This window comes from Allolucifera butyrica, assembly GCF_900476375.1.
In the GTDB taxonomy this organism is placed as follows: domain Bacteria; phylum Bacillota; class Negativicutes; order Sporomusales; family UPPP01; genus Lucifera; species Lucifera butyrica.
The window spans coordinates 1-57,671 of the sequence record NZ_UPPP01000063.1 but is presented as its reverse complement, the minus strand read 5'-3'; the positions used below and the strand labels follow the sequence as shown (position 1 = coordinate 57,671).

General features: G+C 49.7%; 50 protein-coding genes and 1 riboswitch (1 of these 51 running past the window's edge). Of the genes, 17 read left to right on the top strand and 33 right to left on the bottom strand.

Translation table 11 applies throughout. The annotated features are described in order from the left end of the window. From LUCIF_RS07920 to LUCIF_RS07905, 4 genes are all read right to left on the bottom strand, one after another. Positions 1-1,653, bottom strand: the 5' portion of a protein-coding gene (locus LUCIF_RS07920) for a methyl-accepting chemotaxis protein (RefSeq protein ID WP_165865928.1). Its footprint begins 108 nt before the window's first position; 1,653 of the gene's 1,761 nt are visible here — the first part of the coding sequence; the start codon lies at positions 1,651-1,653; its stop codon lies off the left edge, out of view. Between the two features lie 212 nt (positions 1,654-1,865). Then, positions 1,866-2,756 (bottom strand): phosphate ABC transporter permease PstA, encoded by an 891-nt coding sequence (gene pstA / locus LUCIF_RS07915; RefSeq protein WP_122627336.1) that lies wholly within the window; start codon positions 2,754-2,756, stop codon positions 1,866-1,868. After that, the gene (gene pstC, locus LUCIF_RS07910; RefSeq protein ID WP_122627335.1) at positions 2,753-3,667 is read right to left on the bottom strand and encodes a phosphate ABC transporter permease subunit PstC; all 915 of its coding nucleotides are present in this window, start codon (positions 3,665-3,667) and stop codon (positions 2,753-2,755) included. Before pstC ends, pstA begins: the two co-directional genes overlap by 4 nt. A 99-nt stretch (positions 3,668-3,766) precedes the next feature. Continuing rightward, positions 3,767-4,651, bottom strand: a complete 885-nt coding sequence (locus tag LUCIF_RS07905; RefSeq protein ID WP_165865927.1) for a phosphate ABC transporter substrate-binding protein — start codon at positions 4,649-4,651, stop codon at positions 3,767-3,769. Between the two features lie 274 nt (positions 4,652-4,925). On the opposite strand from LUCIF_RS07905, the gene LUCIF_RS07900 reads away from it, so the two are divergent. Continuing rightward, entirely contained in the window at positions 4,926-6,722 is a 1,797-nt protein-coding gene (locus LUCIF_RS07900; protein WP_122627333.1) for an ATP-binding protein, read from the top strand. Positions 6,723-6,898: 176 nt separating this feature from the next. Here LUCIF_RS07900 and phoU read toward each other — a convergent pair whose 3' ends face one another. From phoU to LUCIF_RS07785, 23 genes are all read right to left on the bottom strand, one after another. Next, complete coding sequence (gene phoU / locus LUCIF_RS07895; RefSeq protein WP_122627332.1) at positions 6,899-7,555, bottom strand: phosphate signaling complex protein PhoU; 657 nt, start codon at positions 7,553-7,555, stop codon at positions 6,899-6,901. Between the two features lie 18 nt (positions 7,556-7,573). Beyond that, a complete protein-coding gene (gene pstB, locus LUCIF_RS07890; protein WP_122627331.1) occupies positions 7,574-8,329 on the bottom strand; it encodes a phosphate ABC transporter ATP-binding protein PstB in 756 nt (251 codons plus the stop codon). Positions 8,330-8,435: 106 nt separating this feature from the next. Next, entirely contained in the window at positions 8,436-9,128 is a 693-nt protein-coding gene (locus LUCIF_RS07885) for a response regulator (protein ID WP_122627330.1), read from the bottom strand. A gap of 107 nt (positions 9,129-9,235) precedes the next feature. Beyond that, on the bottom strand, positions 9,236-9,511 hold the full coding sequence (gene hbs / locus LUCIF_RS07880; RefSeq protein WP_122627329.1) for a non-specific DNA-binding protein Hbs: 276 nt from the start codon (positions 9,509-9,511) through the stop codon (positions 9,236-9,238). An 89-nt stretch (positions 9,512-9,600) separates the two neighbouring features. Further along, entirely contained in the window at positions 9,601-11,070 is a 1,470-nt protein-coding gene (gene yabN, locus LUCIF_RS07875; protein WP_122627328.1) for a bifunctional methyltransferase/pyrophosphohydrolase YabN, read from the bottom strand. Positions 11,071-11,110: 40 nt separating this feature from the next. Further along, a complete protein-coding gene (locus LUCIF_RS07870) occupies positions 11,111-12,712 on the bottom strand; it encodes a putative polysaccharide biosynthesis protein (protein ID WP_122627327.1) in 1,602 nt (533 codons plus the stop codon). A 161-nt stretch (positions 12,713-12,873) separates the two neighbouring features. After that, a complete protein-coding gene (gene spoVT / locus LUCIF_RS07865) occupies positions 12,874-13,443 on the bottom strand; it encodes a stage V sporulation protein T (protein ID WP_122627326.1) in 570 nt (189 codons plus the stop codon). Between the two features lie 109 nt (positions 13,444-13,552). Then, the gene (mfd, locus tag LUCIF_RS07860; protein ID WP_122627325.1) at positions 13,553-16,828 is read right to left on the bottom strand and encodes a transcription-repair coupling factor; all 3,276 of its coding nucleotides are present in this window, start codon (positions 16,826-16,828) and stop codon (positions 13,553-13,555) included. A gap of 233 nt (positions 16,829-17,061) precedes the next feature. Then, positions 17,062-17,301, bottom strand: coding sequence for an anti-sigma-F factor Fin (locus LUCIF_RS07855; RefSeq protein WP_122627324.1), 240 nt, complete (start codon positions 17,299-17,301; stop codon positions 17,062-17,064). A 15-nt stretch (positions 17,302-17,316) separates the two neighbouring features. Continuing rightward, the gene (locus LUCIF_RS07850; protein WP_122627323.1) at positions 17,317-17,700 is read right to left on the bottom strand and encodes a hypothetical protein; all 384 of its coding nucleotides are present in this window, start codon (positions 17,698-17,700) and stop codon (positions 17,317-17,319) included. Between the two features lie 93 nt (positions 17,701-17,793). Further along, positions 17,794-18,708: a M23 family metallopeptidase gene (locus tag LUCIF_RS07845; protein WP_207857214.1), complete on the bottom strand. Its 915-nt coding sequence runs from the start codon at positions 18,706-18,708 to the stop codon at positions 17,794-17,796. A gap of 223 nt (positions 18,709-18,931) precedes the next feature. Further along, positions 18,932-19,567 carry a hypothetical protein gene (locus LUCIF_RS07840; protein ID WP_122627322.1) on the bottom strand — a complete coding sequence of 212 codons (636 nt, stop codon included), beginning with the start codon at positions 19,565-19,567 and terminating at the stop codon, positions 18,932-18,934. Between the two features lie 232 nt (positions 19,568-19,799). Continuing rightward, positions 19,800-20,201, bottom strand: coding sequence for a response regulator (locus tag LUCIF_RS07835; RefSeq protein ID WP_122627321.1), 402 nt, complete (start codon positions 20,199-20,201; stop codon positions 19,800-19,802). 96 nt (positions 20,202-20,297) lie between these two features. Then, positions 20,298-22,664, bottom strand: a complete 2,367-nt coding sequence (locus LUCIF_RS07830; protein ID WP_122627320.1) for a hypothetical protein — start codon at positions 22,662-22,664, stop codon at positions 20,298-20,300. A 26-nt stretch (positions 22,665-22,690) separates the two neighbouring features. Next, entirely contained in the window at positions 22,691-23,269 is a 579-nt protein-coding gene (locus tag LUCIF_RS07825; protein ID WP_122627319.1) for a Yip1 family protein, read from the bottom strand. Between the two features lie 10 nt (positions 23,270-23,279). After that, positions 23,280-24,209, bottom strand: coding sequence for a signal peptide peptidase SppA (sppA, locus tag LUCIF_RS07820; protein WP_122627318.1), 930 nt, complete (start codon positions 24,207-24,209; stop codon positions 23,280-23,282). 109 nt (positions 24,210-24,318) lie between these two features. Then, on the bottom strand, positions 24,319-25,938 hold the full coding sequence (pyrG, locus tag LUCIF_RS07815; protein ID WP_122627317.1) for a CTP synthase: 1,620 nt from the start codon (positions 25,936-25,938) through the stop codon (positions 24,319-24,321). A 102-nt stretch (positions 25,939-26,040) separates the two neighbouring features. Then, the gene (gene rpoE / locus LUCIF_RS07810) at positions 26,041-26,403 is read right to left on the bottom strand and encodes a DNA-directed RNA polymerase subunit delta (protein ID WP_122627377.1); all 363 of its coding nucleotides are present in this window, start codon (positions 26,401-26,403) and stop codon (positions 26,041-26,043) included. 70 nt (positions 26,404-26,473) lie between these two features. Next, entirely contained in the window at positions 26,474-28,132 is a 1,659-nt protein-coding gene (argS, locus tag LUCIF_RS07805) for an arginine--tRNA ligase (protein ID WP_165865926.1), read from the bottom strand. After that, positions 28,113-28,562 (bottom strand): YwiB family protein, encoded by a 450-nt coding sequence (locus LUCIF_RS07800; protein WP_122627315.1) that lies wholly within the window; start codon positions 28,560-28,562, stop codon positions 28,113-28,115. Before LUCIF_RS07800 ends, argS begins: the two co-directional genes overlap by 20 nt. Before the next feature lie 318 nt (positions 28,563-28,880). Continuing rightward, the gene (locus LUCIF_RS07795) at positions 28,881-29,417 is read right to left on the bottom strand and encodes a hypothetical protein (protein ID WP_122627314.1); all 537 of its coding nucleotides are present in this window, start codon (positions 29,415-29,417) and stop codon (positions 28,881-28,883) included. Further along, a complete protein-coding gene (locus LUCIF_RS07790) occupies positions 29,408-30,406 on the bottom strand; it encodes a SpoIID/LytB domain-containing protein (protein ID WP_122627313.1) in 999 nt (332 codons plus the stop codon). Before LUCIF_RS07790 ends, LUCIF_RS07795 begins: the two co-directional genes overlap by 10 nt. 67 nt (positions 30,407-30,473) lie before the next feature. Beyond that, on the bottom strand, positions 30,474-31,316 hold the full coding sequence (locus tag LUCIF_RS07785) for a VanW family protein (RefSeq protein WP_165865925.1): 843 nt from the start codon (positions 31,314-31,316) through the stop codon (positions 30,474-30,476). A gap of 62 nt (positions 31,317-31,378) precedes the next feature. Here LUCIF_RS07785 and LUCIF_RS07780 point away from each other — a divergent pair, with 62 nt between their 5' ends. Next, a complete protein-coding gene (locus LUCIF_RS07780; RefSeq protein ID WP_122627311.1) occupies positions 31,379-32,875 on the top strand; it encodes a Mur ligase family protein in 1,497 nt (498 codons plus the stop codon). Positions 32,876-32,894: 19 nt separating this feature from the next. Here the strand turns inward: LUCIF_RS07780 and LUCIF_RS07775 are convergent, their stop codons facing one another. From LUCIF_RS07775 to LUCIF_RS07765, 3 genes are all read right to left on the bottom strand, one after another. After that, complete coding sequence (locus tag LUCIF_RS07775; RefSeq protein ID WP_122627376.1) at positions 32,895-33,491, bottom strand: cytochrome b/b6 domain-containing protein; 597 nt, start codon at positions 33,489-33,491, stop codon at positions 32,895-32,897. Positions 33,492-33,606: 115 nt separating this feature from the next. Then, positions 33,607-34,470 (bottom strand): thiamine pyrophosphate-dependent enzyme, encoded by an 864-nt coding sequence (locus LUCIF_RS07770; RefSeq protein ID WP_122627310.1) that lies wholly within the window; start codon positions 34,468-34,470, stop codon positions 33,607-33,609. Continuing rightward, positions 34,470-36,224, bottom strand: coding sequence for a 2-oxoacid:acceptor oxidoreductase subunit alpha (locus LUCIF_RS07765; RefSeq protein WP_122627309.1), 1,755 nt, complete (start codon positions 36,222-36,224; stop codon positions 34,470-34,472). The genes LUCIF_RS07770 and LUCIF_RS07765 overlap by 1 nt, the downstream gene beginning before the upstream one ends. A gap of 148 nt (positions 36,225-36,372) precedes the next feature. Here LUCIF_RS07765 and LUCIF_RS07760 point away from each other — a divergent pair, with 148 nt between their 5' ends. Genes LUCIF_RS07760 through LUCIF_RS07740 form a run of 5 tightly spaced genes read left to right on the top strand, consistent with a single transcriptional unit; the run spans position 36,373 to position 40,871 of the window. Next, entirely contained in the window at positions 36,373-36,984 is a 612-nt protein-coding gene (locus LUCIF_RS07760; protein WP_122627308.1) for a TetR/AcrR family transcriptional regulator, read from the top strand. Continuing rightward, a complete protein-coding gene (locus tag LUCIF_RS07755) occupies positions 36,977-37,948 on the top strand; it encodes an HlyD family secretion protein (protein ID WP_122627307.1) in 972 nt (323 codons plus the stop codon). The genes LUCIF_RS07760 and LUCIF_RS07755 overlap by 8 nt, the downstream gene beginning before the upstream one ends. Next, the gene (locus tag LUCIF_RS07750; RefSeq protein ID WP_122627306.1) at positions 37,945-38,844 is read left to right on the top strand and encodes an ABC transporter ATP-binding protein; all 900 of its coding nucleotides are present in this window, start codon (positions 37,945-37,947) and stop codon (positions 38,842-38,844) included. The genes LUCIF_RS07755 and LUCIF_RS07750 overlap by 4 nt, the downstream gene beginning before the upstream one ends. Then, positions 38,845-39,750, top strand: coding sequence for an ABC transporter ATP-binding protein (locus LUCIF_RS07745; protein WP_122627305.1), 906 nt, complete (start codon positions 38,845-38,847; stop codon positions 39,748-39,750). Continuing rightward, positions 39,747-40,871 carry an ABC transporter permease gene (locus LUCIF_RS07740; protein ID WP_122627304.1) on the top strand — a complete coding sequence of 375 codons (1,125 nt, stop codon included), beginning with the start codon at positions 39,747-39,749 and terminating at the stop codon, positions 40,869-40,871. The genes LUCIF_RS07745 and LUCIF_RS07740 overlap by 4 nt, the downstream gene beginning before the upstream one ends. 166 nt (positions 40,872-41,037) lie before the next feature. Here the strand turns inward: LUCIF_RS07740 and LUCIF_RS07735 are convergent, their stop codons facing one another. Further along, positions 41,038-42,798 carry a phosphoenolpyruvate carboxykinase gene (locus tag LUCIF_RS07735; RefSeq protein ID WP_122627303.1) on the bottom strand — a complete coding sequence of 587 codons (1,761 nt, stop codon included), beginning with the start codon at positions 42,796-42,798 and terminating at the stop codon, positions 41,038-41,040. A gap of 432 nt (positions 42,799-43,230) precedes the next feature. Continuing rightward, complete coding sequence (locus LUCIF_RS07730) at positions 43,231-47,007, bottom strand: phosphoribosylformylglycinamidine synthase (RefSeq protein ID WP_122627302.1); 3,777 nt, start codon at positions 47,005-47,007, stop codon at positions 43,231-43,233. A gap of 256 nt (positions 47,008-47,263) precedes the next feature. Here LUCIF_RS07730 and LUCIF_RS07725 point away from each other — a divergent pair, with 256 nt between their 5' ends. Further along, the gene (locus LUCIF_RS07725; RefSeq protein ID WP_122627301.1) at positions 47,264-48,154 is read left to right on the top strand and encodes a LysR family transcriptional regulator; all 891 of its coding nucleotides are present in this window, start codon (positions 47,264-47,266) and stop codon (positions 48,152-48,154) included. Here the strand turns inward: LUCIF_RS07725 and LUCIF_RS07720 are convergent. Next, positions 48,151-49,356, bottom strand: a complete 1,206-nt coding sequence (locus tag LUCIF_RS07720; protein ID WP_122627300.1) for an MFS transporter — start codon at positions 49,354-49,356, stop codon at positions 48,151-48,153. The two genes, LUCIF_RS07725 and LUCIF_RS07720, sit on opposite strands and share 4 nt — an antisense overlap. A 315-nt stretch (positions 49,357-49,671) precedes the next feature. Here LUCIF_RS07720 and LUCIF_RS07715 point away from each other — a divergent pair, with 315 nt between their 5' ends. The 9 genes from LUCIF_RS07715 to hypF all read left to right on the top strand — a co-directional run. After that, positions 49,672-51,330, top strand: coding sequence for an FAD-dependent oxidoreductase (locus LUCIF_RS07715; RefSeq protein WP_122627299.1), 1,659 nt, complete (start codon positions 49,672-49,674; stop codon positions 51,328-51,330). A 25-nt stretch (positions 51,331-51,355) separates the two neighbouring features. After that, complete coding sequence (locus LUCIF_RS07710; RefSeq protein ID WP_122627298.1) at positions 51,356-51,580, top strand: sulfurtransferase TusA family protein; 225 nt, start codon at positions 51,356-51,358, stop codon at positions 51,578-51,580. 10 nt (positions 51,581-51,590) lie between these two features. Then, positions 51,591-52,061, top strand: coding sequence for a DsrE/DsrF/DrsH-like family protein (locus LUCIF_RS07705; protein ID WP_207857210.1), 471 nt, complete (start codon positions 51,591-51,593; stop codon positions 52,059-52,061). Positions 52,062-52,194: 133 nt separating this feature from the next. Further along, a complete protein-coding gene (locus tag LUCIF_RS07700; RefSeq protein WP_122627296.1) occupies positions 52,195-52,887 on the top strand; it encodes a response regulator in 693 nt (230 codons plus the stop codon). Beyond that, complete coding sequence (locus LUCIF_RS07695) at positions 52,884-54,380, top strand: sensor histidine kinase (RefSeq protein WP_122627295.1); 1,497 nt, start codon at positions 52,884-52,886, stop codon at positions 54,378-54,380. The genes LUCIF_RS07700 and LUCIF_RS07695 overlap by 4 nt, the downstream gene beginning before the upstream one ends. A 123-nt stretch (positions 54,381-54,503) precedes the next feature. Then, positions 54,504-54,932 carry a DUF2680 domain-containing protein gene (locus LUCIF_RS26470; RefSeq protein WP_207857208.1) on the top strand — a complete coding sequence of 143 codons (429 nt, stop codon included), beginning with the start codon at positions 54,504-54,506 and terminating at the stop codon, positions 54,930-54,932. 360 nt (positions 54,933-55,292) lie between these two features. Continuing rightward, a complete protein-coding gene (locus LUCIF_RS26010) occupies positions 55,293-55,454 on the top strand; it encodes a hypothetical protein (protein WP_165865924.1) in 162 nt (53 codons plus the stop codon). Positions 55,455-55,696: 242 nt separating this feature from the next. Next, positions 55,697-55,825, top strand: a riboswitch (cyclic di-AMP (ydaO/yuaA leader). Positions 55,826-55,827: 2 nt separating this feature from the next. Further along, a complete protein-coding gene (locus tag LUCIF_RS07685; protein WP_122627294.1) occupies positions 55,828-56,274 on the top strand; it encodes a 3D domain-containing protein in 447 nt (148 codons plus the stop codon). A 198-nt stretch (positions 56,275-56,472) separates the two neighbouring features. Next, positions 56,473-57,671, top strand: a 1,199-nt coding sequence (gene hypF / locus LUCIF_RS07680) for a carbamoyltransferase HypF (RefSeq protein WP_207857206.1), incomplete at its 3' end; no start/stop codon positions are given.

The window sequence follows — 57,671 nt, the reverse complement described above, 5'->3', positions numbered from 1 at the left end:
TTGCGCAATCGTCTGCGTCCCTTCGGCTCCCTCATTGGTCGCCGTTGCGACTTCGTTAATCGCCGTTACCATGTTTTCCACCGATTGCAGGATTTGCTCCGAACGGCTGCTAAACTCGGAAACCATGCTATTAAAGTGTTGGGCATCCTTATTGTAGGTTACGGCAGTTTCAATTTGAGCTTCATAGTCTTTGACAACCCGCTCATCAATAAAACCCAATATTTGTTCCGATTGGTCAACCAGATTTTTTACTGCTTCAATCACCGTACCGGTCGTAGCTTGTATTTCCGTTACGGACTGCTTGGACCGCTCGGCAAGCTTGCGGATTTCATCGGCCACAACGGCAAAGCCCCGGCCCTGATCACCGGCCCTGGCCGCCTCGATAGCGGCATTTAAGGACAGTAAGGATGTTTGCTCAATAATTTCCATAATAGAATGAGAGAGAATATTAATGTGTTCTACTGCTTTGGCGTTTTCGATGGCCTTTCTTAAATTTATATTGGTCTTATGATAGATCTGATTCGCCTGGTTATGGGACTGCTCGGCAAACTCCCGCATTTGTCCTGCCCTAGCACTAATCTCCTGAGTGCGGGCCAAACCGTCCGCCGACTGTTTGGCAATCTTTTGCAGCGACACGGCAATATCCGCCGAAGTGGCATGCATTTCCTGAGCCGTTGCCGCAGTTTGCTCCATTCCGGCCGATAAGGTCTGGATAATTCCGGATACCTCGCTAATCTCGCCATTCAGGTCATCAACCGCTCTATGGGTCGTTTTAACTGTAGACATCATTTGATCCGACTCATGGACTACGTTTTTAATGACTTCCCGCACCGACACAACCATCGTATCGGCGTTTTGAGCGATATAGCCGATTTCATCTTTCAGATTTCCTAATTTTTTAGGCAGGGAACCGGAAAAATCATTTAATGCCAGGGTATTAAAATAGGCTAAAATAGCCTTCATCTCGCCCCTTACCTTTAAAAGCATCAGCACACAGCAGAGTAAGAAAATGATAACAATCGACGCTGTTATGGTCATAAAAAACGACTTACTGCTAGCAACAAGGGATTCCGACTGCTTATTGAGATTATCGGTTGCGTCCGACTCATACTTTACGATCGCGTCAATTTTATTCATTATCTTTTGATCCAAAGCGACCAAAAATTGTTTCTGCTGGGGAGACGGCTGTTTGCCATCCCTGATCATATACATTGTTTTTACAACATCGTTATGATATTCCACCAATAATTCTTTTAATCCCGTTATCTCTTTCCGTTCTGCTGGATCATGAGCGCTATTTTCAGCGATTTCCAATTTTTGCAGGGCTAAATCGCTCCGGGTGCCTAAGGCTTTTTCATTTTCCACTTTATATCCTTCATACAGAGTCTGCAAATAGGCAATTCGCAGCAGTGCATAATCCATTTTGACATCCAGCAATTTACTCGTAGGAATATAGCGGTCATAATACATGGCTGACTGCAATTGTCCCGTCTCATTTACGATGTGAATGCCGAAAATGCTGGTCGAAATAATAGCCCCTATGGAAAGGGCCGTTAGAATAGCCAGGGCGGCTGAGATCGTAAAAACAGCTGATAGTTTGAATTTTTTCCTGGGTATTCTCAGTTTTTTCATGGACAGTATGAGACCTTTCATTGATATTCTGAGATTTTTCATCGCCTATCCTTCTCCCTCTTGTTTCATGTAGACGTATTCCAAAGGTTGCCACGGTATCTCAGAATATTATTCGCTGCTGCCAAATTGCCTCCTGCCCAAAATCAGGCACAGACCCCTTCATTTCCCATATTTTACAAAAACTTAATATTTCCATAACATAAGACAGGCCCGTTAGTCCGGGCCTGTCTTTTTTACTGCCTGCCTGTTAACCGGTTATTCAACCGGATGCCAAGGTAGCGGGATCCCAGGTTAAACACCAGGATTGCCAGGACCAAAACCGCCGAGGCTCCGTCGGCGATAGCCCGGGCGTCAGGCACCAGTCCTTCCGAATTCACTTTCCAGATGTAAACCGCCAGCGTAGCACCCGGCCGGAACGGGTTAAGCGGGGAAGCGCCGCTGAACGGATTCAGATTACTATAGTCAAGTATGGGCGTACTCATCCCTGCCGTATATAATAGAGCGGCCGCTTCGCCAAAAACCCGCCCCGCAGTAATAATAAACCCGGTTAACAGGCCCGGCAGCGCAGCCGGCAGCACGGCCCGCGTTATGGTCTGCCATTGAGTGGCGCCAAGCCCGTAGCTGGCTTCCCGTATCGTCTGGGGAACGTTTCGGATTGCGTCCTCGCTAATCCTGGTGGCCACCGGCAGGTTAAGCACGGCTACGGCCAGAGCCCCTCCAAATAGGGTATATCCCCAGCCCGTCAGGTTAACAAAAATAATCAGGCCAAACAGGCCAATGATTATGGACGGTAAAGAAGCGAGAGTTTCAATACACAGCCGGAGAGTATCGGTCAGTTTACCCGGCCTGGCGTATTCAGCCATATATACGCCGGCGGACAGGCCAACCGGAATGGTAATGATCATGGCTAATACCAATAGATAAATCGAATCAAATAATTGAGGGCCGATGCCGCCGCCGGCTTTAGTGAATCTCGGGCCCGACAACAAAAAGTGCAGATTGAGTTCGCTCCAGCCATGATACACCAGATAACCGACAAATAACACCAATCCGACTACCACCGTAACTCCGATAGCATAAAAAATTCCGGTAGCAAGTCTATCCGCTGTTTTTCTGCCTATCATTTGGTCATCGCTCCTATTGCACCAAGTTTTCTAATCAGTAAAATAAAGGAAAAGGAAATAATGAATAACAGCAGGGCCATAGACCATAATGCGTTATTCCACATGGTACCCATAACGGTATTCCCCATGTCCATGGTCATAATGCTGGTAAGGTTCGTCGTCGGCTGAAGGAGAGAACCGGGAATTTTTATCGTATTCCCGATTACCATCTGAACCGCGAGAGCCTCCCCAAAGGCCCGGGCCAGTCCCAGCACCACCCCGGTCAATATGCCGGGTGTGGCGCTGGGAAGTAGAATTCGCCGGATTGTCTGCCATCGGGTAGCCCCTAGCGCCAGGGAAGCTTCTTTATAGTGGTGCGGCAGCGAGCGCAATGTATCGGCGGAAATACTGGTGATGGTTGGAAAAATCATCAGCGCCAGAACGAGTCCGCCGGCCAATACGCTAAATCCCATGCCGCCTATATGAGTCCTGATAAAAGGAACAAGCAAACTGAGCCCCACCCAGCCATAAACTACGGACGGAATCCCGACAAAAATTTCAATTGCCGGCTGTAGTACCTTTTTGCCCAGGCCAGGCGATATCTCAGTCATGAAAATAGCCAGACCTACACTAAACGGTGTACTTAAGGCCAGTGCCAACAGCGAGATGACGATGGAGCCGACAATGAAAATCAACGCCCCGACCTGAGGCGCCTGATCCCTGTCAGGATGCCAGCTGGTTGAAAAAAGAAAATGACTTAACGAAACGTGGTTATCCTTAAACAGGTCAATCCCTTGGGAAGCAATAAAAAACACGAGAAACAGGGTGAGAATAATAATAAACAGGCCGCAAGCAGTAACTACACTCCGGCCTAATAATTCTTTTTTGATATACCGCCAACTCAATCGCCTGGTTTGCAAATATTTATCCATACATATTCACCCTATCTATTTAAACAATGAATTGGCTGGCACCGACCTATGTCGCTGCCAGCCTCTGCTGTACATTAAGATTTCCACCCGCATCCCTGACTAGTTGGAAGTGGCAGTACGGCTCACTTTCATGTCGCTGTTAGGGATATAGCCCAACTGTTTGATCAAAGGTTTCACGTCGTCGCTGCCCATGTAGTCAAGGAAGTCTTTCGTTAAACCGGTAGGCTGACCTTTGGTATACATATGCTCATAAGACCAGATAGGATATTTTCCGCTGGTAATATTGGCAACGGTCGGCTCAACCCCATCCAGCTTCAGGGCTTTTACACTGTCGTTCACATAGGATAATGCCAGATAAGATACCGCTCCGTCGGTTTCAGCCACTGTCTTCAGCACCGTACCGGAGGCATCGCTCTGCAGGCCGATACCGGTTGCTTCTTCAGCACCTTTCAACGCGTATTTCTTGAAAGTGGCTCTGGTCCCCGAACTGGCCGGACGGTTTACAATGGTTATCTTCAGATCCGGGCCGCCCACTTCTTTCCAGTTGGTAATCTTCCCAGTAAAAATATCGAGTAATTGCTGATGGGTCAGGTTGTCTATCGTAACTTTCTTATTTACAACCGTAGCAAACCCGACCACGCAAACTTTATGGTCAACCAGTTCACCTGCATTGATCCCTGATTTTTCCTCGGCGAAAATATCCGAATCCCCGATCTGAACCGCTCCCTGAGCTACCTGAGTCAGGCCGGTGCCGCTGCCGCCGCCTTGAACGATGACTTTCGCGTTAGGATTTTTCTGGCCAAACTGTTGCGCCGCCTTTTCCGCTAAAGGTTGCAGTGCCGTCGAACCCGATGCGGTAATATTGCCGGAGATTTGAGTTTTCTGACCCTCGTTGGCTTTTTGGGTACCGCCGCCGCCGCAACCGGCCACCGCCGCAACCGTCACCAACATTAGGGAAATTGCCAATACCTGTTTGAACTTCATGTTCATCCTCCCATTCCTTTTCCACTTGTATGTACTGGTTGGCCCCCGTTAGGCAGGAGCTTTCCTCTTTCTTATTATAACCTACCGGCAACGCCGGTGATGTTAAGAAAATGTTAATTTATTGTTATGCTTGACCTTTTTCCATGGCTAAAGAATGAGAACCAACGCCGTGTAAAAGGTTCGTTAAACTTCCCGCAGGTCACTGGCATAAAAATGCAATTTAGTATATCATGCTATATATAACGAATTGAAGAAATGGAGGGTATACCGTTCTGTGTTTAAGCAGGGAATTCGCACCAAACTTATCGTTTCCTTTCTGTTGCTGATTTTAGCCTCGCTATTGCCGTTAGGTACTTATATTTTATGGTACTTTTATCAGCATAATGTAGAAAGTCTAAAAAGTAATTTACTGACCCAGGCGGAAATTGCCCGTCAATTGCTGCAGCAACAAACCGCCGGTCCGCCAAACGGAATCAATCTGGATGCGAAAATTAAGGAACTGGGGGCGCAAGTGCCTGATTTGCGTCTCACCATCATAAATGAAAACGGCGTCGTCCTGGCGGATTCCAAAGAAAATCCGGCCATCATGGAAAATCACCGGCACCGTCCGGAAGTCATGCAAGCCTATTCCGGACAAATCGGCAGTTCCATCCGCTATAGCACCACATTGCACGAAAACCTGCTATATGTTGCCATCCCCATGAAACAGGGAATGAATCGCACTGGTGTGATCCGGGCAGCGGCGACACTGACGTATATGGAAGCAGGATTTGATCAGATCCGCTCTGTCCTCTTACTGGCTTTTCTGCTGACCTCTCTCTTATCAATATTTCTGAGTCTGCGCCTGGCCCACAATTATACCGCTCCCCTGGAAACAATTATTGATACCGCCCGTCAAATTGCCGAAGGGAAGCTGGAAACACGCGTCCATGTACGAACAGGCGATGAAGTCGAGTTACTAGGACTAACCTTGAATCATCTGACTTCCAGCCTGGAAGACCGGGTCAACGAAATTGTGGCGGAGAAACATAAACTGGAACTGGTTCTGGAACATATGGATAATGCCGTCATCTTGCTTGACCGCTATGGCCGGGTAGTCAATGCCAATAAAATGGGTACGGACGTCTTCGGTATTAAAGAAGAAATGTTGGGCCAGCATAATCTGCAGGTAATCGGCCACAGTCTGCTGGATAAGGCGGTCCATGAGGTAATGGAAACCAGGCAAAGCCGGACGCTTGAACTAAAAACCAATATTCAGGGCAATAAAAAAGTATTTCATGTCTTTGTCTCTTCTATTACCGGCCAGGAAGATGCCGTTACCGGGATTGTCTGCGTTTTCCACGATATCACAGCTCCGCAGGCCATTCACGAACGCCAGGCTGAATTTATCGCCAACGCCTCCCATGAATTGGCCACACCGCTCACCGCCATTAAGGGCTTCACGGAAACGCTGCTGGATGGAGTCTTAAAAGACCCGGATCTAAGTGTAAAGTTTATTCGAATTATCCATGCCGAATCGGACCGGATGCAGCGTCTGGTTAAAGATTTACTGCAATTGGCCAGACTGGACTCGCAGGAACACCGGCAGCATTTGATTCTGGAACCGACGGAAGTAAAGCCGCTATTGGAACAAGTTACCCAGGAATTATCCGCCGAGTGGCGGCGCAAAGACTTGTTGGTTACAATTGATGCCTTTTCACCGTCCCTGGCCGTTATCGCCAACTCGGACAGCTTAAAGCAAGTCCTGGTAAATCTGGTGGATAATAGTATTAAATATACTCCGGCTGGAGGCAAAATTTCTCTTGTCTGTTACGGTGATGACAACGAAGGCGTCATTCAAGTTAAAGATACCGGGATCGGCATTCCGGCGAAAGACCTGCCGTTAATTTTTGACCGTTTTTACCGGGTTGACCGCGCCCGGACCCGCAGTGCCGGCGGTACCGGCCTAGGTCTTTCCATTGTTAAGTTTATCGTTGAAAGCTTAGGGGGCAAGATTGGCGTCCAAAGTACCGTTGATGTGGGCACCGTCTTTACCCTCCGGCTGCCGCTGGCACAAACGGAAACTAGCTGAGAAAGACCGCTTAGAGCGGTCTTTCAGTAATTGGTAATAGGAAATTGGTAATTGGAAAGAGATAGGCGCGCAAAAACTTTCAAATAAGTAGAGGGCTGCGAAAGGCAAGCTTAAAAGAAACGAGTCCGTTTCACGCTTTTAGGTGAAACGGACTCGTTTACTTTATGGCAGCGTCCTTACTTCTTGCGCAGGCGCTGGCCTGTAACCAGATAGATAATCCATTCGGCAATATTGGTTGTATGATCGGCCACTCTTTCCAGATAACGGGTTACGAACATTAATTGCGTAGCCTGTGTAATGGTATGAGGGTCTTCCATCATGTACGTCAATAGTTCACGGAATACCTGATTATATAAATCGTCAACGGCGTCATCCGCCCGACAGACTTGTTCCGCCAAAGCAATATCCAAATTAACATACGCTTCCAGAGAATCCTGCAGCATTTTCTGAGCCATAGCCGCCATGCGGGGAATATCAATAAGAGGCTTAATCAACGGTTGTTTGGCTGTCTTCTGGGCAATCTTGGCAATATCAAAAGCATGGTCGCCTACCCTTTCCATATCGGTTGTTATTTTAAGTCCGGTGGCAATAATTCTGAGATCCCGGGCAAGCGGCTGTTGCTTGGCAATCAGCAGCATGCAAGTATCTTCAATATCAATTTCCAGCTTATCAATCACATCATCGCCGTCAATTACTTTTTGCGCCAATTCAACATCCTGCTTGGCCAGCGACTGTACGGCATCATGGATCGCCATTTGAACAAGGCTGCCCATGCGTAAAATATCCTGACGCAAGTTTTCCAATTCCTGGTCATAGGTGTGTCTGGTTGTCATAGCTTGTTCTCCCCCTTATCAACCAAACCGGCCGGTAATGTAATCTTCGGTTCGATTATCCTGCGGCCGGGTAAAAATGGCATCGGTTTTATCATATTCGACCATTTCCCCGTTCAGAAAGAAGCCGGTAAAATCCGACACACGGGCGGCCTGCTGCATATTGTGAGTTACCATGACAATCGTATACTTGTCTTTCAGTTCGGTAACCAATTCTTCGATCTTCATGGTAGAAATCGGGTCAAGAGCCGAACAAGGTTCATCCATGAGCAATACCTCCGGCTCCACTGCCAGCAGCCTCGCAATACAAAGACGCTGCTGCTGACCGCCCGACAGGCCCATAGCGGAAGAAGTCAAACGTTCCTTAACCTCATCCCATAAGGCGGCCCCCCGCAAACTTTTTTCCACGATCTCATCCAGCTTGCCTTTATTGCTCTGACCGTGAATCCGTGGGCCATAGGCAATATTATCGTAAATGGACATAGGAAACGGATTCGGCCGTTGGAAGACCATTCCCACCCGCTTGCGAAGCATAACCACATCCACATTGGGATGATAAACGTTCATCCCGTCCAGTAGGATTTCGCCTTCAATCTTAACCGTCTCAATCAAATCGTTCATCCGGTTTATGGTTTTTAAAAAGGTCGACTTGCCGCACCCTGAAGGACCGATAAGCGCCAGAACGCTGTTTTTCACAATATTAATCGTTATTTTCTTGAGTGCCAGGACATCACCATAATACAGCTTTAACTTATTTACTTCGATTTTATAGTCCATATTCAGTTCCCCCCGTGATTTTGCACCCGGTGTGCCACACACCGCTAACAGCCACAATCTCTTTTGAATATATCATAAATACGGACTCTTGATTGTTAATTTTTTATTAAAAGTCACTAAAACGGTAGCCAACACCCCGTACCGTTTCGATCGCTTCCGCCACCTGCCGGCATGACTCCATCTTGGCCCGTAAGTGCCGCACGTGAACATCCACTGTTCGTGTGTCGCCGAAATATTCATAACCCCAAACCTTTTCCAGTAACTGTTCCCGTGTGTATACTTTGCCGACATTGGTCACAAAGAGTTTCAGCAATTCATACTCCTTGGGAGTCAACTCCATTTTTTCCTGTCCCAAAAAAGCCTCATAGCGGCCAAAGTTCAGGCGCAGCGGTCCGATAACCAGTTCACCGCCATGGAAAGTTTCCTTTTGACTGCGGCGCAAGACCGCCTTAACCCGGGCCACCATCTCCCGTGGACTGAACGGCTTGGTAATATAATCATCCGCCCCTAGTTCCAACCCAATGATCTTATCAATCTCTTCATTTTTAGCCGTCACCATGATGACTGGTATCGCCGCCGTTTCCCGGGAACCTTTCAGCGTCCGGCACACATCAAGACCATCTATACCCGGAAGCATCAAATCGAGTACAATGAGTTCCGGTTTTTCCGTCCTGGCCAGTCGCAGGGCATCATTTCCATCACCGGCTTCAATCACCGAGTACCCTACTTTTTGCAGATTAAAGGCAATCAGCTCACGAATATGAATTTCATCATCGACGACCAAAATTTTCCCTGTCATTCTGCCACCTCGCCAAGCTTGTAAATAAATATAGAGGAAAAAATATACTCACGGATAATGCAATAAAAACCAGGTTACACTCAACCTGGTTTTCATCGTATGTATGGTTATTGATTGACAATATCCTTTAAACCTTTGCCGGCTTTGAATACCGGAGTTTTGGATGCCGGAATAGTGATTTCGGCACCAGTCTGAGGATTACGTCCTTTTCTTTCTTCCCGGGTCTTTACTTCAAATGTCCCAAAGCCAATAACCTGCACTTTATCATTTTTCACAAGACTTTCTTCAATGCTGGCGAACAAGGCGTTTACCGCTTTTTCAGCATCTTTCTTGGTCATAGCGGCTTTTTCAGCAACGCTAGCCACTAATTCAGTTTTATTCACAAATCCATCCTCCTTTTTAAATGCTTACGAATAGCATAATTCGCTATTTCTCTTTTTATTCCTTCTACTTTCAAAAAATTTACCAAAAATTACTGATTTTTTGCGTTTTCCAGGACTTTGGCCCTATTCCACAGCGCATCCAGTTCCTGTAAAGACAAGGTTTCCCAGGCAAGCCCCTGTTTTTGCACATACTGTTCGATGTACGAAAACCGTCGAATAAACTTGTTATTTGTAACATTTAGCGCTGTTTCACCTTCCACCTGTAAGAATCTTCCCAGATTTACCACGGCAAACAATACATCTCCCATTTCCGCTTCTATTTCAACGTTGTCACCCCGTTCTACCGCATCTTTCAGCTCGGCCAACTCTTCTTTTATTTTTTCCCACACAGGAGCTATATTATCCCAATCAAACCCGACTTTTGCCGCTTTAACCTGTAATTTATTTGCTCGCATCAGACTGGGCAACCCCGCCGGCACGCCATCAAGAACCGACAGACGTTCCCCGGCCTTCTCCCTTTTTTTAATGGCTTCCCAGTTTAACACCACTTCCGCTGCATCCCGTACCGTTATGTCGCCAAATACATGAGGATGGCGGCGCAGCATTTTTCCGGTCACGCCGTCAATTACATCCTGCATGCTAAAAATACCGCCTTCTTCCGCAATCCGGGCATGAAACACGATTTGCAGCAAAAGATCACCCAATTCCTCACACAGTTGCTCCGGATCCTGCCGGTCAATAGCCTCCAGCACCTCATACACTTCCTCCACAATATAGCGCCGCAGACTCTGGTGCGTCTGCTCAAGGTCCCAGACGCACCCGCCGGGAGAACGCAGCCGGGCCATGACGTCAAGCAGAGGATCCATGGTAAAACGCCGGCCGGTTAAAGGCAAATGGGGCACATACAGGCTGGTTAGATGATCAATAACAGGTAAACGGTCCAGTTGATATAAGGGAATGGTCTTGATTTCCTCCCCTTCAATCCCCAGATTCCGTACCACTGTCACTGCAAAATCATCAGGATAGCGTTCCATTAAGGATAATTTTACCTCCGATGCGATCTGGTTATTATAGACTTGGGTCACAACCAGGCCATGATTCGTGTCGGCAGGTACAGCCGCCATATCACAGCCGTCGACAATAGTCAAGCCGTCAATCGGGTCAATGCCTAAACGGCTGTAAAGTACTTCCAAAAAGCTCATGCCCGCCAAAATAGATACGTTAACTCCCTGCGCCGCCGCTTTTTCCCGGATTATGGCAACGGTTTTTTCCGCCACCAGCGGGCTGCCGGGAACAGCATAAACCAGTTGCTTTGCTGTTGCTGCCCGGGCTAACACATCCGCCGCAATCGTTTCGTAAACTTCCTCGAAGGTGGCTTTTTTTTCATATACCTGATCATAACTCTCAAATCGAATACCACGCTTCACCAATTCTTTAACGGTAGGATGTTTAGCGGTCCGTAAAAGAAGCGGCTCAGCCTGCTGAAGCTTGTCCAACGCTTCGACAGTAAGAAGGCCGAACGACCCCGGCCCAAGACCCAAAATAGTAATTTCGCCCATGAAAATTCCCCTCAAATCTCAGATATTTTTGTTACGACGGCTATTTGTGCAACAGCCCTGTCCCCTTTAGTAATTTAACCATCCAGGGTCCCACTTTGGGCATCTTAGCAACATCTCTTTCAACAATACCGCCCAATACTAACTGAACAAGACCATATATCATACCTCCTGCCGCAATGGCGGCCAGTGTCGCCATTGTATTGTGCAGGGTTTTTGTCATGACCCAGTCATAAACCAATAATACAATAATTCCCATCACTGCAGTTGCAGCTGCCGTGCGCATTGTATTCTTCCATTCAAAACTAAAACCGACATAGCGATAAACAAAATACATATTTAATAATGCCGCCACGCCAAAATCGAAATTGGTTGACCAAGCCGCTCCTTTAATACCTAAAGAAGGTATCGCTGTCAGGGTCCAACTCATTGCTACTTTGACGCTCGCCGAAATTACCATATTGGCCAGCGGAATGTTTGTGTGTCCTAACCCCTGCAGAACGCCCGTTGTCACCTGATGAACCCCCAATAGCACAACACCAAACGATAAAACGGCAATGGAAGGCCCGGCGTTAGGCGTCCCATACAGCATTTGTGAAATCGGCGTTGCCAGCAAATACAGACCGGCAAAACTGGGAATCGTAATTAGATTGGCAATTCGCATGGCCGTTGCGGTACGCCGGTAAATCCGGGAATGATCCCGCAGGGTCAGCGCCTCGGAAACGGCAGGTACCAGACTGGCGGCAAGGGACGAGGTCAAAATAGTAGGAAGATTAACCAGTGACACGGCCATACCGGTCAAATAACCAAACAGTTCCGTAGCCTGTTCAACCGTAAAACCGGCCGCCTCCAGACGGGCCGGTACAATAAGAAGATCAATATTGGACACGACCGGCAACATGATGTTGGCCAAGGAAACGGGCAAGGCCAGTTTCACAATGCGGCCAACAATCCGAACGACTGATTCCTGTCTTATATATGGCTGTGATTCGATCTTAGAATGAAAATCCCTGCGATGACGCCAATAATAGTAAAATAAAATCAAAAGTCCGGCCAGGGCCCCCGGACCGGCCCCGAAACTAGCTCCTGCCGCCGCGTATTCCAAACCTTCAGGCAATAGAAAATAGGCCAGCGTGACCATGGTAACCACCCGGAAAAGCTGTTCCCCAATCTGGGAGACGGCCGTGGGAGTCATCATCTGCAACCCTTGAAAATAACCGCGAAAACTGGATAGCGCGGTAACGAAAAAAATCGCCGGTGCCAGCGCCGCAATCGCATAATAGGCCCTGGCGTCGCGCACATAGTGGTTTGCCGTGAGCCAGCCGGCGCCAAAATACAATAAGAAAGTAAAGAGAAGGCCTGTCATAGCCAACAGGCCCAGGGAAATTCGAAACACCCGGTTTGCACCGCGAAGATCGCTTAAAGCCAGACGTTCCGCCACAATAATCGAAATTGCCACCGGAATACCAGCAGAAGAAATACTAAGCGCCAACAGGTAAATCGGGTAAGCCATCTGATAAAGACCTATGCCCTCGCCGCCCAACAGACGGGACAATAAAATGCGGTTTACGGAGCCGATCAGTTTAACCACAATCCCGGCTACCGTCAAAATCAGAGCGCCTTTCAAAAATGTATCTTTACCCAATAAAGTCAGTCCTCTCCTCACGTTCACCTGTAAAACGTATAGTAGTTCATTACAATAAAAACTACCTACCGGTAAAACAGTTTACTCGGAGAAAAAGAAAAATATGCCAAGAAAGACCCCCAAACAAAAACAGCGAACATTGTTCGCTGTCTGATAACCAATCAACTTGACATCTGTTTGGCCAAAAAACCGCCCGCCGTCTCGGCTAGTTTTACTTCCATATCGCCAAATTGCACACCAGCCTCTTTCGACGTAATGATTACGGCCCCAATTGCGTCACCTTCCACAATAATGGGCGCAATCACTTGCGCGGTAAATTTGCAATGACTTTCGTCCTCTTCGCATTGGGCCGCGCAGCCCTTGCAATGTTTGTACTCACCGGGGTTATTGATCAAAGCGGTTTTTCGTTCTTCCATTACTTTTTCCACCGCCGGACCAATGGATTTACCCAGAAACTCTTTTTTCGATGCACCAGCGACAGCGACTACGTTGTCTCGGTCAGCAATAAGGATTATTTGCCCAATTGCCTCATACAGAGAATCTGCATATTCTTTGGCAAAGTCACCCAATTCACCCACCGGGGAATATTTTTTTAATATGACTTCACCTTCCCGGTCAACATATATTTCTAATGGATCACCTTCGCGAATCCGTAATGTACGTCTAATTTCTTTTGGTATCACTACTCGGCCTAAATCGTCGATTCTTCTTACTATTCCAGTCGCTTTCACCAGTATCCCCCCTTTTCTACAGTTTTTGACATTTGATTTCAGTGATAGTATATATCTCATTAGAGATTTTTATTCATCGTTTTACGCCCTAAAATATTCCATTTTTTCATTAGGTATCTTGTAATGTTATCAGTATTTTAGTCAGCCATTCCAGAATGTTCTCATTAAGACGATGCGTTTTTAACAGAATCATATCCGGCCGAATGGTCGCGCGGGCTGGATACATTGTTTTTAAAGCCATGACCTTTTCCACGTCCACTCCGGTATCCGGACGGCCGGAAAAATGAATTTCTACAGAACCCGGTTTTTGGATCAATGTACGAATCCCTAAATTTCGGGCTATATTTTTAATTCTAGCCACCATCAGCAGATTCATGACCGACTGTGACGGTTCGCCAAAACGGTCAATCATTTCATCCAGCAGATCCCGTAATTGCTCTTCCTTGCGGATCGCAGCAATACGTTGATAAATCTCAATTTTATGCATGGCATCACTAATATAATCGCCGCTTACATAAGCGTCCACGTTAAATTCCAAAACCGGTTCAGGCGGCGGCTCGATACTCTTGCCACCCTGAAGTTCCTGCACCGCCTCCTCAAGCAGCCGGCAATACATTTCAAAGCCAATACTAACAATGTGACCATGTTGCTGCGATCCCAGCAAATTACCTGCACCCCGTATTTCCAAATCCCGCATGGCAATCTTAAAACCGGCACCCAGTTCAGCGAATTCCTTAATCGCCTGCAGCCGTTTCTCAGCTACTTCCGTCAGCACTTTATCCTTACGATAGGTAAAATAGGCAAAGGCCATTTGACGGGAACGTCCTACCCGGCCGCGCATCTGATACAGTTGAGAAAGGCCGAAATGGTCGGCATCGTAAATAATGATCGTATTGGCATTCGGTACGTCCAGTCCATTTTCGATAATGCTGGTACATACCAGCACATCATACCGGCCTTCGTAAAAATCCAGCATGACCTGTTCCAGCAGTTCCTCCGGCATTTGTCCATGAGCCACCTTAATTTTGGCGTCAGGTAACATTTCACTCAACTGTTGATGCACTTTATCGATCGTTTGAACCCGGTTGTATACAAAATACACTTGTCCGCCCCGTTTCATTTCCCGCTTAATGGCATCACGAATGATTTCCGGCTGATATTCTACGACATACGTTTGTACCGGAAAGCGGTCCTCGGGCGGTGTTTCAATAATACTCATGTCCCTGGCGCCAACCAAGGACATGTGCAGCGTCCTGGGGATGGGGGTTGCGCTTAGAGTCAAAACATCAATATTAGCACGCCATCTTTTGAGCTTTTCTTTTTGGGCTACGCCAAAACGCTGTTCTTCATCTACAACAAGCAGTCCGACATCCTTGAAATTTATGTCGGATTGTAAAATACGGTGTGTACCAATCAGCACATCTACCTGACCGGCAGCCAGTTTAGCCAGCGTTGCCCGTTGCTCTTTCGGACTGCGGAAACGGCTGATTACATCTACGGTAGGACCAAAACCGGCAAAGCGGGAGGAAAAAGTCTGGTAATGCTGCTGCGCCAATACGGTGGTCGGTACCAGCACGGCTACCTGTTTGCCATTCATAACTGACTTAAAAGCCGCCCGGATCGCAACTTCCGTTTTGCCAAAGCCGACATCCCCGCACAACAGGCGGTCCATTGGCCGGGGCTTTTCCATGTCCGCTTTCACTTCCGCAATACAAACCAGCTGGTCCGGCGTTTCTTCAAAAGGAAAGGCATCCTCAAATTCCCGCTGCCAGGGCGTATCCGATTCAAAGGCAAAACCGGTAGTAACCTGCCGTTCGGCGTAAAGGGCAATCAATTCTTTCGCCATGTCCACTACGGCGGCCCGGGCCTTGGACTTAGCTTTCAGCCAGTCGCTACCCCCCATTTTGTGCAAACGGGGCACTTCCCCTTCGGCGCCGATATATTTCTGCAATAATCCCACTTGGTCCGTCGGAACATAAATTTTGTCCTCGCCGGCATAACGGATTAAAAGATAATCCCGGTGAATGCCTCCGACTTCCAGCGTTTCGACGCCGATATATTTGCCAATCCCATGATTTACATGTACGACATAATCACCAATATTAATATCCCGGAAATAGGTAATGCGTTCTTCTTTGCTGGACCGGAGGGCCCGCTTCTTTTTTTGCCGCCCGTAAATATCCATTTCGGTCAAAACGGTCAGTCTGGCCTGCGGTAGCTCAAATCCGGACTGCAGGGTCCCCACCGTTACCAAAACCGTACCAAGCACCAATGTGTCAACCCGCTCGGAATAGAGAGTGTTTATGCCTTCCTGCGACAACGTTTGCTGTAAGGCAATCGCTTTATCCGGTGTTGACATAAATATCACCGGCAGCATCCTCCGCCCCTGCCAGCCTTTTAATTCATCGGTCAACATGTCAATTTGTTTATGAAAGGGAGCAACGCTTTTGACCGCTATACTGATGCTTTCTTCCGGTTGCGTATAAGGGCTTTTTTGCAGCATTAAAGAAAAATAGCATATGGTATAAGGCATCGCTGTGGCCACCAGGTCCGCCCAGGAAAAAGTACGGGGTTTAATGCCGGGATTTTCTTTGACTAACCGGGTCATGCTTTCCCGTATTCTAAGAGGCTCATCAAAAATTACAGTTGCCTTAGCCGGCAAATAAGATAAAAAACTAGTCATCTTCCCCGTATGTTCCGGTTCACTTAAAGGAAGAATATCAGCTTGGATCAAGTTATTTACCGACCGCTGATCCACGTGGTCAAATTCCCGCAGAGAATCGATGTCGTCCCCAAACAGCTCCAGACGCAGCGGTAATTGCCGGTTCACCGGAAAAACATCGATAATTCCGCCGCGTACACTGAACTGTCCCATACCTTCGACTTGATCAACCCGCTCATAGCCGAATTTGACCAGAGAAGTTAAGAGTTCCTCCCGGTTCACTGTTTTGCCTGCTGTCAGCAGCAACCGGCTGGTTTCAAATTCTCCCCGGGGAAGCACTTTCTGCATGGCTGCCTCGGCCGTTGTCAAAACGATTATATTCTCGCCTCTCACCAGCCGCCCGAAAATATCCAGACGCCGGGCCGCTAATTCCACGCTTTTCGCCGCTACGGAAAACGTAACAATATCCAGGGCCGGTAATTCCAAGACAGACGTATCCGGCAACAAGGTAGCAAGATCCACGGTCAGATGCCGCATCTCTTCAGGATTGCCGGCAATAACTACCGTCGTCCTGGGAGCCGCCTGATACGCCGCAGCCAGTACGGCACTCTTTTGAGCTCCCGTTATGCCGTAAACTAATGTTTGCCGGCCTTGCGCCTGATATGCCGTTATTGTCCGGTTCAACGCCGGGTCCGTCCGCATCATTTCAAATAACTTATTCACAACTCATCCATCCTATGTAAATAGACATATTAACCCCACATTTCGAACCCTGAATTTAAGCGACCAATAATCATTGTCGAATGACAGAGAACTCCGAAAGTGGGATTAAACCGCCAGAATCTGTAATTTCCCCGCCGACAGGATTTTCAGGCACTGTCAAAAAGGGCTTTAGCCTGGTGCTAAAGCCCTTTAATCCATTTTCTTCAATGCAAATCAATGCAAATCAATGCAAATCAATGCAAATATCCGGTCTGGAAAATTACCGGCTCTTCCTCTGCCAGTCCCAACGCTTCAATGCACTGGTCACACAATGACTGTACCTGAATGCTATTGGTCAGCGAATCAATTTTTATTATATCCTGACGTTCTTCCCCCGTCAAGCAGTCAAACCCAAACCGGGCTTCATCAATTTGGTCAATTTCCAGGGTATCAATCGGGTCGCCGCAAAATTCGCAAATATAATAAATTTTCATAGAGTCCCGCTCCCTTCAGGAACTAGAGATTCGAATTACCGTCACATTCCAAGCCAGATGAGCTATCAGGGCAACTGCCATTCCCAGCCAGATGCTGCCTGTCAGAACTGCCGCTTCTACCGTCAATAATCCGAACAAAGTATGGCCGCCAATACTAAGTAAGGCCGCCGGTAATCCGCCGTGCCGGTTTTGTATCCAATCATAACCCGCCTCTAATAAACCGAACAGAATATGGGTCGCCAGTACATCGGCTCCCAAATAATACGCTAAAAGAGTTTTCGCCCCCTCTTCCACGGCCGGACTAAGACTGATAATGACTGACATTCCCAAATACCGGAGTAAAACCTTATTAATCAGAAAACTGAGGGATGCCATCAGACAGGCAATGATGTATGCCATTGTGCTCACTCCGTTATGAAGGTACAATTTATTATCACCACTGCAACTGCAAGTTATACTGATAAGAAAAACCGCGTTAAGCGGTTTTTCTTATCACGGCAAAACAGTCAGCGGATTGATCGGCTGACCATTCCGGCGCACTTCAAAATGCAAATGAGGGCCGGTCGAATTGCCTGTACTACCCATGTATGCAATGACTTGCCCGGCTCGTACATACTGCCCCACACCAACCATATACCGTGACAAATGACCATACAGCGTAACCAGATTTTGACCATGGTCAATCATGACGGCATACCCGTAATCACCATACCAGCCGGTAAAGATGACCTTGCCATAGCCGGCAGCCCGCACTACAGTCCCGGCATCATTGGCGATGTCCACTCCGGCGTGCAGCTTGCCCCAGCGGTAACCGAACGGTGAGGATATTGTCCCTTGGGTCGGCCAAAGAAACCGGTTGACGGCTGCCCGGGAAACAGCATTGGCCGTTCTCGGCCGGCCGCCGGGAATAAATAATTTCTCGCCCGGCAAAATTTTATCATCCGTCCTATGATTCACTTTTTCTATTTCATTAACTTGAATCTCATATAGCCTGGCAAGATCCCATATTGTTTCTCCCTGCTTCACAGTATGCAAAATACCTTGGGCGGGTAGAATAATCAGTTCTTCCCCTGGATGAATCATTTCTCCCGCTTCCGGATTGGCCCCGAGAATTGTGTCTACATCAATATGGTATAGCCCGGCAATTCCGGAAAGGGTCTCACCATTTTGCACTATGTGTTTTTTTAGCACCGGCCCAGCCGCCGGTTCCTTTTTAGCTCGTAACGGAAGGGCGGAAGTAATGGGTTGTTCCCGGACTGCCGGTTCACTGAACGGTTGCTGATAAGCCGGCGCGGCAGGATGAAATTGAATCCATTCGCTGCCTGCCATCAGTATGGCTGCGCTGCCTGCCAGGATCATGACGGCGGCAAGCAACACATTCTTTTTCTTTATGATATTTTTCTGCAAATGCAATCACTCCATTAAGCGAAATAGAAAGCGGTACAACCGCTTATAGCATAAACGGACAATTCCGCATTTATACATTCATTTCCTCAAATTGGATGATTTACCAAATTAATCATGACAAGAAAGACCCCCTCCGCTTACTGCGGGAGACCTGTCCCTATATTGGAAAATACAAAAAAACGGATCTTCGCCGTTATGGCTGATCCGTTTAAGCAATCTCTATTTATGTTTTATGATGAAACCGGCGTGGCGGGATCAACTCAATCCGCTTCAGGGCCTTAATCCGGGCTAAGTCCGCTTCATCCCCGGCCCGCACTGTCAAATGGCCGCCGCATTGCCGGCACCAAAGGTCAATGCACTCCGGAAAAACCTGAGCCTCAATGTCGATACTGCCGCAGGAACATTGCAAGCCGCCTTTTTCCGCTATATCATGCAGTTGATTTAACATTTCAAACATCAACTGGGGATCGTCAACATCGTCCTCATCATAGTTGGCTTCCCGAAACAGATCTTCGCACGCCTGTTTATAATGTTCAATCATCTGTTCCACAGCCTGCCGCTCCCCGATTAGACCCAACTCCAAATTTTCTTTGCTGCAATAAATTTTTTCCATGGGGACACGCCATATTTTCCTGTTGTCAAGGCAGAGAAGATGATTGGTTTCACATAATACACAAGGAATATTCAACAAATACTGGTGATGTCCTATTGCCGAAATATCCGCCTGTGCACAGCCGCAACTGCAAAAAAGCCTTTGATTGCCGGAACCCCTAAGAGTGAATAAGGATACGTCATGCAGTTGAATCTTACCACAATGGTGGCAATACAAGGCCAGCGTTGAACTTGTGCGAATCACCATATCCACCTCTCCCTTCCTTTCAACATTTCGTCAAAAAGGAAAGAATTCCTGCCAAGAAAGACCTAAAAGGTCTTTAAGCAGGAAGAAAGTATTTTACTTTTCGGCATTTCACGAAAAACGGCTTGTATAAGAATATCCCGAAGTTATACTTTCTTTTACTGTAAGAAAGACCCAAAGGGTCTTAGTTACTTTCAGCAAAAAGAAAACGCCCCGACAGGCGTTTGTCATATCACTAACCGATCATTAATTTGCAGTTGTCGCCGCTGCCATCAATAAATTCCTGAATCATCCGGCAAAGTGCTATAATGTCGAATGGTTTGGTAATATAGGCATAGGCGCCAATTTCTCTTGCTTCATTTACCAGGTCCAATTCGCCATAAGCGGTCATCATTACTACTTTATCACCCTGGCCTAAACGCCGTAATTCCTTTAAAGTCTCAATTCCATCCATTCCCGGCATTTTCATGTCCATCAATATGAGCGCAGGTTTCAGTTCTTTTGCCTTTTGTAATCCTTCATAACCGTCAGATGCTGTCGCTACCATATAACCGCTTTCACTTAATACCTCGGTCAATAGCCGCCTGATAGCCGGTTGATCATCAATTACAAGAACGGTTTCTTTCGTCGTGGACATCCTAAAAATCTCCTTCCTGCATATAACACTTCACTACATGTCTATTCGCACATTAGGACAAATATCCTGCCATAAGCTGGAAATTTGGAAAAAATTTTAGAATATTTTTAGCAATTTTGCTTTGACATCCCGGAGTGTCTCGACTAAGCGATAAATCCAGCGGTTATGATATACCTTCATAGTGTATACCGCCTGTCCGTCATTCAAAGTAAATGCCACATCATTAAAAGGCGTCGGCAAGCCCCAGGTTGAATAAATCGTTTTCCCGTTCTTTTGAATACTGATTTTATAAGCACTGTCTCTTAAATACAACGGATACTTCACCGTAACAGCATGAGCATGACCGGCATCAATTGGTATATCCCGTCCTAACACCTGCAGCTTGTATTCGGTCATGCCGGAACCGGAACTTTTAATGGGACCATACACAACGACAGGCCGGGGAGTATAGTAATCCAAATAGGCTTTAACCAGTTCGCTGGCCGTTGCAAAAACCAAGGTTCCCTGTTTAACATAATGCTCCTTCAGATAGTGCAAATGGTCCTGAATTGCCTGAAACTGTCCACCCGACAGACTATGCCAGTCGCCGTTCCCCATAACAAACATGGCATGAGTAAACCCGATAATGGCGTGAACACCCGGTTTCACCGTTCCCTTGTCGGTAAACCGTTCCATGCCGGCATCTGCTTTGGCGTTCATAGCGGCGGCACTGTCCTTGTCATAAGCAATAAACCGGCGTGGCGTGGGGCGAAATTCTACCAATCCGGTACGAGACAAATCAGTGGCGGAATGGTCTATATCGTCCGGCTTGGTTAAATAGATTTCACGTCCATAATCGCCGGCGGTAAGACCGCCATTATTGCCGTCGGCATCACTGCTGCCCCAAAGGCCTACTTTATGATACGCCCGGACGCTCATCGCCTCGTCGGCGCTGCCCGAACCAAAATCGAAAGAACCGGCCCTGGCAGTAATGATGTCGCCCTGCCCCGAATTAGCTTCTAATTTATCAAGGATTTTTTTATATTTATATAAAAGTCCCGTCCGGCTATTGTTATCGTTAAAATTCCCCTCCGCCGAAACAACATGGGCCCAGCCGTGTTTCAAATGATTAGCCCAGAATCCATCCACGGCAGGATTATAGGACAGGAAGTTTCCCTGCAAATCGGGATCATAGTCGCTATGAAGATGAACCGCATATTCGTGGCCGTATGTAGACTGGGTCTGGACCGATTTTTTCATTGCTGTTACCATTGCCGTCCATTCGTGAGAGGTCGATTGTCCCTCCGCCCACTCGGCAGCTTTTATGGCTGTCCAGGCTATATAATGGGTCCACTTGGCGCCATATTTATTCGCTATCTGATTCAAGGCTTCCGATTTCTCCACCAGTTGCACATAAAGCTCCTGTGGTTCCAGCCAACCATCCTGATTGCCCCATGCCTTGGGATAACCGGCCGCGTCAATTGGTTCCAAGTCTTCCGTCATTACATAATAAATTTTGCCCGGCCGGGGGTCCGAAACAGTAACAGCGATTTGTCCGTCCAAAGCCTCCCCATTGGCCGTAAAGTGCACCAGCCAAGGTTTGCCGCCATTAACCAGGTCCGGCCGCTGCGCTTTTACTTTCCAGGTTAGGATCCGCTTTTCACCGGGAGCCAGCACATCCAGGGTTTGCGAAGTCTGCCCTTTAGCTACCAGGCCATACCCTTCCGGTTCCATCAACGTAAAAACGGGCCGGTAAATGGGCTGCCCGGTCATATTTTTCACCTCTGTTTGCAAATTCACCGTATCACCCAATACCGTCGCATAGGCGCTCTGCCGGGGTTGCAGCCGGATACCCGGACTTTTAGTTTTAAACCGGGCAATCATGACGTGTTGTCCCTGCCCGGCTTCCACAGCCAGCCGATACGCCGCCACTTGTTTTAAATCAAGCTGTGGCCATTCCCGGGCTATGATCTGCGCTAAATTAGGCCGCGCCGTAAGCCAGCCTCCCTGATAATTAGTTTGGTAACGCATATCCAGCCATTTTGTTGCCGAATCCGGGGGCGACAGCGGACCGGTATAGACCCACCCTACCGTCCCGATTTCCTGTCCGGCCGCGCTTAAAGCGCTTACCTTAATTCTTCCGGTTCCCTGGGTGGAAAGAAACTGTAACCGGTAAATCCCCTCCCCTCCCGCAGCGGAAACCGTTTGAAAGTATTCAATTTGTCCTTGTTCACCCGCGGCCAGTTCCAGCCAATCGCCGTCGCCGCTACCACTTCTTTGATGCGTAAGAACCCGGTATTCATTACCGGGTCCCTCCATTTTTATATATTTAGGCAAGCCCCACTGCTGCGCTGCCTCCGGTTTAAGAGCAGTCAAACCGGCTACCGGCTGCGCCGGATTCCGGGAACACCCGGTTACCAGGACAACAATGAGCAGGGACCGCAAAATCCAGCCACCCCGCTGTAGTATCTCATAACTTCTCATTTTCTCTCCCAATCCTCAAAAGCAAATCATAATTTAACAAAATGAAGAAAACTTACACTCATAAAGGCAATTACCATAATCATCATAATAATCATTGCCAATAATGGCGTCAGCAGCACCAATACCGCTTTAGCCACGGAGAAAGTATACGCTCCCCGGATGGCATACACATCCAGGGTCAGGGTCCAAAATAAAACGACGAGCCCCGTCGCGGCCAGCCAGAAAGACCGAATCTCTGCGGGCAGTACCATCGACAGAACGCCCAGGGGTACCAAAAAAATCCGGGGCAATTGAGCGAACCCGAGAGCCGTGAAAAGTCCCAGTCCCGTTCCCCTGCCACCGAAAAATTCTGCTACCAGATTCCAAACGGCAGCCCCCAAAAACCATACAATCAGACTGCCTAAAACCTGAATCACTATGACCACATGAACGGCCTGCGGCAGTCCGGCTGTTTTTAAGGCCAGGTAAATCGCTCCCAGCGGAATAATAATACTAAGCAGCATCGCCGCCAGACTGTACCGGACGTACCGTCCCGCCGCAATTTCCGGAAAAGCCTTGCCGGGACTAAAGAGCACATCATAAATCAATTCCATAAATTTTCCCATACTGTCCCACCTACCATCTTACCGGCATTGCCAGTGGCGCTGTAACCGGTAAATCGCCCTGGAACTGCCGCTGCAGCAATTGCTCCAGATTCAGCTGGTTATTGGCGCCAAACAATACAGACCACGGATTGGTTTTGCCATATTCGACGATTTGGGGCTTTCCATGAATTCCTGCCAGTTGCGCCGTACCGGCAATCGCATCATATAAATTTCCCAGTTCATCCACCAATCCCAGGTCCTTAGCCTGACGCCCCGTGTAAATCCTGCCGTCGGCTAATTGCCTTACTTTAGCGGGATCCATTTTCCGTCCCTCGGCGACAACCTTCACAAATTGTTCGTACATATCGTTGACCATGTTCTGGATAATCGCCCGTTCTTCCGGTGTCATGGGCCTTTCGGGGGATAAAATGTCCTTATGGGGACCACTTTTAATTTTTTCCTGATAAACACCGATTTTTTTATAAAGCTCCTGCCAATTGGCATAGGGCATATATACGCCGATACTTCCCGTCAGCGTAGCGGGATTCGCATAAATCTTATCCGTGACTGCCGCCAGCCAGTAACCGCCGGAAGCGGCCATATCCCCCATGGAAGTAACGACAATTTTGCCGGTCCGGCGCAATTTCAGTATTTCCTCACCCACCTCCTGGGTCGCGGGTACACTGCCGCCGGGGCTGTTAATACGCAGGATAACGGCTCGCACGTCTTTGTCATCCCGGGCCTGGTGAAGCTGCCGGATCAGATTGTCCGTACCGCCGTTCTGCGTTAGCAGCGTGCTTTCTCCCCGTCCGCCCATGATAACACCGTCAACATAGATAACGGCAATTTTCCCCCCGCTGCTTTGGCCGCGGTGTCTCAGGGCGGGAACGGCAAAAGCCGCCGCAACCAACGAAAGCAGCACAATAAAAGCAATCACCAATACGACTGAACGTTTATACATGAAAACCCTCCTTTAAATGGTAGGTACACCGGGCAGAGAATCCTTCTTCCGCTAGTATCCCTCATCATAGCAAAAATAGACTGTTGGAATGTCCAACAGTCTATCCGCCTCAAGGTTGAGCCTTTTCTTTATATAACAGCGCCGCCTGTACAAAATCTCGGAACAAAGGATGAGGGTTCGTCGGACGCGACTTAAATTCCGGATGAAATTGAGTGCCAACAAACCAGGGATGGTCTTTCACCTCCACAATTTCAACCAATCGTCCGTTCGGCAGTGTTCCGCCGATCACCATCCCCGCAGCCGAAAGTTTTTCCCGGTAGGCATTATTAAACTCAAAACGGTGGCGATGCCGCTCATAAATGATTTCGTCCTGATAAGCCTTATAGGTTAACGTGTTGTCCATAACCTTACACGGATAAATTCCCAGCCGCATCGTACCGCCTTTTTCTTCCACCGCCACTTGCTCGGGCATCAAATCGATCACCGGATAGGGCGTATCCAAATCAAATTCCGTGCTGTGGGCGCCTTCCATGCGACAAACATGGCGGGCAAATTCAATCACTGCACACTGCATCCCCAAACAGAGTCCGAAAAACGGAATCCTATTTTCCCGGGCATAACGGATTGCCGCCACTTTTCCTTCAATACCCCGGTCGCCGAATCCGCCCGGTACCAGTATTCCGTCAATATCGGCAAAACAGGCATTCAGGTCGAAATCTTCCCCTTCCACTTCTTCCGCGCTTACCCATTTTATCTGGATGGCCGCATCATTGGCAATACCGGCGTGGCGCAATGATTCGGCCACACTCATATAAGCATCCTGCAACGCAACATATTTGCCGACAATCGCGATTTTCACGCTCCGGGAAGGCGATAAGATCCTGTCCAGCATACGCCGCCATTCCTGCATGTCGGTGGCTGTTGCCTGCATATTGAGCTTTTCCAGCACGATGCGGTCCAGTCCTTCTTCTTCCAGCATCAGCGGCACCTGATAAATACTGGCTGCCGTCCGGTTCTGAATCACCGCCTGGGGATCAACATCACAGAACAGCGCCAGCTTTTCGCGCATTTCCGGCGAAAGCTCCCGTTCCGTCCGGCATACAATTATATCCGGTTGAATGCCGATGCTGCGCAATTCCTTGACGCTGTGCTGGGTCGGCTTGGTTTTTAATTCCCCCGCCGCCGTTATATAAGGCACCAGCGTAACATGGATATACAATACCCCGTCGCGGCCTACCTCTTTCTTTACCTGCCGGATGGCTTCCAAAAACGGCAGGCTTTCTATATCCCCCACCGTACCGCCAACTTCGGTTATCACAAAGTCGGCATTTTCCTCCTGGCCCAGACGATAAATGCGTTCTTTGATTTCATTTGTAATATGGGGGATAACCTGGACGGTACTTCCCAGGTAGTCACCCTTACGTTCCTTATTGATAACGGACCAATAAATTTTGCCGGCCGTCACATTGGAACTTTTGCTTAAATTAATATCAATAAACCGCTCATAATGACCAAGATCCAGGTCGGTTTCACTGCCGTCATCGGTGACAAACACTTCACCGTGCTGATATGGGCTCATCGTTCCCGGATCAATGTTTATGTATGGGTCAAATTTTTGGATGGTAACTTTGAAACCGCGGCTTTTCAGCAAGCGCCCCAAAGACGCGGCGGTAATACCTTTGCCAAGGGATGAGACCACGCCACCGGTGACAAAAATATACTTGGCCATAATCTGTTCCTCCTAAATTACTCTTGCATTTTCAACCATATAAGTTTACCCTTTTTGTCAGACGGTGTCAATAGGGAAGATTACTACTTCCAATAACAACGCTTATTCGTGTTCTTCCGCTTCCATTGCGGTGGCGGCATAATCCTGCTGAATTTCGGCCAGCAGTTTTTCCCGCCGCCGGTGACTGTCCGATGTCGTAGCCGCTGTTTCTTCCATGTAACGGACCCCGCGCTGCGGCATCCATTCGGTTAACCCCCACATTCCCTTCCCCATATGCATAAAGCGGCTGTCCATATTAATCTGAGTATGGACTTCCGCTATGGCGTGAGCCATGGAGTAAACTTTCTCCTGCTTACTGTTTAACACTTGACTGATTAGTTCCCGGAAATACAGCGAATGTCCTGTCTGCTGCAGAATTTTGTATGCTAAATCAACTTCCGATTGCAATCTTGTTCTATCCGCCATAGTAGTTGTTACCTCCGCCGTAAAAATATTTTTGGTATTATTCCTCACGCGGACGCAAATTCCTCTTTTTTTACATCTTTTCCGGCGCAGACACGCCCAAAATAGTCAATGCGTGGCAAAGTGTATCCCGAACAGCGGCTACCATCGCCAGTCGTGCCGCCGCCAATCCGGGTTCCACACCGATTATGCGGCATTGATTATAGAAAGTATGAAATAAAGAGGCTAATTCATGGGCATATCTGGCAATATGATGGGGAGCCCGTTCGGCAGCGGCGGCGGCAATTTCCTCCGGATATTGTCCCAGTTTCTTGATCAGATCTATTTCGTAGGCAGTGTTCAAAAACTCCAGCTTCACTTCCGCCATATCATTCAAAACAATATCATTTTCAGCTGCCTGCCGGAATATGCTGCAGATGCGGGCGTGAGCATACTGAATATAATAAACCGGATTTTCGTTTGAGCTGGACTTGGCTAAATCGAGGTCGAAATCCAGTTGGCTGTCGGTGGAGCGCATAATGAAGAAGAACCGGGCCGCGTCGGTACCTACCTCTTCCATTAATTCGGTAAGAGTAATCCCCTGTCCGGTGCGTTTTGACATTTTCACCAGTTCTCCACCCTGGTATAAACTAACCATTTGTAAAATCAAAACTTCTAACTGGTCCGGATTAAAACCCAGAGCGGCAATGGCGGCTTTCACCCGGGGAATATACCCGTGGTGGTCCGCGCCCCAAATATTGATAACCGTATCAAATCCCCGTTCAAATTTATTCTTGTGGTAGGCAATATCGGCCGCCAAATACGTGGGAACGCCGTTGTCCCGGATAACCACCCGGTCCTTGTCGTCGCCATAGGCCGTTGATTTTAGCCATAAAGCCCCATCTTGCTCATATATATAGCCCTTTTGCCGAAGAGTCCGGCATGTTTCTTCAATGGCGCCGGCCTGATGCAGTGTCCGTTCACTGAACCACACGTCAAAGGTCACGCCGAATGCCGCCAAATCTTCCTTGAGCGCCGCCAGTTTTTCGGCCAGGGCCAGTTCTTTGAATACGGCAAGCCGTTCTTCTTGCGGCATGGTCAGGTATTTTTCACCGTCCCGGTCGATAATACGCTGCGCGGTCTCAATAATGTCGCGGCCATGATAACCGTCTTCCGGAAAACTTACGGATTGGCCCAGTAATTCCAAATACCGGGCATTGACTGAGGCCGCCAGATTATCAATCTGGTTGCCGGCGTCGTTAATATAAAATTCAGCCTCCACATCGTACCCGGCGGCACGCAGGAGATTGACCAAGGCACTGCCCACCGCTGCCCCCCGGCCGTGCCCTACATGCAGCGGGCCGGTTGGATTGGCACTGACAAATTCCACTTGTATTTTCCGGCCGGCGCCGGTGTTTATCTGGCCATAGCGGGGACCGGCCGCCAAAATGCCGGCCAGCATATTATACAGCCAGTCCGGTTTCAGGTAAAAGTTAATAAATCCCGGTCCGGCGATGGCTGCCCTTTCCAGCCAGGGTTCTTTTAACCGTTCAACAATTGCCTGCGCAATTACTCTTGGGTTGGTTTTCGCCGCCCGGGCGGCTTGCATGGCAAAATTCGTCGCAAAATCACCAAATTCTTTCTGCGGCGGGACTTCCAAAATAACAGACGGCCATTCCTCTATACGGAAAATTCCATCTTGCACCGCCTGCATGGCTGCCGCCTGAATGGCCTTATGTAGCGCTTCTTTCATGTTCCTGATTCCTTTCTTCTCGTATAGTAACGGACAAAGTGTTTGTACTCTGCCATCGTCCGTCAATTTCCAGTTCATAAGCTAATTCGACGCTGCCGGCCGGTGCCGCCAGGGATATCTCCAGCCGTGTGGTCCAAACCGCTGTCTCCATCCTGCCAAAGGGAGTAATATAGGTCCCGGTATGTTTTTCACCCAGACAAAATTGTTGTTTGTGCTCGATCCTACCCATTCGGACTAACGTCAAACTGTCAGGGGATAATTTTAAAAGCGTCGTCGTACCCTCCATGCCCGTAATTGCTGATTCTTCATAGCTGATATAATCAATCCCGTTTTTCCGGTAATGGCGTCCGGCAGTTACAAGCTCAATCCGCTCCGCCTCGCCGCCGTCCTCCTTCTGGGTACCAATAACCGTCACGATGACGTTAGTCATGACAAACCTCATTTCGCCTTCGACATTAGAATACAATACCGTTATATTATAACGTAATTGCTGTCAAAATACCATAAGAAAAGCCGTTAACGCGGTTTTTCGGTCTATGGCGCAGGGCTCGGGGCACAGGGAAACCATCCGGAAATCATCAGGCAGAAGGATTAATAGAAAACAGGCGCCGCCCGGGTCCATGCATTGGCTCAGGCGGCGCCTGTTCAGGATGAGGCGTTAAAAACTGTCTCTCCCCGATTATTTATTATATTTATAATAGCCGCTGTAAATTCCCGGCCGCAAAAATCAACGGCTTTACAGCGGCCTTTAATAACCGATAATCAACAAACTGTCAATAAACGAAAAGACTTTTTCAATATGACATAACCGTTTCAGTGTATTGAGATAGAATTCGCTGCTGCTTTGCTGTCCCTGCCGGATGACCGGCACCAGGATCACGCCATGCCGGATCACAGGCGACTCGGCAAATTTACATATGTTTTTCCAAATATTATTAATCTCCCCTTTTTCCACTTCCACCGCCACCCGGAATTCGGGGTGATAAAAATCAATTTCAAAATTCAGTCCGTTTTTAAACAGCGGTGTATACTTACGGTTAGTCACCGAATGTTGAAATCCTAATAATTTCATATCTTCGGCAATTACCCGTTCCGCTTCTACACTTTTGCGAAACGGCGTATTCCGGATCGCTTGCAGTGCTCCCCCATTATGGACAATCACCTTACACAAATGATCGGCGCTGGGGTTGACCGACACCCGGTGTAAATACCGTCGGGGCGGATAGCCGGTCAATTCTTCATTCTCCATGACCGCACCTTCTTCCGTTTCCTGTGTCAGTCCCATAGTTTAACAATCTGAGTCCCCACATAGTAATGGCGGATAATGTCTGCCGCCTTCCAGCCCTGTTGAGCGTAGGTATACGCTCCCCATTGGCAAAGTCCCACCCCGTTGCCCCATCCTAAGCCCTGAAACGTGAAATAGCCATTATGATAAGTCATTTGTGTAATCAGGGTTGATTTGAGACGGTCATAGCCAATGGCTTTGCGAAAATCAGAACCATACATTTTTTGATTGCCGGCGCCAATATATAAAATGCGACCTGACGGCCCCTTTTCCAGAATCGCAATATCGGCGGGATTCCCCTGGTAACCGATGGTCCGGGCCACTTCCGACGCCGGTATCTTAACCTCCCACTTTTGCTCATTCGGCGGTGCATACTGGAAACAGTTATCCGTAACCGGCTGAAAATAAGGTGTGTCAACTGGAATCTCGGTAGGAAAACTTTCTTCCTTGGTAGCACTGATCTGTCCGTTACATGAACTATAAATGGCATTAACCAAACTTCCTGCATACAGCAGGATTTGACCGCGTGTATTTTGCACGGCTGTTCGTATGGCGTTATTAATTTTCTGCGGCGCATAAGCCTGCAATTCGTCCTTGGAGGTACTCACATCGGCATGATGCAGTTTCCGGATCGTCCCGGCTTCCATGGCGTTCAGAGTCAAGGTACGCGATACAATCGCCTGGGCGGCCAACGCTTCCATAGGCCAGTTGGGTTCCATCTCCTGGGCGATGACGCCTTCCAAATACGTTTCCAGCGGCATGGTTTCCACCTTTCCCTTATCCGCTATCCAGACGGTAATAACCGGTTCCTTCTTATATTTACTCATATCAAAGGGCGGCGCACCCGGTATCGGCTGAATCGGCTGCGGCCGTGGAACAGGCGGCGATGGTTTGGGAGCGGGAGAACGCAGTAGTGTATAGGCTCCCGTGACCGTAATTACAACAAGAACAGCAAGGGTTGCGATAAAAAAGCGCTTATTTTTGCGCAAACCTCCCACCTCCCCCCTTAGTATGGTAATAAGTCCTCCTGATTATGCGTTCCCGCTCATAGAGGCTTTACAACATCAATTCCCATAAGTCCACCGTTACTTGCCGGTTATCCGTCCATGCCCGGATTATCAGGGGATGGCGCCGGGCATTCACAAACCGGAAATTCTTATCGGTATACGTGGTTGCATCATAGCCCGGCGGTACATACGCCACCGGGCGGGAGTGAGGATGCCGTTCCGTGACAGGCAGTCCGGCCTGCCGTACGGCGCAATATAGCGTTGATGAAACCTGGCACATTCCGCCGCCTACTTCCTGTACAGTTTGTCCGTCGGCAGCAAAAACGGCGGCTTTTTGAAACCCTCGCGCCAAAGTAGGTTCGCCGGTTGTGCGATTAAAAGAAAATTCATTTTCCACCGGTAAAACGGTATTATTGACCAGCCGGGTAGTCTGAAGAATATTCTGCACCCGTGCGGGTGTACTGTCCAGCAGAGGGGACCGGTATCTGCCGATCAGCCGGGCCTGACGCAATTTATTTTCCGTAATTTCCGGCCATAATATCCTATATTGAACTTGAACCAAACTGCCCGCCGCTGCTGCCATGACCCGTTCCACCGTAGCTCCGGCGTTAATGGCCCTTCCTGTGTTACCGGGCAGTATATCGCCTGTTAAATCATCAAACCGGGCATTCACCGGCGAACGGTTCTCCTGACTTTCCAACGCCGTTACCAAGCCGGTCAGTTCCTGACCGGTCATATTGCCGACCGCCAAACCGTCAAGCATGACACCGTGGGCAACCCGCGGCATATCCGGTTTAGGGGCCGGTTTTCTTAGACAGCCGGTCCCAGTCAATACAAGGATCACTGTCAGCCATAAAATTACGTGCCGCAAAAAAGCCGCCTTTTCTTTCACCTTTTGATCCCTCCTCTTCATACTATAAAGCACGATTTTTTTAACAGAGAAGGTGAAAACAGGTGGAAAAACTGCTATCCCTGCTTGACCGCGTCACAGGTATCACCTGCCATTCCCGCAGCGTACAGCCCGGACATATATTCGTTGCGATTCGCGGCAGAACTACGGATGGCAACCGTTTCGTACCACAAGCCATCGCCAACGGAGCAGCAGCCATTGTAACCGATACCCCGCAAATCCTTGCACCTGTTTCCGTACCGCTTATTGCCGTTCCGGACGCCAGGCAGGCCTTAGCCATCCTGGCCGCTCATATTTACCGCCATCCTTCTCACCACATGTCTTTAGTGGGAATCACCGGCACTAACGGCAAAACAACCATTGCCTGCCTGCTGGAACACATTTTCCGTCAGGCGGGCAATCAGGCCGGAATGATTGGCACCGCCGGCATCCATACCGGCCGAAGCAACCTTCCCGCCAGCCTGACCACACCTGACGCCGCAACTACACAGCATTACCTGCATCTTATGCACGAAAACGGCGTCACCCATACCGCCATGGAAGTATCAGCCCAGGGAATTGAACTTCACCGGGCCGATTGTATTCATTTTTCTTGCGGCATTTTAACCAATATTTGTCCGGATCATCTTGATTTTCACGGCTCATTCGCGGAATATCGGGCCGCCAAGGAAAAATTCCTATCCCTTTTGTCGCCTGCTTCCGGCCTCGTGGTGAACACGGATGACGCTCAATGCCAAGCCATAGCTTCCCGCTATAGCGGAACCGTGATTACTTGTTCCTTGTCCGGCGGCGCCGATCTATGCGGCATGATCACTCATATCGCCGCGAACGGTACCACCTTTTTTATGGAATGGAACAAGCCGTTTCCCTGCTTGTCCCATAGTGCCCTCCTACCGGAACGCATCCCCATGCATTTTCCCCTGCCCGGACGCCATAATGCAGAGAATGCTCTTCTGGCCGGTGCCGCCGCTCTCTTTCTGGGGATCTCTCCCGCTCAGGTACAGCAGGCGCTGGGCACGTTCCGCGGCGTGGACCGCCGGCTGAATGTCTATCATATTAACGGGCGTACCGTAATTGATGATACGGCCCTTAATCCGGGAAGCATCGATGCTGTTCTGGAGACCGCCGCTCTATTTAGATACCAGCGCATTGTTCTGGTTAATGCCATTCGCGGCAGCCGCGGTCCGGATATTAACGCCGCCAATGCAATCTGCCTGGCCCGGTGGCAAAACCGGCTGCCACTGATGCTTGTCATTACGTCCGCCAACGGGGATACCGGTCCCGCCGACCGGGTTACTGCCGCGGAAAAAGAGGCTTTTCTAACGGCACTGGAACGTTCCGGGGCCACCTATGTTTATAATGAAACAGTAGAATCCGCTTTACAAACGGCCCTTAACGCCGCCGGTCCCGCTGACCTCCTAATGCTGCTGGGAGCACAGGGCATGGATGGCGGCTATCAAACGCTCTCATCCTTACTTGTCCCAGCCCGTACTGTTAAAATACCGGCAACCCGCAGCCTGTTATCACCGCTTCCGTCCTAAGAAAATAGGGTTATGCATCCTACATATCTCCCTTATTCCCGGGCTCTTTCTTAATATAACCGGTAAACATAGCCTGCAATTTGGCCGGGTCCTCGGTAAATACCAAATACAAATGCAGCGGGACGGTTGCGCCAAAAAAAGCGGCAATAAAAAAGTGAATCACCCGCGCCCTCTGCAACCCGCCTACCCAGCGTTGCAACAGAATAGTCTGGTCTGGAAACAGCAGCATCATACTCGTAACCGAGGCGGTCAGCACGGCTATGCCCCATAAAGTAAATAGCCCCTTCTGCCCCGGATTGTACCGTCCATAATTCGGATGATACTCCGTGATAAATAAAACATACCGCATAAAACTCCGTATATTTTTCCAATCCCGGGGCAAAAAAATAATCTCGGTAAATTTGCCGGTTACGCTATAATAATAGATTTGGGCCAATAGATTAAAAATAAGCACCATACCGAACATACCGTGAATTTTTCGCACCAGACTGAGCGGCAGCCGGAAAACCTCCCCCGGATTATGCAAATATAATCCGGTTATTAGTAAGGTCATAACACAACTGAACATCGTCCAGTGAAAAATACGGACAGGCAGCGGCTGCAGCAGCAATTTCATCCGGTTCACCTCAAATTTAATTTTCCCCCTGATCTTTTTTTCATGTACAAAGAAAAACAACGTTCTCCCAAGAAAGATCCAGAGAGTCTTTCTTGGGAGAATTATTGTCCTCTTATTAACTCAGCTCTGCCATTAACGGCGCAATATCCCGGACGGCAGCCGGCTGCGAGACCAAGGCTCCTTTTTTCAACTGCGGCAAGGAATCAGTGAAAGAGGGACGGATTTCTTTATAAAATAAGCCCACCGGAATCACGTCGCCCCACAAGCCGGCCAAGGCAAGTGCTTTTGTCTCATTCCCGCTGTCATATCCGTCCATCGTCTCCACCGCCCGAATACGCTGCCGGTACCAATCATAAGTATTTATATGATTAAAGGACACGCATGGCTGCAAAATATCCACCACCGCAAAGCCGGGATGTTCAATGGCCGCCGCCATCAGTTTAACCAAACCGGGAATATCACCGGCAAAAGAGCGGGCAACAAACGTAGCACCCACACTCAACGCCAGTTGAACAATATTCACCGGCCGCTCCGTATTCCCTAAAGGAGGCGGCGTAAATTTGGTAACCATACCTGCATCGCTGGTGGGGGAAGACTGTCCTTTTGTTAAGGCGTAGACCTGATTATTATGAATCAAATAGGTCAGGTTAAGATTACGGCGGGCCGTATGAACAAAATGTCCCATGCCCAGACCCATTCCGTCTCCATCCCCGCCGGCAACAATTACGGTTAGGTCGTGATTAGCCAGTTTCAGTCCCGTAGCCACCGGCAGCGTCCGCCCGTGCAGGGTCTCGATCCGGTATAGGTTCAAATATTGAGCGATCTTACTGGAACAGCCGATGCCTGTCACCAGCGCGGTCTGTTCGAGATCCAGTTTCAGCAACGCCAACGCCTGTTTCAGGGCATTAAAAATGCCGAAATTCCCGCAGCCGGGACACCAGGTCGGAACATAGGAACCATTGATATCATGTGCGGACATTATGCCAACACCTCCTTAATTTTAGCCAGGATACCGGCCGGTACAAACGGCCGGGAATCATATTTTAAATAAGAATCGTCCGTTTTGTAGCCTGTATAGGCCCGGATCATCCGTCCGAGCTGGCCGGTTTTGTTGCCTTCCACCAAAAGGGATTTTTTCACCGTTTTTAACAGCCTATTCATTTGCTGTGCAGGAAACGGCGCCATATACAGGACTTGCAAAAAATTTACGCTCATTCCATCCTGACAAGCTTCCTCCATGGCCTCCAATACGGCTCCTTTGGTAGAACCCCAGGCGATTACCGTCAATTCCGCCTCCGCCGGACCGTAAAGCTTAACCCCTGGAATATCCGCTTCCATAAATGGGACCTTACGGTACCACTTATCTATGCCGGCCGTTGTCGTTGCCGGTTCGGCAGCCGCGTGTTCCCTATTGCCGGAACTATAAAACCCGTCTTCACCATGAGTATAACTTGTGGCAATGTGCCGGCCGCCGGCCTGGCCGGGAAAGGCCCGCACCGAAACGCCGTCTGCCGTCAATTGATACCGTTTGTAAGGCTGATTGGCGGCCAGCCAGGTTTCATCCGCCAGTTTTCCCCGGCTGATGCCTAGCCCGGAGGTGTCAAAATGAGGACGGGTAAAAGCGGTGTCGGCCAGATATTTATCCGTAAGGATTATACCGGGAACCTGATATTTATCGGTTAAATTGAAGAGACGGCAGGTTTCATAAAAACATTCCTCGATATCACCCGGCGCCACTACCAAACGGGGAAATTCCCCTTGGGAGGCATAGGTAACAAAATCCAGATCCGCCTGCATCGTCCGGGTGGGCAAACCGGTACTCGGACCACCCCGCTGGGCTTCCACCATAACCACGGGCAGTTCGGCCTGCGCGGCAAATCCCAGGGCTTCCACCATCAGGGAAAAACCGCCGCCGCTGGTCGCTCCAATAACTCTGGCACCGGCGAAGGAAGCGCCAATGAGCATATTCATGGCGGCAATCTCATCTTCCGCCTGTTTAAAGACCAGACCGTATTCCGGTCCATGATCAGCCAGATATACCAGAATGCTGGAACCGGGTGTCATAGGATAACCGGCTGCAAACTGGCAGCCGCCCTGAACGGCTCCCATGGCAATGGCGTCATTGCCGTTGAGAAGCATTTTTCGCTCCGCCCCCGGCGAAAAAGCCAAAGGGAACTTGGGTTGCTCAGCCATCCCGGCGGCAACCCGCTTGTAGGTTTCCGTCAGCAGAGAAATATTCTGTTGAGCTACCTCAGCCTTAGGAAACTCGGTTGCCATTACTTGGGTCAAAATATCCTGGGGAAAACCCGTCAAAGCGCAAAATGCCCCCAACAGAGCGCTGTTAGCCATTACCCTGGCGGCATCACCCGGCACGGACTGCACCAGGCCCACGGGAATCAGCCTGACTCCATCCGGTGCGGTTTCAGGATTAACTTTGACGGCACCGGAATCGTATAAAATAATTCCTCCCTTCTTAACCTGAGCGGCAAAACCATCATAAGCCGGCTGGGACATGGCTCCCAGAAAGTCCAGCCCCTCCTGATAAGAATGCAACGGCTCATCCGCTAACCGAACCAGACAGGAATTCAGCCCGCCTTTAATCAGGGACGGATATTCATTTACCACCACCGACCACAGCCCGTTCCGGCCGGCTCCTTTGCCTACCATGGCTCCGGCGCTCATCACGCCATAACCCGCTTCACCGCCAAACAAGCAGGTATAATATTGTTTCATTTGTCTACCCCCTTTTAAGAACATTTTAAAATTATCAAAAGATAATAATTATTTCCAGAATAACATAACTAATTCCTGCCAAAAAATGATAGACAAATAATTTTATTTGTGCTACATTTTAATCAATCGATTAATTAAGGGAAGGGAAATGGACGACATGGAAAAAGATTCTTCTGCAAAACTGCTCGAAGCGGCCTCCAAATTATTTGCCGAACGGGGCTTTGCCGCCGTCTCAATCCGGGAAGTGGCTGAAGCCGCCAGCGTAAACAGCGCTCTCATATCCTATCATTTCGGCGGCAAAGAAGGTCTTTACAGCGCAGTGCTCGAAATGCACCTGTCCAAAGTTGCCAGCACCATTGCCGCCATAGACGACCAAAACCTGACACCCCTTGACCGGATTAAAAAATTCGGTCTGGGGGTTATGGGAATTCACCGCCGTTTTCCGTATTTTCGCCGGTATCTGTACGGTGAACTCAGCAATCCCACAACCTGTCTGGAAACAGTAGTAAAAAAGCACTTTGGGCGGGCCTATCAGGTGCTTCACGCGATCCTGCAGGAAGGGATTGAATGCGGCCAAATCCGGGCCGGCATTGACCCTGCCTTTGCCACCATTGCTCTCGTCGGCATCGTTAATTTTTACTTTATTGGCGAGCCGATTTTCGGCGGCATGCTGCCTTCGGTCCCCGACCGGGACGAAAAACATGTATTGCAAGCCCTCGACATCTTTATACATGGTGTTAGGAGGAATCAGCATGAATAAAAAACTCATTGCCGGTGTAGCTCTCTTTGCGGTACTCGCCGCCGCCTCCGGCTACAAATTATTCGCCCCCAAAGAAAAGGGGATTACCGCCACCGGTACCATTGAAGTGACCCGAGCCGATATTACCGCCAAGGTAAGCGGTTACATCCAGCATATGTCTTTTCAAGCAGGGGACCGGGTCAAAAACGGCCAGGTCATGCTTACAATCGACCGTCCAGACCTAAAGGCCCAGCTTCTCCGGGATGAAGCCGCTCTGGCCAAAGCCCGGGCCCAATTGGACGATCTTGTCAAAGGGTCCCGTTCTCAGGAAAAAGAAGAAGCTGCCGCCAGCCTGACCTCGGCTCGCGCCGTCTATGAAAAAGCAAAGCTTGATTGGGACCGTTACCGTATGCTGTATGCCCATAACGCAATTTCGGCCCAGCAGCTTGATGCCGCCCAATCCGCTTATGAAGTGGCCCATAGTTCTCTCCAGACGGCGGAGTCCCAGCAGAGCCTGGTAAATGAAGGAAACCGCGCCGATGTTATTGAAGCGCAAAAACTGGAAGTAGCCCGGTCGAAGGCTATTGTGGCTGCCAGCCGTACCCAGGTCGACGACACCACGGTTCATAGTCCGTTAAACGGCTTAATTCTTACCAAAAATTTTGAAAATGGCGAGTATGTCAATGCCGGCGTGCCAATTGCCACCGTAGGCGATATGAGTGATGCCTGGGTCAAGATTTACGTAGCATCCTCCCAACTGGGCCTGTTAAAAATTGGTCAGCCCGCCATCGTTAAAATTGATTCCTTCCCGGATAGAAAATTTCAGGGTGAAATTAAAGAAATCAGCCAGAATGCCGAATTCACTCCCCGGCAAAGTATCACCGAACGGGAACGGGCCAATTTGGTATTCGCCGTAAAAGTAAAAATTGACAACCGGGACGGCCTGCTAAAACCGGGAATGCCCGCCGATGTGGTGCTGCAATGATCCGACTGAATAATATCTCCAAGCAGTTTGGCTCCCTAACGGCTGTCGACGGTATTTCGCTTACCGTCAACAAGGGCGAAATCTTCGGACTGGTGGGACCGGACGGTGCGGGAAAAACGACAACCATCCGGATGATTACCGGTCTTTTGGATCCTTCCGGCGGCACGCTCACCCTCTTAGGCAGCCAAGCTCCCGAAACAGTGAAAGGGCGGCTTGGCTATGTCCCCCAGAAATTCAGTCTTTATGGCGACTTGACAGTTATGGAAAATATCCGGGTTATTGGCTCGCTCTATGGCGCCTCCTCCGCTCGTGTCACGGAATTGGCCAGAGAAATATTGACTTTTACCAATTTACTGCCCTTTCAGGACCGGCTGGCGGATAATCTGTCCGGCGGCATGAAGCAAAAACTGGCCTTAGCCGCCGGATTAATGCATAAACCGGATGTATTTTTTCTCGACGAGCCGACTACCGGCGTAGATCCCGTATCCCGCCGGGAATTCTGGCAAATGTTGTACCGTCTGAATAAAGAAGGCATGACGGTATTTGTCTCCACCCCTTATATGGATGAAGCCGAACTTTGCAGCCGGGTCGCCTTCATGCATCATGGACGCATCATCTCCTGCGATTCGCCGGCGGCGCTGAAAACGGCCTATCCCTTTAAAGTGCTGGAATTGCAGGCTGAAGGCAAAAAGATTAAACAACATCTGGAACATTGTCCGTTGCGGGACATCAATGCCTTCGGCGGCAAATATCATCTCATTACCGATGACCCCGCCGCCGCGGCCGCCGCCGTCCGCTCCGCCCTGGGCGCGGCGGAAATTCCGGTCCTGGCGCTTAAAGAAATCAGGCCGACCCTGGAAGATGTTTTTGTCGCCCTGGCAAGCGAGGTGATCTAAATGTATGCGGTCGAAACGCACAATCTAACCCGCCGCTTCGGCAGCTTTGTCGCCGTAAACCAAATCAATCTGCAAATTGCCCAAGGCAGCATTTACGGCTTTCTGGGACCCAACGGCTCCGGAAAATCGACAACAATCCGCATGCTGTGCGGCCTTTTGGAACCTTCGGCCGGCGGCGGCTCCATCCTGGGCTTGGACTTGGCTCAGCACGCAGAACAAATCAAAAGCCGCATCGGCTATATGTCGCAAAAATTCAGTCTCTATGACGATCTAACGGTAATCGAGAATTTAGAATTTTATGCCGGTATGTACAGCCTTGCCGCCGATATCAAAAAAAAGCGGATTGAGGAAATGCTGACCATGGCCGGGCTTAAGGACCGGAAAACGGAACTCACCGTCAACCTGTCCGGCGGCTGGAAGCAACGGCTGGCCCTGGGCTGCTCCATTCTCCATAAACCGCCCATCCTGTTTTTGGATGAGCCGACCGGCGGAGTAGACCCCAAATCCCGCCGCCTGTTCTGGGACATTATTTATAAACTGGCGGCGGACGGCACAACGGTTATGGTAACGACTCACTTTATGGATGAGGCGGAGCACTGCGACCAAATCGGCTTTATTTACGAAGGCAACCTGATTGCCAGTAATACCCCCGACGTGTTAAAACAAGGCCTGCCCGGCGTCTTGCTGGAAATTCCCGCGTCAGACCCCATGAACCTTTTGCAGCAACTGATTACCGGGCAAAATTCCGCGCTGGATGCTTATCCCTACGGCACCAGTGTCCACCTGCTGGTCCGCCGGGAAGACTTGCCGGATTTTCAAGCTTATGATTATCAGGTCATTACGCCGGCCCTGGAAGATGTATTTGTTTATTACGTAAAGTCCCAGCGTAAGGAGTTGGTTGTATGAACCGTTTGAAGGCACTTTTGATTAAAGAATTTATTCAGATGAAACGGGACCGCCTTACCTTTATTATGATGGTTGGCATGCCGATCATTCAATTGCTCGTATTCGGCTTTGCCATTAACACCGATGTCAAACACCTGCCCACGATTGTTTTCGACCAATCTCTCGGCCAGGAGGGGCGCGACCTTATATCCGCTTTTGAAGCGAGCGGCTATTATGATATAAAGCAGGTTGCCGGCAGTTATCAGGGAGTCGATGACGCCATCGCCAAAGGTGACGCCAAAGTGGGCATCGTCATCCCCCCCGATTTTACCGAAAATCTGAAACACGGTCGCACCGGCTCGGTGCAGGTAATCGTCGACGCCTCCGATTCCCTTTCGGCCAATTCCGCCATCAGCACCGCCCAAATCATCGGCCAGCTAAAATCCCAGGATGTTTTGATCCAGCGCGCCCGGGGAACTCTGGGCAAAAACCTGGAACAGCCTTATGATATCCGCATCCGTCCCTGGTATAATCCGGATTTTGTATCCGCCTTTTATATGGTGCCGGGCATTCTGGGGGTAGTACTGACCATGACAATGGTCATGATCACTTCCATGGCCATTGTCCGCGAGCGGGAGCGCGGCACCCTGGAACAGTTGATTGTTACCCCTTTGAAAACCTATGAGCTGATGCTGGGAAAAATCATCCCCTACGTGTTTGTCGGCTACATTCAGGCCACGTTAGCCCTGATGGTGGGAATCCTTATTTTTGACCTGCCCATGCGCGGCAGTCTCGGCTTGTTGTATGCCCTTACCTCCATCTTTATTGTGGCCTCTCTTTCTTTAGGTGTTCTTATTTCCACAGTCACTAAGACCCAGATGCAGGCTATGCAGATGTCCTTCTTTGTGCTTTTGCCCAGTATTCTTCTTTCCGGTTTTATGTTTCCCCGGGAAGCCATGCCGTTCTTGTTCAACGCCCTGGGCAACCTTCTCCCGCTCACCTTCTATCTGGAAATCATGCGCGGTATCGTCCTTAAGGGCATCGGTATCTCCTTTCTCTGGTCCCAGGTGGCCTCCCTGATCGCCTTTATTACCATTACCCTGGTTATCAGCATCCGTAAATTCCAGAAGAAAATCGCATAGGAACACCGCCTGCGGTGTTCGGCGCAGGGCGCAGAGCCCGGGGCGCAAGTCACGGCAAAAAAGCACCTTGGATTTTTATTCCAAGGTGCTTTTTCAATCTCCGTTCTTCGCGCCCTGAGCCCTGCGCTTTGAGCCCCGTTAGCAAAGACCGGTCCCACGGTCTCTGCTAACGGTTTTGTATCTGCTTTAAGAGCTCCTTGGCCGAGGCTTCCGGACCGTTGCGCTCCCAGCCGGGAATTCCCAGACGCGTACGCATTTGACCGATAAATAATCCCTGCGCCATAAAAGCGTCAAAATATTTTTTCGCCAGTTCATCATGCAGTTGCCGGTATTGAGGCGGTCCAAACACATTGGCGAAATAACTGTGCACCAGTCCGGTAGCAGCCGTCGTTCCCTTGCTCATAACGGCACCGGCCCTGAATACTTGCAGTGCTTCCTCCGCCGAGGCAAACCGTTCAATAACGGGATGTTCCTCATCAATTTCTTCGTAATTATTGCAATATAAAACAAAATCAATCTTATGGCCTTTCAGCACATTTCCCGGCGAGGTAACCGGTAAAACAATACGGGCATTGGTCTGATTGGGGTTCATAATGATCATCCGGTCAATCTGGCCGAACGCATAGCCGGGCTGCAGGTCATCCAGCCGCACATAGGCTCCGACTTCCGTACCGTAACCAATAATATTGCCGGCTTCGTCAATGCCCAGCGAACCCATGTCGTCGGCGATAATAATAATATCACGAATGGTTTCGGCGCCTAATACCCGGAAGGCCTCCAGCGTTTCCGATTTTCCCGCTCCCGTATCGCCCATGACAAGAACGGTGGCTTCCTTGTCACCACGCAGGACAATGCGGAACAAAGCACCATGGAAAGGTAATTTGCCGGATTTCATCATCCGGATATTATGCAATGTCAGGGCCATCTTCTTCAAATAGCCAAAATAGCCAAACTCATCCCGGTTCGGTATGGCGCCTACTAAAAGATCATTTTCCTCATCGTCGTAAAATACGGTGGGAAGCGGCGCCAAACTGTCGATAGCATCGCCCGGCGTACCAAACAAGAAGACGGCATTCGGTTTCCTTTCCAGATCCTTGTCGTCGGCAATATCAAATAAATTGGCCATGGAAAACCCAAGTTCAAAAAAGCGTTCCTGGAAATAGATGTAAATTACCAGTGGTCCCACTTTCGCCGGATAGCACAGCCATTCGTCATCCTTTATATCAATCAGTTCCAGCGGATTGCGGCCCACCCGTTCAAACTTGCCTTTCCGTTTGTTCATCGGCGGGTTCAAAACCAGCGGCGGGTATAAAAGAACTTGCCGGATTACCGGGATATTGCGCAATTTTTCGTAAGCCCCGCCGGGGAAAACGAGATTCTTGGTTATGCAAACCGTAGCAATTTCCGCCCCGGCCACAACCTGGCGGTATACATTAGGATGATTGCCCGTAATATTATCCTGCAAATCCCGGTAAGTCTTACGGACCAAATGGCCCAGTTGTTCAATGGTGGAATGAAAGGTCCGGTACGGGCGCTTATCCAGCATATCCCCATTGGAATTACAAATAATGAAGCGGTTGAAATGACGCCAGAAATTATACAGATATTGCAAAAAATCATTCAGAAGATAGGGATTCCGCAAAAAGGGCCGCGAACCTTCAACCACATTCGGCACAAGGTGAATGGGCATTTTATATAAGAATTGGAACGTTTCAATCAAAAGGCTGATATCTTCGTTGCGAATCTTGCTCTTATCTTCAAATATATCCAGCATAATGGAATCCCGCTGCTCTAGTTCCTTAACCGCCAGTTTCAGAACTTTAGCAAACAAATCGCTGGACAATAACTCTTCCGATGTCTCACACACTCTGTCTTTCAACCGGATCGTAATTTTACCTTCAAAGATTTTACTAGAAATGATATTCATGTGTTCTCTCCCAACTTTAGCTTTCTATTTTTGCACTATCATTTAGTTATACTATACATTTTAAGGAAAATCAATGTCAAAACCATTTGAATACACTATACATCTTACAGTCAAATGCACGTCAAAAGAACAATTGACACTTCATCAGCGACATTAAAAAGCTAAAAAGGCTGCCTCGCTTCAGCGTGACAGCCTTTTATCCGTCTAAATCAGGAAAATAGCCACAATCGTAGTTACGGCCAGACCGACGGCGCAATACCATCACAGCCAGGATAAGCACTATAAACGGCATAAACACCCAATGCAAGGCGGTTAATTCTCCATTCAACCCTTATCAACCCCTCCCTGTGCTTACTGTAATACTACAATATGCAACAGTCATAGCGGGATTGACAGGAGCCTCCTTGTATTCTTTTTATAGTCTGTCCTCTTTTAGCGGAAGTAGTCAATGCCGGCGGCAAAAATTCTTTGATCTTTATTACCGGGAACATTTTTGCCGACGAAAGAACCAATCCGTTCCGAATGGCCCATTTTCCCAAGAATCCGTCCATCGGGGCTGGTAATCCCTTCCACAGCCTGATACGAACCGTTCGGATTGAATTCGATTTCATAAGCAGGTTCGCCCGCAAAATTCACATATTGCGTAGCAATCTGTCCCTGCCGGGACAGCCGGGAAAATTCCTCCATCGTCGCCACAAACCGCCCTTCCCCATGCGAAACGGGAATAGTATGCATGTCGCCCGTCGCCGTATAGCGCAGCCAAGGCGACCGGTTGGAAACAATCCGGGTCGTCGCCATACGGGAAACATGACGGCCAATGCTGTTATAGGTAAGCGTGGGAGAAGTCTCATTGATTTCGACGATATCGCCGTAAGGCACCAGCCCCAGCTTGATCAGCGCCTGAAAACCGTTGCATATGCCCAGCATCAGTCCGTCCCGGCGCTGCAAAAACTCCCGGACCGCTTCCTTGATGCGCGGATTACGAAACATGGTAGCAATAAACTTGCCTGATCCGTCCGGTTCATCGCCGGCGCTGAAGCCGCCGGGCAGCATAATAATCTGAGCCTGCTTGATTTTATCAACCATGGCCCGGATGGACTCTTCCACATCCGCTGGGGAAAGATTCCGGATAACCAGCATTTCCGCCTGGCCGCCGGCGGCTTCAAAAGTCCGTGCGGAATCATACTCGCAGTTGGTGCCGGGAAAAACAGGAATCAATACTCTTGGCCGGGCGGTTCCCCGGTTGCCCGCCTGCTGAGACAATTCTCCACCTATTCCAAAGGGAGCAAAAGCGGGGACTCCATCCGCCGGCGGTACCGTCCGGGTAGGAAATACTGCTGCCAATGGCTGCTGCCAGGCAGCCTGCGCCTCAGTCAAACCAATCTCCCTGTCGTTTACCCGGATGACCGGCTCCTCCGACGTTTGACCGAGAACAACATAGGAAATGTCCTGCAGTTCCTCCTCCCAGGTCGTATTGCCGTCCATCTCCAGCAGAATGGAACCATAATCCGCCCGGTATAAAGCTGCCGGCTCCATAACGGTCTCGCAATTCACGCCAATCCGGTTGCCAAAACACATTTTGCTGACCGCGGCAGCCACACCACCGGTTCCCACCGGATTCGCCGCCCGTACTTTGCCTTGCCGGGCAAGACGATAAATCGCAGTATAATTCCGGTCCAATTGTTCAAAATCCGGCAATTCCCCTTCATCTCTAAATAGCGGCACTAAAACCACAGGATTGCCCGGCTCTTTAAACTCCTGGGAGACTACCGTTTTGGCATCCGCAATCCCCACGGCAAACGCTACCAGCGTAGGAGGCACAGTAAGGTCCATAAACGTACCCGACATGCTGTCCTTACCGCCAATGGCCGGAATGCCCAGCCGCTTCTGCGCATAATACGCCCCCAGAAGCGCGCTGAAGGGTTTACCCCACTTTTCTTCATCCTTGCCCAGCTTTTCAAAATACTCCTGCAGAGTTAAGCGGACCCGGCGGTAATCGCCGCCCAGAGCCGCCACCTTCGCCACCGCCTCGACTACAGCGTACAGCGCGCCATGAAAAGGGCTCCATTTGCTTAACCGCGGGTTATAGCCAAAGGTCATGAGCGTGGCCGTATCGGTCTCTCCCTGCAGCAGCGGAATCTTAGCCGCCATGCCTGCGGCCGGCGTTGCCTGGAACCGGCCGCCGAAGGGCATGAGCACTGTGCCCGCGCCAATGGTACTGTCAAACCGCTCGACCAGGCCTTGCTGGCTGCAAACGTTAAGATCCTGCAAGTTAGCCAGCCAAACTGATTTTTCGTCCTTGCCGGAGTTCACGGCGGAAAAATAGTTATTTTTTTCATCCGGCGCCTTAACTCGTACGCGCGTTGTCTGCAAGACTCCATTCGTATTGAGAAAATCCCGGCTAATATTAACAATATCCCGGCCGCGCCAGGTCATGCGCAGCCGCCGGTCTGCCGTGACACGGGCCACGACGGTGGCTTCCAGATTTTCGTCCGCCGCCCGGGTGCAAAAAACATCTACATCCCCGGCCGCAACCACAACGGCCATCCGCTCCTGGGATTCGGAAATCGCCAGTTCCGTCCCGTCCAGCCCTGCATACTTTTTGGGCACCGCGTCCAATTGGACAGCAAGACCGTCGCTGAGTTCCCCGATGGCTACCGCCACTCCCCCGGCGCCGAAGTCATTACATTTCTTAACCAGCCGGCTGACCTCGGGCCGGCGAAAGAGGCGCTGAATTTTTCGTTCCGTCGGCGGATTTCCTTTCTGCACCTCAGCGCCGCAACTCGCCAGGGACTCTGCCGTATGTTCCTTGGACGAACCGGTAGCACCGCCGCAACCGTCTCGCCCTGTCCTGCCACCCACCAAAATCACGGCATCGCCGGGAACCGGCTGTTCCCGCTTTACATTCCGGCGGGGAACGGCGCCGATGACCGCGCCGATTTCCATCCGCTTGGCGACAAAATCTTCGTCATATACCTCCACAACCTGGCCGGTAGCCAGACCGATCTGGTTGCCATAAGAACTATAACCGGCCGCCGCTCCCACCGTAATTTTCCGTTGGGGCAACTTGCCCGGCAAGGTGTCCCCATAAGGCGTACGGGGATCGGCACTGCCGGTAATGCGCATGGCCTGATAGACATAAGAACGGCCGGACAGAGGATCGCGGATCGCTCCGCCGAGACAGGTGGCGGCACCACCGAACGGTTCAATTTCCGTAGGATGGTTATGGGTCTCATTTTTAAACATAACCAGCCATTCCTCGTTTTGTCCGTTAACGTCTACATCTACGACAATGCTGCAGGCGTTGATTTCCTCCGACTCGTCCAGGTCCCGGAGCATTCCCTGTTTTTTAAGTTCCTTCATTCCCACAAGGGCTATATCCATGAGGCTCATGTCCCGTTCCTTACCGGCGTATACCTGCTGCCGGCCCTGCAAATACTCCTGGTAGGCTTCCCGCACCGGCAGTGCATAACGCCCGTCATCGATTGATACAGCCTGAATTTTGGTCAGAAAAGTAGTGTGGCGGCAATGGTCGGACCAGTACGTATCAATCACTTTAATTTCCGTAAGGGCTGGGTCCCTTTTTTCCTGGTCCCGGAAATACTCCCGGCAAAAGGCGAGGTCATCCAGACTCATGGCTAAGCCCTCTTCCTCCCAAAACCGCCGCAAATCCTCTTCGTCATAGGCAGTAAATCCCTGCAGCACGGCCACATCCGGCGGAACCTCGGCCTCTACAGCAAGGGAAACCGGCTTTTCCAGCCCTGCCTCCCGTGCTTCCACAGGATTAATTAGATAGGCTTTCACTCGGTTAAATTCGGCGTCGGAAACAGTTCCTGCCAGCAGATACACATTCGCCGTAGCAATGACCGGGCGTTCCTGCTGGGTAAGAAGCTGCACGCACTGGGCAGCCGAGTCGGCTCGCTGATCATACTGCCCAGGCAGATATTCCACGGCGAAGACCCGGACTGCCGGCGGCAACGGCAGGGTCTCTTCATAAATAACATCGACCGGCGCTTCCGCAAAAATGCTGTACAGCGCCTGCCGGTACTCCGCTTCACTCAGTCCGGCCATGTCATAGCGCCGCAATAACCGAACCCCGGTTAATCCCTGCAAATTAAGATGCTCCCGCAAATCGGCGAATATGCCCTGGGCTTCCACGGCAAAGGCCGGTTTCTTTTCCACATAGACTCTGCGTACGCTCTGGCTCATTTGGCCCCTCCTATACTTACTTCCCACATTTCGCACTCTGAACTTGTGGCGACAATATTTCTCCCAAATTACAGCCACAAAGTAAATAGATGAATTTATGTTTCGTTTAAAATTCACCAAGTTTGTCTTGTTTCCGTGAGATTATTGTCGAATGACAAAGGACTGCGAAAAGTGGGATTAATAATTTCATTGTAGTATAATGGTATTAATAATAAAAATTAATAATTATTATGATGAACATTAGGAGAATTAATATATGGATATTAACTTCGAGCTCTATAAGGTATTTTATCACGTCGCCAACCGGCTTAGTTTCTCGGAGGCATCCCATAACCTTTTTATTTCTCAGTCGGCGGTCAGTCAATCCATCCGTTTACTGGAAGAAAAGTTGGGCTGCAAGCTCTTTCTCCGCCATACCAAACAGGTCAAACTCACCCAGGAGGGAGAAATTCTCTATCGTCATATTGAACAAGCCTTTCACTTTATTAAGACGGGCGAACGCAGTCTCTTTGACCTCCATTCGCTGCAGCGGGGTGAAATCCGGATTGCCGCCAGCGACACCATTTGCAAGTATTATTTATTGCCTTACTTCCATCAATTTAATCAATTGTATCCACATATAAAAATTCGCATCACCAACCGTCCTTCTCCGGTCTGTATCGAACTGCTGCAGAAGGGGATGGTCGATGTCAGTGTTGCCAATATACCGCCGCAAGCCGAAGAATACCCGAATATTACAATGCAAAAACAAAAAACCATTCAGGATGTGTTTATTGCTGGCAAGGCCTTTGCGCGCTTGCAGCATAAGACCCTGGAATTAAAAGAACTGGAAACGTATCCTCTGTTAATGCTGGAAAATCATACTACCACCCGCCGCTTCTTCAACTCCTTTCTGGAAAAACACAATCTCAGGATAACCCCTGAGATTGAACTGGGAAGTATTGATTTACTGATTGATCTCGTCAAAATCGGACTGGGTTTGTCCTTTGTAGCCAAAGAGTACATTCAAAAAGAACTGGCCGGCGGCGATTTGTTCATCCTGGACATTGGCGAACCGGTCGCGCCCCGCTATTGGGGCGTCCTGACCCATGATAAGATGCCGGTTACGCCGGCAGTAGAGCGGTTTATGGCCTTAATCGCCGATTAGATTTTAGCTTCACCAACACTTTGTAAGCCGCGCTGCTGTCTCGCAGCCGGCCGGCTTTTCATAAATAGTCCAATCAAACCGGCCAGGGCTGGAAGCAGGAAAATAACGAAGACAGCTGCTGCAAGGCCCCAAATATCGCCAATACGGCCGATGAGAATGATAGCAAGACCGCCGATCCCGCCGGCAAAACCCATGGTTAGTCCCGCCGCCAGCGCTTTATTATCTGGAATTGCCTCCTGTGCCGCGACAATGGTAACGGAAAAACTGGATAGCAAAGCGGCTCCGGCCAATCCCAGGAAAATCGTGCTGATAAGGCCCTGGGTATAAAAAAAGACCAGAAATAAAGGAGTGGAAACAATCAGGGAACCGACAATCAAGCGTTTTCTACCATAATAATCGGATATAAAGCCGCCCAGCAGGCCGCCGACGGCCCCCGTGAAAAGCATCAAAGTAAGCAAATGGCTTGCAGCGATATTCGATAGGTTTTGTGATTTGAAATACAGCGGCAAAATCGTTAACATTCCGGTATAAGCCAGCGAACGGACAGCGATCACGCTAATAATGGCGAGAAGTTCCCGTGATGCGGATTTCAGTGAATGCAAGACGGCGGAAAACTCCGGAGCAGTCCCTCCCAATGCCTGATTGCGCGGGGCAAAAAAAAGCAGCAGCAACGCCACAAGAATTCCGGGAATTATCGTTACAACGGTGGCGTGCAGTCCATACGCCTGAAATAGCGGCACCAGAAGAAGCGGTCCCAGGGCAAAGCCGAAATTGCCAAAGGCGACAAAGGCGGACAGCAATACTGCTTTGCGATCGCCACTTAAGACGTTAACCATGGTGGATGCCTGGGGGTGAAACGCGGCTGTTCCCAAACCGGCCAAAGCAGCAAGGCTGACAAGAACTACATAGCTATGAACAATGCCGGTGAGGCTAAGCATGACCGCCATCCACAGCGTTCCTACATGAACGAGCCAGCGCTTACCACGGCGGTCCAAAAAATATCCGAACAGCGGTTGAACCAGCGAGGATGTGATGGTAAAAGCCGATACTAAAATGGCGGCCCTGGTAGCGGTAAAACCGGGATTGAGCGCCACCAAAAAGGGAAGCATCTGGGGAAGATAGTTGCTGTACAAGTCATTGAGCATATGCGCCAGCGAGAGAATACCGATTTTCCCATACTGGACCGGTTGTTTATTATTCATGATAAGACTCCTCATCTATATATTTATTATCCTTTTCAATAAAAGTATATCCTAATTAATGCAATGTGCATGTTACTGTTAAAAACACCTACATGATATGATAATAAATCGGCAAAGAACAAAAGTCAAGTTCAAAAATCACCGGCACCATCTTTCTCAGTATTCGCCAGATGGAATGCCCCCTCTCCCCCGGGACAATGAATAAATATATTGTTGCAAAAATCACAATGTTATTTTATAATAACCTTAAGCCCCCTCCCTCAAGGGGGAGGAATGGACAGGATTTCCATTACTATGCGAGGTGAATAAACTACCATGCAGCACTATGATGTATTAGTAGTCGGCGGCGTCGCTGCCGGAACCAAGGCAGCCGCCAAAGCCAAACGGGAAAACCCGGGCCTTCGTGTGTCCATTATTACCGATGACCGCAACATTTCCTATGCCGGCTGCGGCCTTCCCTACTATATCGGCGGCATTATCGGCGAACAAAAGGAATTATTGGTGAAAACTCCGGACGCTTTAAAATCTGAATTCGATATCGACGTCTACACCCGGCACCATGCTACCGCCATTAATCCGCAGGAACGGACAGTGACGGTAGTCGACCTGGAAACCGGCCGGGAACAACTTTTTTCCTACGAACAGCTGGTACTCGCCACCGGTGCTTCGCCGGTTGTGCCGCCACTGCCCGGAATTAAACTGGGAAATATCTTCACTGTGCGCAAAGTGGAAGATGCCGTGCTGATCCGGCAAACAGCCGAAAGCCGCTCCCCCCAAAACGCTGTAGTTGTCGGTGGCGGCTTTATCGGTCTGGAGGTGGCGGAAAATCTGAAACAACAGGGTATCAACGTGACGGTTGTGGAAGCGGCGCCGCACATCCTGCCTAATTTTGACCGGGATGTGGCCCTCCACCTGGAAAATTACCTCCAGGAAAATGAAATCAGCATCCACACCCGGGAAAAAGTCACCGCCTTCGAGGGGACTACGGCTGTTACCCATGTGCAAACATCGGAACGCCGTCTCCCTGCCGATCTTGTTATTTTATCCATCGGTGTGCGCCCCAATGTGGCCCTGGCGCAAACAGCCGGCATAGCCCTCGGTCCCACCGGAGCGATTCAGGTTAACGAGTGCCAGGAAACGTCGGTCTCCCATATTTATGCGGTCGGAGATTGTGCCGAAACCCGGCACCGGGTTACTAACGAACCGGCTTGGATTCCTATGGGATCCACAGCCAACAAAACGGGGCGCACCGCGGCCATCAACATTACCAACGCCAGCCAGGATTCCTTTCCCGGCGTTTTAGGAACCACAGTCATAAAACTATTCGATTTTGCCGCCGGTAAAACCGGTTTAAGCGAACGGGAAGCCCGGCAGAAGGGGTACGACTATGAGACCGTTCTGGTGCCGGCCAATGATAAAGCCCATTATTATCCCGGTTACCGGAATATTATCACTAAGTTGATTGCCAACCGGACCAGCCGCAAAATTCTCGGTGTACAGATCTTCGGGGAAGGCGTAGTTGACAAACCCATTGATATCTTTGCCACCGCCATCAGCCTCGGCGCAACTGTCGATGACGTAGCCAAACTGGATCTGGCCTATGCCCCGCCCTTTTCCATGGCTATGAGTTCCAGCATTGTGGCCGCCAACGTTATGCGTAATAAATTGGACGGTAAACTTAAGGGAATCTCACCGCTGGCCCTGGCCGAAAGATTACAGGACCCTTCCCTGGTTGTCCTCGATTTACGCACCGAACCGGAGTTTATGATCGGGTCGCTGCCCGGCGCGATCAATATTCCGGCGGGAGAATTAACGGCCCGTTCCCAGGAAATTCCCCGGAATAAAACAGTCATAGCCGTCTGTAAAGTCGGTAAACGGGCCTACCTGATGCAGCCGCTGTTAAGACAGCTAGGGATTCAGGATATCACTGTTCTAGACGGCGGTATTGCCGGGTATCCCCTGCCGCTGGTTTAATTTAAAAATAAGGAGGAATCAATGTATGGCTGAATTCAAAATTAATGCCAAAGGCCTTCAATGCCCCGGACCGATTGTCCAGTTGTTTACCCAGATAAAACAAGCCGCTTCAGGAGATACCGTCCTGATTGAGGCAACCGACCACGGCTTTAAAAAAGATGTTGCCGCCTGGTGCAAAAAAACAGGCAATACGCTGCTGTCTTTAGAGGAAAAAGACAACGTAATCACCGCCAGAATTGAGAAAGGGTGAGGTGAGCAGTGTGGCCAAAAAGACAATTATTGTTTTCAGCAATGACCTTGACAAGGTAATGGCTGCTTTTATCATTGCCAACGGAGCTCTGGCAATGGGCGATGAAGTGACTTTATTCTTTACTTTTTGGGGCTTAAATGTTTTGCGCAAAGAGGAATCGGTCCCGGTAAAAAAAGGGTTTCTGGAAAAAATGTTCGGCTGGATGATGCCGCGCGGGGCCGGCCGGCTGGGATTGTCAAAGATGAATTTCGGCGGGCTCGGAGCCAAGATGATGCAGCATATGATGAAACAAAAAAATGTCAACACTCTGCCCGAATTAATTCAGAGCGCGCAAGCTCTCGGCGTAAATATTGTCGCCTGCACCATGTCCATGGATGTCATGGGCATTACTAAGGAAGAATTAATTGAAGGAATTGATTTTGCCGGCGTCGCTACTTATTTGGGGCATGCCGACGAAGCCAATGTCAATTTATTTATCTAAAATCAGTCTCTTTTCGGCCGTCAACCTGTCTGTTGACGGCTTTTCCCTTTTTTGCTTATATGGGCAAGGGAGTCCCTCTATTGTATAATAAGGGAGAATAGAAGAAATGTCTGGCGGAAAGGAGGTCCTCCGTATGGCAGGGCAAACGATCCTTATCGTGGATGATGATGCACAAATCCGGGAATTGCTTTCCCTTTACTTCCAAAAAGAGGGGTTTACGGTCGAAGAAGCGGCCGACGGCGTGGAGGCAATCCGTAAAGTTGAACAGACTGCGCCCGGTATGGTGATCCTGGATGTTATGCTGCCGGTATTGGATGGAATTGAAGTCTGCCGGCAAATCCGCAAATTCTCCCGGGTCCCCATCATTATGCTGACCGCCCGGGCGGAAGATGAAGACCGCATTCTGGGCCTGGAACTGGGAGCCGATGATTATATTACCAAACCCTTTAACCCACGGGAAGTTGTCGCCCGGGTCAATGCCGTCCTGCGCCGTGTATCGGATGGGGATTTTCTCAAAGCGGAAGTCTTACACTTTCGCGATCTGGAAATCAATTGCAGCGAGCATTCCATCAATGTAGCAGGCCGGGTTGTGCCGCTTACGGGCAAAGAAATGGAACTGTTGTGGTGTCTGGCTTCCCACCCGGGCCGGACCTTTAGCCGCGAGCTCTTGCTGGAGAAGGTATGGGGTTATACCTATTGCGGGGAAACGCGGACTGTCGATAGCCATATTAAGCGGCTGCGACAAAAATTAGGAGCTAAAGATACGACCCCCTGGGATATCCAGACCGTTTGGGGGGTCGGTTACCGGTTTGAGGTGCGGCAATGAAACATTCGCTGCGACTTAGACTGTTATTCAGTTTTATGCTGGTTATTCTCGTCACTCTCGCCGGTGTTTTATTCGGTGTATCGATGGTTTTCAAAGATCAGGTCTTAAGCACCAGACAACAGGAACTGATCAATAAAGGGACGGAACTTTCCCGTGCTGTCGCCGTTCTGGAAAAGTCGGGCAATTTTAATGGCATAAACGAATATATCAATCAAATGGACGACCTTCTCAATGCCCGGATCTGGATTATCAATAAGGACCGCCAGCTTGTTGCCATGTCAACGCCCGGAATGCATTACGGCATGCAGATGCCAATGATGCAAAGCCACATGGGAATGGGAAGATCTGCGATGATGCAGCCATTCGGCCGCCAACTTCCCGGCAGGCAGTTGGCGGCAGTTTTCAATGGTAAAATCTGGACAGGAACCTACGAGCACCCCTACTATGGTGAAAAAATGCTCATGGTTGCCATACCGGTCAAGTCCGGAGATCAGATTAAAGAAGCAGTTGTCCTGCAAACTCCGGTCCGCAGTATCAATCAATTCCTACAGCGCATTTATCTCTATATTGGCGGCACCGGGTTGATCGCACTGGTACTGGCCCTGCTCGTCGTCAGCCGGCTGACACGCCATGTCGTAGAACCGCTGAAAGAAATGCAAAAAACGGCCGAAGCCATGGCCCAGGGAAATTACAGCACTTTTGTTCCGGTAAAAAACCGGGACGAAATAGGGCGTCTCGGACTGGCACTGAATTCGCTGGCCCAGGATCTGGCTAAATATATTGCTGAACTGGAAAAAACAGATAAACTGCGCCGCGACTTTGTGGCCAATGTCTCCCATGAACTCCGTACGCCGCTGACCGTCATTCATGGTTATAATGAGGCCTTACTCGACGGTACCGTCGATAATCCCGGTCTGGCAGAAAAATATCATCTGCTCATCCGCAGCGAGACCGAACGTTTAGAACGCCTGATTCACGATTTGCTTGATCTAAGCCGGCTGCAATCCGCAGCAGCCATGAACGATCAGGAAAAAATCCCTCTCGAACAAGTGGCGGCAAGTGTTGTTGCGATGCTGAAACAGCAGGCGGGGGAAAAACAAATCAACCTGTCGGCGCATACTGCACCAGCCATTCCCCCCATTTATGGCAATGGCGACCGCCTTACCCAACTCCTGTTAATTATTCTGGACAATGCCCTCAAATATACGCCGGCAGACGGCTCTATCACGGTAAATACCTTGCGTGACGGGGACAGGGTCATACTCCAGGTCACCGATACGGGCGCGGGAATTCCGGCTGAGGACTTACCGCTTATTTGGGAACGTTTCTATAAGGTGGATAAATCCCACAGCCGTACCAATAAGGGCACCGGTCTTGGCCTGGCCATAGCCCGGCAAATCGTTGATCTTCACCACGCCCAGGCCAAGGTCGAAAGTCAAGCCGGTCAGGGAACCACCTTTACCTTCACGTTTCCGGTTGCTTCGCCGGAATAGAAGCCGCCCAACTTTTAATTTTTTTATTTCACATTTTTTTCACACTTTTTTCATACTCTTGCCCCATTTCCCGGCTATACTAAACGTAAAGAAAAACTTTACGAAGTATGAGGAGTGATTCGTATGAAAAAAACAGCTTTCCTGATTGTGGCGGCTCTTCTGGTACTGGCGTTTGCCGGTTCGATCGTCAGCGCGGCAGCCACATCCTTCAACCGGCCGGCTGCCTATAACTACCCCCAATTCACGGAACAACAAAAGCAGGAATTGGCTCCGCTCTACAAGCAGATGAACGATTTGCAGCGGCAAATGTTTGAATTGCAAAAACAGCTGATGCAAAAACAAGTAGCCTTCGGCTACCTGACCCAGTCTCAGGCCGACCAGTGGACGAATTGGATGCAGGAGCGCCTGGATAACGGTTATGGTTACGGCCCCGGGATGATGGGCTACTCTGGCGGCGGCACATTCTGCGGCGGTCCCGGCTATGGCCCGGGATACGGCAGAGGCTATGGCCCCGGTATGATGTGGCGGGGGCAGGATGCCGACGGCCAGTGAGAAAGACCGCTGACGCAGTGGGCTCATGGTGCAGGACCCAGTGCCCGGAAAAACCCGCGCTGCCACCGCTTTTCTACTAGAGCATTTCAAAAGATCCGAACCTTGCCGCGGCAAGGTCCGGATCTTTTTATTGATCTTCTAATCATTAATTTTTTAAACAAGTAGGATTTTATGCATAATTTTGGGAAAACTAGGTCCGGAGGTGATTGTTATGGGATTTAAAGATCTACCGGGCGGCCAAAATTCCACTAATAAAAAAGCCGGTTCGGATCAGACCAGGCAGACATCCGGCAAACCATCAGGCAACAAATCCAAATAGCGGTGCCGGTTATGACGGCGTTTAAGCGGGAGGTATTTAGTATGGGAAATGTATATGATGAAAACACCCAATCCGCCCACGGGCCGGCAGGTAACGTAAAACAAAACCGTCCCGGACCCTACGGCGGTAAAAACAATGCGAAACAGGCATCCATCCAATTTCCCGGCGAAAAACCGGTAACCCCGGTTCCCAAACCAAAATAATCGCAAGAGAAAGGTTTAATCCAAGTTACATAAACAGTATTTACTTCTCTGATTGGGCCGGCAGGCAAGTAATCCTGCCGGCATTTTATTCTGTTAGCAGGGCCGATAATGAGTATATATAAGCAAACCGGACGATGATATACTTTTTCGTTATATAAATATATAAAAACAATTCATTTCAAGTCACCATTCTCTGATATCGCCTAATTTCCATTTGAATCAGACACTCCTCCTATGTTAGCATATAGGACAAGCCGAAGTTCGATAGAACACGGGGAAACCATTTTTGGGGTGAATCCGCTTTACAGCGGTAGGGACTCCCTTATCCCGAATCCGTCAGCTAACCCCGCAGGCTTAGAAAGGGAGGTATCACATGAAACTTCTAAAGGCAACTTTGCTTTTGGCTCTTTTCGTTGTGCTGTTTGGTATGTCTGTACCGGCAACTTTCGCTGCTGCCAAAGTAAAAACGGAATCGCATGCGCCGCAAAAGTACCAATATTCTCTCAATATAATAGCAACCGCCTATGCACCGGGTCCTCACGACAACGATCAGTGGGGCGACCTGACCTATCTAGGCACAAAGATTCGTCCGGGGGTCATTGCCGTAGACCCGCGGGTCATTCCGCTGGGTTCCAAGGTATATATCGAGTTCCCGGACGGGCACGGAATTCATGCGACAGCCGAAGATACCGGCGGCGCTATTAAGGGCGACCGGATCGACATTGCCAAAAGCACGGAGGCAGAAGCATACGATTTCGGTATTCAACATGTTAAAGTTTATGTAGTTAAATTAGGGTCACTATCAAAACAGTGGGCCTGATCATGTCCCGAAAGGACACGATATTGACTGAGTCTCCATATACCATATATCTTTTCAGTCAGGGGCTGTCTCAAAATAGGTTTATCAACCTGTTTGAGGCAGCCCTCATTTTTTACACCAGACTAAACGAGTAGTATAATATACCATATATAAATAAATTTTTGCCTGCAAAATAACCTCACAGCGGAGGATACGGCTATGATGATTCGCCTGCGCATTTATATGACCGGCATTGTACAGGGTGTGGGCTTCCGCCCGTTCATCTACCGTCTTGCCGTCCGGCATGGTCTGGGTGGCTGGATTCTAAATAACGGCAGTGGCGTCCAATTGGAAGTAGAAGGAGAGGCAGCGGTGATTGATACGTTTCTGGCTGCGGTACAGGACGAGAAGCCGGCCCTTTCCCGTATACAAACTATAAAGATTGAGTCAATCCCCCCGGAGAACGAACTCACGTTCCGTATCCGGGAAAGTGTGGCCGGCTCCGGACAGTCCCCCCTTATTTCCCCTGATATCGCCACTTGTCCCGATTGCTGGCGGGAAGCCGGCAATCCTGCCGACCGCCGCTACCGTTATCCCTTCACCAATTGTACCAACTGCGGTCCCCGGTATAGTATCATTACCCGGACACCTTACGACCGGCCGTTCACCACTATGTCCTCTTTTCCCATGTGCCCGGAATGCAGGCAGGAATATGAAAACCCGGCCAATCGCCGCTTTCATGCTCAGCCTAACGCCTGTCCGGCCTGCGGGCCCCATTATCGCCTGCTGTCCCGCACCGGCGAAGAAATAAGTTTTTCCGGAACGGCCGGGCTTTTTGAAGCAGCCCGCCGCTTGGTTCAAGAGGGCCATATTCTGGCCGTTAAGGGCCTGGGTGGTTATCATCTGGCCTGTGACGCCCGGAGCGAGAAAGCGGTCACGCTCCTGCGCAGCCGTAAAATCCGGAAAGATAAGCCTTTCGCCGCTCTGTGCGCCAGCCTGGTAACGGCCAAATTGCACTGCGAAATCAGCGACAGTGAGGCCAAGCTCCTCACAGGACCGGTCCGCCCTATTGTTCTCCTACGGAAAAGCCGGCAATACGCTCTGGCGCCGAGTGTAGCGCCCGGTAATCCCCGCATCGGGATTCTGCTTCCTTACATGCCTGTCCATGCCCTTCTCCTCGACCCGCCCGACATATGGGTCATGACCAGCGGCAATGTCAGTGATGAACCCATTGCGTACGAAGACGAAGATGCCTTGGATCGCCTTAAGCCCATTGCCGACTATTTTCTCATCCACAATCGCCCTATTTACCGGCGGGTCGATGATTCCGTAACTGCCGTCTTCCAGGGAGAACCTTATCTGTTGCGGCGCAGCCGCGGTTACGTGCCGGTCCCGATTGCTCTGGCAAAAAATCTCCC

Coding starts and splice junctions, on each gene's coding strand:
- LUCIF_RS07710 (WP_122627298.1), top strand. CDS start 51,356: ATGGCTGAATTCAAAATTAATGCCAAAGGCCTTCAATGCCCCGGACCG.
- LUCIF_RS07855 (WP_122627324.1), bottom strand. CDS start 17,301: ATGAAAATTTATTATATTTGCGAATTTTGCGGCGACCCGATTGATACC.
- LUCIF_RS07775 (WP_122627376.1), bottom strand. CDS start 33,491: ATGAAATTGCTGCTGCAGCCGCTGCCTGTCCGTATTTTTCACTGGACG.
- LUCIF_RS07795 (WP_122627314.1), bottom strand. CDS start 29,417: ATGGGACTGACACAGGAAACGGAAGAAGGTGCGGTCATGGAGAATGAA.
- pstC (WP_122627335.1), bottom strand. CDS start 3,667: ATGGATAAATATTTGCAAACCAGGCGATTGAGTTGGCGGTATATCAAA.
- LUCIF_RS07905 (WP_165865927.1), bottom strand. CDS start 4,651: ATGAAGTTCAAACAGGTATTGGCAATTTCCCTAATGTTGGTGACGGTT.
- LUCIF_RS07765 (WP_122627309.1), bottom strand. CDS start 36,224: ATGAAACAATATTATACCTGCTTGTTTGGCGGTGAAGCGGGTTATGGC.
- LUCIF_RS07700 (WP_122627296.1), top strand. CDS start 52,195: ATGGCAGGGCAAACGATCCTTATCGTGGATGATGATGCACAAATCCGG.
- LUCIF_RS07715 (WP_122627299.1), top strand. CDS start 49,672: ATGCAGCACTATGATGTATTAGTAGTCGGCGGCGTCGCTGCCGGAACC.
- LUCIF_RS07745 (WP_122627305.1), top strand. CDS start 38,845: ATGTATGCGGTCGAAACGCACAATCTAACCCGCCGCTTCGGCAGCTTT.
- LUCIF_RS07755 (WP_122627307.1), top strand. CDS start 36,977: ATGAATAAAAAACTCATTGCCGGTGTAGCTCTCTTTGCGGTACTCGCC.
- LUCIF_RS07850 (WP_122627323.1), bottom strand. CDS start 17,700: ATGGCATACATCATTGCCTGTCTGATGGCATCCCTCAGTTTTCTGATT.
- LUCIF_RS07740 (WP_122627304.1), top strand. CDS start 39,747: ATGAACCGTTTGAAGGCACTTTTGATTAAAGAATTTATTCAGATGAAA.
- LUCIF_RS07725 (WP_122627301.1), top strand. CDS start 47,264: ATGGATATTAACTTCGAGCTCTATAAGGTATTTTATCACGTCGCCAAC.
- LUCIF_RS07835 (WP_122627321.1), bottom strand. CDS start 20,201: ATGTCCACGACGAAAGAAACCGTTCTTGTAATTGATGATCAACCGGCT.
- LUCIF_RS07695 (WP_122627295.1), top strand. CDS start 52,884: ATGAAACATTCGCTGCGACTTAGACTGTTATTCAGTTTTATGCTGGTT.
- LUCIF_RS07830 (WP_122627320.1), bottom strand. CDS start 22,664: ATGAGAAGTTATGAGATACTACAGCGGGGTGGCTGGATTTTGCGGTCC.
- yabN (WP_122627328.1), bottom strand. CDS start 11,070: ATGGGCGAAATTACTATTTTGGGTCTTGGGCCGGGGTCGTTCGGCCTT.
- LUCIF_RS07685 (WP_122627294.1), top strand. CDS start 55,828: ATGAAACTTCTAAAGGCAACTTTGCTTTTGGCTCTTTTCGTTGTGCTG.
- LUCIF_RS07760 (WP_122627308.1), top strand. CDS start 36,373: ATGGACGACATGGAAAAAGATTCTTCTGCAAAACTGCTCGAAGCGGCC.
- pyrG (WP_122627317.1), bottom strand. CDS start 25,938: ATGGCCAAGTATATTTTTGTCACCGGTGGCGTGGTCTCATCCCTTGGC.
- LUCIF_RS07825 (WP_122627319.1), bottom strand. CDS start 23,269: ATGGGAAAATTTATGGAATTGATTTATGATGTGCTCTTTAGTCCCGGC.
- LUCIF_RS07720 (WP_122627300.1), bottom strand. CDS start 49,356: ATGAATAATAAACAACCGGTCCAGTATGGGAAAATCGGTATTCTCTCG.
- LUCIF_RS26010 (WP_165865924.1), top strand. CDS start 55,293: ATGGGAAATGTATATGATGAAAACACCCAATCCGCCCACGGGCCGGCA.
- rpoE (WP_122627377.1), bottom strand. CDS start 26,403: ATGGCGGATAGAACAAGATTGCAATCGGAAGTTGATTTAGCATACAAA.
- pstA (WP_122627336.1), bottom strand. CDS start 2,756: ATGATAGGCAGAAAAACAGCGGATAGACTTGCTACCGGAATTTTTTAT.
- LUCIF_RS07750 (WP_122627306.1), top strand. CDS start 37,945: ATGATCCGACTGAATAATATCTCCAAGCAGTTTGGCTCCCTAACGGCT.
- LUCIF_RS07885 (WP_122627330.1), bottom strand. CDS start 9,128: ATGACAGGGAAAATTTTGGTCGTCGATGATGAAATTCATATTCGTGAG.
- phoU (WP_122627332.1), bottom strand. CDS start 7,555: ATGACAACCAGACACACCTATGACCAGGAATTGGAAAACTTGCGTCAG.
- sppA (WP_122627318.1), bottom strand. CDS start 24,209: ATGTATAAACGTTCAGTCGTATTGGTGATTGCTTTTATTGTGCTGCTT.
- LUCIF_RS07770 (WP_122627310.1), bottom strand. CDS start 34,470: ATGTCCGCACATGATATCAATGGTTCCTATGTTCCGACCTGGTGTCCC.
- pstB (WP_122627331.1), bottom strand. CDS start 8,329: ATGGACTATAAAATCGAAGTAAATAAGTTAAAGCTGTATTATGGTGAT.
- LUCIF_RS07735 (WP_122627303.1), bottom strand. CDS start 42,798: ATGAATATCATTTCTAGTAAAATCTTTGAAGGTAAAATTACGATCCGG.
- LUCIF_RS26470 (WP_207857208.1), top strand. CDS start 54,504: ATGAAAAAAACAGCTTTCCTGATTGTGGCGGCTCTTCTGGTACTGGCG.
- LUCIF_RS07800 (WP_122627315.1), bottom strand. CDS start 28,562: ATGACTAACGTCATCGTGACGGTTATTGGTACCCAGAAGGAGGACGGC.
- argS (WP_165865926.1), bottom strand. CDS start 28,132: ATGAAAGAAGCGCTACATAAGGCCATTCAGGCGGCAGCCATGCAGGCG.
- LUCIF_RS07730 (WP_122627302.1), bottom strand. CDS start 47,007: ATGAGCCAGAGCGTACGCAGAGTCTATGTGGAAAAGAAACCGGCCTTT.
- LUCIF_RS07840 (WP_122627322.1), bottom strand. CDS start 19,567: ATGGTGATTCGCACAAGTTCAACGCTGGCCTTGTATTGCCACCATTGT.